Source organism: Okeania sp. SIO1H4, assembly GCF_010672695.1.
Taxonomy (GTDB): domain Bacteria; phylum Cyanobacteriota; class Cyanobacteriia; order Cyanobacteriales; family Microcoleaceae; genus Okeania; species Okeania hirsuta.
Map to the genome: position 1 here is coordinate 8283 of NZ_JAAHGB010000012.1, position 57671 is coordinate 65953.

40 protein-coding genes and 2 pseudogenes (1 of these 42 only partly in view) are annotated in these 57671 nt (G+C 36.5%); 26 read left to right on the forward strand and 16 right to left on the reverse strand.

Annotation, left to right across the window (positions count from 1 at the left end):
* The 3 genes from F6K06_RS11075 to F6K06_RS11085 form a co-directional block, all read left to right on the forward strand.
* The coding region (locus F6K06_RS11075) for an Ig-like domain-containing protein (protein ID WP_287323238.1) at positions 1-7328 on the forward strand (7328 nt) is incomplete at its 5' end.
* A 711-nt stretch (positions 7329-8039) separates the two neighbouring features.
* Entirely contained in the window at positions 8040-8579 is a 540-nt protein-coding gene (locus F6K06_RS11080) for a tetratricopeptide repeat protein (protein ID WP_287240978.1), read from the forward strand.
* Positions 8580-9082: 503 nt separating this feature from the next.
* A complete protein-coding gene (locus tag F6K06_RS11085; protein ID WP_287308838.1) occupies positions 9083-11890 on the forward strand; it encodes a tetratricopeptide repeat protein in 2808 nt (935 codons plus the stop codon).
* Positions 11891-12246: 356 nt separating this feature from the next.
* Here the strand turns inward: F6K06_RS11085 and F6K06_RS11090 are convergent, their stop codons facing one another.
* The 3 genes from F6K06_RS11090 to F6K06_RS11100 all read right to left on the reverse strand — a co-directional run bounded on the left by F6K06_RS11090 (position 12247) and on the right by F6K06_RS11100 (position 14592).
* On the reverse strand, positions 12247-12531 hold the full coding sequence (locus tag F6K06_RS11090; RefSeq protein ID WP_124145812.1) for a hypothetical protein: 285 nt from the start codon (positions 12529-12531) through the stop codon (positions 12247-12249).
* Between the two features lie 175 nt (positions 12532-12706).
* Positions 12707-14002, reverse strand: a complete 1296-nt coding sequence (locus tag F6K06_RS11095) for a hypothetical protein (protein ID WP_287240982.1) — start codon at positions 14000-14002, stop codon at positions 12707-12709.
* A 194-nt stretch (positions 14003-14196) separates the two neighbouring features.
* Complete coding sequence (locus F6K06_RS11100; RefSeq protein WP_124144165.1) at positions 14197-14592, reverse strand: hypothetical protein; 396 nt, start codon at positions 14590-14592, stop codon at positions 14197-14199.
* Positions 14593-14755: 163 nt separating this feature from the next.
* On the opposite strand from F6K06_RS11100, the gene F6K06_RS11105 reads away from it, so the two are divergent.
* Genes F6K06_RS11105 through F6K06_RS11115 form a run of 3 tightly spaced genes read left to right on the forward strand, consistent with a single transcriptional unit; the run spans position 14756 to position 16895 of the window.
* Positions 14756-14932 (forward strand): hypothetical protein, encoded by a 177-nt coding sequence (locus F6K06_RS11105; protein WP_161564420.1) that lies wholly within the window; start codon positions 14756-14758, stop codon positions 14930-14932.
* Between the two features lie 30 nt (positions 14933-14962).
* A complete protein-coding gene (gene rppA / locus F6K06_RS11110) occupies positions 14963-15640 on the forward strand; it encodes a two-component system response regulator RppA (protein WP_124144166.1) in 678 nt (225 codons plus the stop codon).
* Positions 15633-16895 carry a cell wall metabolism sensor histidine kinase WalK gene (locus tag F6K06_RS11115; protein WP_287240986.1) on the forward strand — a complete coding sequence of 421 codons (1263 nt, stop codon included), beginning with the start codon at positions 15633-15635 and terminating at the stop codon, positions 16893-16895. The genes rppA and F6K06_RS11115 overlap by 8 nt, the downstream gene beginning before the upstream one ends.
* A 232-nt stretch (positions 16896-17127) precedes the next feature.
* Here the strand turns inward: F6K06_RS11115 and F6K06_RS11120 are convergent, their stop codons facing one another.
* Positions 17128-17895: a peroxiredoxin-like family protein gene (locus tag F6K06_RS11120; protein WP_287240988.1), complete on the reverse strand. Its 768-nt coding sequence runs from the start codon at positions 17893-17895 to the stop codon at positions 17128-17130.
* 325 nt (positions 17896-18220) lie between these two features.
* Here F6K06_RS11120 and ftsH4 point away from each other — a divergent pair, with 325 nt between their 5' ends.
* Positions 18221-20104 carry an ATP-dependent zinc metalloprotease FtsH gene (gene ftsH4 / locus F6K06_RS11125; protein ID WP_124144169.1) on the forward strand — a complete coding sequence of 628 codons (1884 nt, stop codon included), beginning with the start codon at positions 18221-18223 and terminating at the stop codon, positions 20102-20104.
* Positions 20105-20397: 293 nt separating this feature from the next.
* On the opposite strand, the gene F6K06_RS11130 is transcribed toward ftsH4, so the two are convergent.
* On the reverse strand, positions 20398-21138 hold the full coding sequence (locus F6K06_RS11130; protein ID WP_287240990.1) for a Uma2 family endonuclease: 741 nt from the start codon (positions 21136-21138) through the stop codon (positions 20398-20400).
* A gap of 841 nt (positions 21139-21979) precedes the next feature.
* On the opposite strand from F6K06_RS11130, the gene ftsH reads away from it, so the two are divergent.
* A complete protein-coding gene (gene ftsH, locus F6K06_RS11135; RefSeq protein ID WP_124144170.1) occupies positions 21980-23839 on the forward strand; it encodes an ATP-dependent zinc metalloprotease FtsH in 1860 nt (619 codons plus the stop codon).
* A gap of 81 nt (positions 23840-23920) precedes the next feature.
* Here the strand turns inward: ftsH and F6K06_RS33895 are convergent.
* The 5 genes and pseudogenes from F6K06_RS33895 to F6K06_RS11155 form a co-directional block, all read right to left on the reverse strand.
* Positions 23921-24115, reverse strand: a pseudogene (locus F6K06_RS33895) (glycosyltransferase); the annotation flags it as partial.
* 113 nt (positions 24116-24228) lie between these two features.
* Positions 24229-24454, reverse strand: a pseudogene (locus tag F6K06_RS11140) (IS1 family transposase); the annotation flags it as partial.
* A gap of 68 nt (positions 24455-24522) precedes the next feature.
* Complete coding sequence (locus F6K06_RS11145) at positions 24523-24966, reverse strand: hypothetical protein (RefSeq protein ID WP_124144172.1); 444 nt, start codon at positions 24964-24966, stop codon at positions 24523-24525.
* A gap of 27 nt (positions 24967-24993) precedes the next feature.
* Positions 24994-25185, reverse strand: coding sequence for a hypothetical protein (locus F6K06_RS11150; protein WP_124144173.1), 192 nt, complete (start codon positions 25183-25185; stop codon positions 24994-24996).
* A gap of 47 nt (positions 25186-25232) precedes the next feature.
* On the reverse strand, positions 25233-27026 hold the full coding sequence (locus F6K06_RS11155; RefSeq protein WP_124144174.1) for an ABC transporter ATP-binding protein: 1794 nt from the start codon (positions 27024-27026) through the stop codon (positions 25233-25235).
* 100 nt (positions 27027-27126) lie between these two features.
* On the opposite strand from F6K06_RS11155, the gene F6K06_RS11160 reads away from it, so the two are divergent.
* The 3 genes from F6K06_RS11160 (at position 27127) to F6K06_RS11170 (ending at position 32642) form a co-directional block, all read left to right on the forward strand.
* On the forward strand, positions 27127-27867 hold the full coding sequence (locus F6K06_RS11160) for a hypothetical protein (RefSeq protein ID WP_124144175.1): 741 nt from the start codon (positions 27127-27129) through the stop codon (positions 27865-27867).
* A 1346-nt stretch (positions 27868-29213) separates the two neighbouring features.
* Positions 29214-30569 carry a methylglyoxal synthase gene (locus F6K06_RS11165; RefSeq protein ID WP_124144024.1) on the forward strand — a complete coding sequence of 452 codons (1356 nt, stop codon included), beginning with the start codon at positions 29214-29216 and terminating at the stop codon, positions 30567-30569.
* Between the two features lie 651 nt (positions 30570-31220).
* Positions 31221-32642, forward strand: coding sequence for an NAD(P)/FAD-dependent oxidoreductase (locus F6K06_RS11170; RefSeq protein ID WP_124144023.1), 1422 nt, complete (start codon positions 31221-31223; stop codon positions 32640-32642).
* Between the two features lie 206 nt (positions 32643-32848).
* Here the strand turns inward: F6K06_RS11170 and F6K06_RS11175 are convergent, their stop codons facing one another.
* Positions 32849-34462, reverse strand: coding sequence for an aminotransferase class I/II-fold pyridoxal phosphate-dependent enzyme (locus tag F6K06_RS11175; protein ID WP_240041661.1), 1614 nt, complete (start codon positions 34460-34462; stop codon positions 32849-32851).
* A gap of 637 nt (positions 34463-35099) precedes the next feature.
* Entirely contained in the window at positions 35100-36944 is a 1845-nt protein-coding gene (locus tag F6K06_RS11180; protein ID WP_287240995.1) for a fatty acyl-AMP ligase, read from the reverse strand.
* 99 nt (positions 36945-37043) lie between these two features.
* Here F6K06_RS11180 and F6K06_RS11185 point away from each other — a divergent pair, with 99 nt between their 5' ends.
* From F6K06_RS11185 to F6K06_RS11215, 7 genes are all read left to right on the forward strand, one after another.
* The gene (locus F6K06_RS11185) at positions 37044-37781 is read left to right on the forward strand and encodes an SDR family oxidoreductase (RefSeq protein ID WP_287240997.1); all 738 of its coding nucleotides are present in this window, start codon (positions 37044-37046) and stop codon (positions 37779-37781) included.
* A 231-nt stretch (positions 37782-38012) separates the two neighbouring features.
* Positions 38013-38918 (forward strand): sulfotransferase domain-containing protein, encoded by a 906-nt coding sequence (locus F6K06_RS11190; protein ID WP_287240999.1) that lies wholly within the window; start codon positions 38013-38015, stop codon positions 38916-38918.
* Between the two features lie 114 nt (positions 38919-39032).
* Positions 39033-39770: an SDR family oxidoreductase gene (locus tag F6K06_RS11195; RefSeq protein ID WP_287241001.1), complete on the forward strand. Its 738-nt coding sequence runs from the start codon at positions 39033-39035 to the stop codon at positions 39768-39770.
* Between the two features lie 350 nt (positions 39771-40120).
* Positions 40121-40600, forward strand: coding sequence for an MEKHLA domain-containing protein (locus F6K06_RS11200; protein WP_287241003.1), 480 nt, complete (start codon positions 40121-40123; stop codon positions 40598-40600).
* A gap of 287 nt (positions 40601-40887) precedes the next feature.
* The gene (locus F6K06_RS11205; protein WP_287241004.1) at positions 40888-41658 is read left to right on the forward strand and encodes an SDR family oxidoreductase; all 771 of its coding nucleotides are present in this window, start codon (positions 40888-40890) and stop codon (positions 41656-41658) included.
* A gap of 313 nt (positions 41659-41971) precedes the next feature.
* Positions 41972-43363, forward strand: coding sequence for an AAA family ATPase (locus F6K06_RS11210; RefSeq protein ID WP_287241006.1), 1392 nt, complete (start codon positions 41972-41974; stop codon positions 43361-43363).
* The gene (locus F6K06_RS11215; protein WP_287241008.1) at positions 43363-43752 is read left to right on the forward strand and encodes a hypothetical protein; all 390 of its coding nucleotides are present in this window, start codon (positions 43363-43365) and stop codon (positions 43750-43752) included. Before F6K06_RS11210 ends, F6K06_RS11215 begins: the two co-directional genes overlap by 1 nt.
* Positions 43753-44247: 495 nt before the next feature.
* Here F6K06_RS11215 and F6K06_RS11220 read toward each other — a convergent pair whose 3' ends face one another.
* From F6K06_RS11220 to F6K06_RS33900, 3 genes are all read right to left on the reverse strand, one after another.
* Complete coding sequence (locus tag F6K06_RS11220; RefSeq protein ID WP_287241010.1) at positions 44248-45465, reverse strand: FAD-dependent oxidoreductase; 1218 nt, start codon at positions 45463-45465, stop codon at positions 44248-44250.
* A gap of 1 nt (position 45466) precedes the next feature.
* Positions 45467-45970 carry a hypothetical protein gene (locus F6K06_RS11225; protein ID WP_124145330.1) on the reverse strand — a complete coding sequence of 168 codons (504 nt, stop codon included), beginning with the start codon at positions 45968-45970 and terminating at the stop codon, positions 45467-45469.
* Positions 45971-46321: 351 nt separating this feature from the next.
* On the reverse strand, positions 46322-46480 hold the full coding sequence (locus F6K06_RS33900) for an ATP-binding protein (RefSeq protein ID WP_205127387.1): 159 nt from the start codon (positions 46478-46480) through the stop codon (positions 46322-46324).
* Between the two features lie 1408 nt (positions 46481-47888).
* On the opposite strand from F6K06_RS33900, the gene F6K06_RS11230 reads away from it, so the two are divergent.
* The 6 genes from F6K06_RS11230 to F6K06_RS11255 all read left to right on the forward strand — a co-directional run bounded on the left by F6K06_RS11230 (position 47889) and on the right by F6K06_RS11255 (position 53910).
* On the forward strand, positions 47889-48920 hold the full coding sequence (locus F6K06_RS11230) for a chlorophyll a/b binding light-harvesting protein (RefSeq protein ID WP_124145328.1): 1032 nt from the start codon (positions 47889-47891) through the stop codon (positions 48918-48920).
* A gap of 1139 nt (positions 48921-50059) precedes the next feature.
* Positions 50060-50248 carry a hypothetical protein gene (locus F6K06_RS11235; protein ID WP_124145327.1) on the forward strand — a complete coding sequence of 63 codons (189 nt, stop codon included), beginning with the start codon at positions 50060-50062 and terminating at the stop codon, positions 50246-50248.
* 81 nt (positions 50249-50329) lie between these two features.
* A complete protein-coding gene (gene fldA / locus F6K06_RS11240) occupies positions 50330-50842 on the forward strand; it encodes a flavodoxin FldA (RefSeq protein WP_124145326.1) in 513 nt (170 codons plus the stop codon).
* A gap of 656 nt (positions 50843-51498) precedes the next feature.
* Complete coding sequence (locus tag F6K06_RS11245; protein ID WP_124145325.1) at positions 51499-52248, forward strand: alpha/beta fold hydrolase; 750 nt, start codon at positions 51499-51501, stop codon at positions 52246-52248.
* A gap of 309 nt (positions 52249-52557) precedes the next feature.
* Positions 52558-52872, forward strand: a complete 315-nt coding sequence (locus tag F6K06_RS11250) for a hypothetical protein (RefSeq protein ID WP_205127386.1) — start codon at positions 52558-52560, stop codon at positions 52870-52872.
* A 477-nt stretch (positions 52873-53349) separates the two neighbouring features.
* On the forward strand, positions 53350-53910 hold the full coding sequence (locus F6K06_RS11255) for a Crp/Fnr family transcriptional regulator (protein ID WP_124145324.1): 561 nt from the start codon (positions 53350-53352) through the stop codon (positions 53908-53910).
* On the opposite strand, the gene F6K06_RS11260 is transcribed toward F6K06_RS11255, so the two are convergent.
* On the reverse strand, positions 53900-54703 hold the full coding sequence (locus F6K06_RS11260; protein ID WP_124154552.1) for a phosphorylase: 804 nt from the start codon (positions 54701-54703) through the stop codon (positions 53900-53902). The two genes, F6K06_RS11255 and F6K06_RS11260, sit on opposite strands and share 11 nt — an antisense overlap.
* Positions 54704-54957: 254 nt before the next feature.
* Here F6K06_RS11260 and F6K06_RS11265 point away from each other — a divergent pair, with 254 nt between their 5' ends.
* Positions 54958-55752 carry a bifunctional 2-polyprenyl-6-hydroxyphenol methylase/3-demethylubiquinol 3-O-methyltransferase UbiG gene (locus F6K06_RS11265; protein WP_287241015.1) on the forward strand — a complete coding sequence of 265 codons (795 nt, stop codon included), beginning with the start codon at positions 54958-54960 and terminating at the stop codon, positions 55750-55752.
* Between the two features lie 1077 nt (positions 55753-56829).
* Positions 56830-57671: the 5' portion of a M23 family metallopeptidase gene (locus F6K06_RS11270; RefSeq protein WP_124154554.1), read on the forward strand. The gene runs 76 nt beyond the window's last position; the window shows 842 of its 918 coding nt (coding positions 1-842); it begins with the start codon at positions 56830-56832; its stop codon lies off the right edge, out of view.

Consider the following 57671-nt stretch of genomic DNA (forward strand, 5'->3'; position numbering starts at 1 on the left):
ATGAACCCTTTGCTATAACTAATACAGACGGCACTTACACCATTAACAATATCCCAGCAGGAAATTACACAGTTAGGGAAGTACAACAAACAGGTTTCACTCAAACTACACCAGACCCCATTGTTACAGTAGTAGCAGACCAAAATATCTCTAATATCAATTTGGGAAATTTTCAGTCATCAGAGTTAGGCAGTATCAGTGGGGTAAAATTCCAAGATGATAACCAAAGTGGGTTTCAAGACCCAGAAGAATTAGGTTTGCCAGGATTCAGAATTTACCTAGACCAGAATAATAATAATACCTTAGATGCAAATGAACCCTTTGCTATAACTAATACAGACGGCACTTACACCATTAACAATATCCCAGCAGGAAATTACACAGTTAGGGAAGTACAACAAACAGGTTTCACTCAAACTACACCAGACCCCATTGTTACAGTAGTAGCAGACCAAAATATTTCCAATATCAATTTCGGTAACTTTCAGTCACCAGAGTTAGGCAGTATCAGTGGGGTAAAATTCCAAGATGATAACCAAAGTGGGTTTCAAGACCCAGAAGAATTAGGTTTGCCAGGATTCAGAATTTACCTAGACCAGAATAATAATAATACTTTTGAGTTAGACGAACCAAACGCTATAACTAATACAGACGGCACTTACACCATTAACAATATCCCAACAGGAAATTACACAGTTAGGGAAGTACAACAAACAGGTTTCACTCAAACTACACCAGACCCCATTGTTACAGTAGTAGCAGACCAAAATATTTCCAATATCAATTTCGGAAATTTCCAACAGGAGACTGTTGATGCTTTTATTGTTAACAGCATAGGGGATGAAGGAGATGCCAACTTAAATGATGGAGTTCCCCTAACAGCAACGGGTGTAGTTACGCTCAGGTCTGCTATCGAACAAGCAAACTTCTTGCCGGGTGAGAATACAATAGACTTCGACCCGAATATACTATTTGGTCAAACAATTACTCTAAATACTCAATTAGATATTACTAGCGATATTATTATTAATGGGTTAGGGGCAAATAATCTTACTATTAGCGGTAACAATGCTAGTCGCGTTTTCAATATTCAAGCACCCCCACCACCAATAATTGATGCTCCGATTTTGAATGCCTTGCAATTAAATATTGTATCGCCAACAGTTACTATTAGTGGTCTAACTATTACTGATGGAGTAGTTAGTAATGAACAGGGAGGAGGTATCAGAAATATTGAAGGGAATGTGACATTAGCAAATAGTACAGTCACAGGTAATACAGCTCTTTCAGGAGGTGGAGTCTATACTCAAGGTGGCACTTTAACGATCGCTAATAGTCTCATTTCCAATAACATTGCTAGTTTTGGAGCTGGTATCATTAATGATAATACTTTCGCTCCTGATGCTTATGGCAACTCTATTTTAGTTAATACAGGTGTCCTAGAAGTAAATAACACTACCATCAGTAATAACATAGCTACAAATGCTGAACTAAGTGGTGGTGGTATTGATAACGATGGTATTGCTACAGTTACTAATAGTACTATTTCTGGAAATACTTCCGGTTTTGATGGAGGCGGTATCGATAATGATGGTACAGCTACAGTTAATAATAGTACTATTTCTGAAAATGTTGCTAGTCGTTTTGGTGGCGGTATCAATAATGATGGTACGGTTACAGTGACTGACAGTACTATTTCTGGCAACAGTGCAAATGCTAGTGGTGGTGGTATTGCTAATGATGGTACAACTACATTCACTAACAGTACTATTTCTGGCAACAGTGCAAATGCTAGTGGTGGTGGTATTTATAATAATGGTCGTAATACTTTCTATGATGGGATTAACTTTGTTGGAGCTACTGCCACAATTACTAACAGTACTATTACTCAAAATATTGCTGACAATGACCGCGATAATATTGGCAATGGTGGTGGAATTGCTAATGGTGGGACTGCTAATGTTAGCAACAGTATTATTGCTGGAAATTTTGATGCTTCATCAACAATTATTCTGTCGGATGTTTCAGAGAATTTCAACGATACTTTAGTAGGAGTTTTTAATAGCAATGGTTCTAACCTAGTTGGCGATATTCTTGGCAGTAGTGGTTTTGCTCCTAGTGAAGTATTGCAAGTTCCAGTTAATTCTGTACTCGACCCAAATTTAGGAAATAATGGTGGTTTGACGTTAACCCATGCTTTAATTCAGGATATTAATAATCCTGCCATTGATGGGGGAAATAATGCTAATATTCTGCCTGGGGTACAATTTGACCAACGTGGTAATGGTTTTCCCCGGACTCTTGATGGTGATGGAGATGGTATAGCAGTTGTTGATGTTGGTGCGTTTGAAGCATCTCAGATAGAAACAGAACTATTGGTCAATATTAGCGGTACAAAATTTAACGACCTCGATAATGATGGTAGCTTAGATATTGGCGAACCGAGTTTACCAGGGGTTACTGTCTATATTGACATCAATAATAATAATTTTCCCGACAACGATGAACCGACAGCAATAACAGATGCTTTTGGTTTCTACTCATTTAATAATATTAGTCTACTCCCAGATACATATAATATTCGAGATATTCCACCTACTGGTTTTATTCAAGCTGCTCCAATTCCTACTATTACGGTTGATATTGCATCTACAAATTTTCCAAATTTTAATATTGCAAATATTGAGGTCAGTTCCTTCATCGTTAATGATACGAGGGATGCAGGAGACCTTATTCCCGGAAATGGAATAGTTGAAACTGCTCTTGGGGATAATATAGTTACATTGAGAGCAGCAATTGAAGAAGCTAATGCTTTCCCTGGTGAAAATACAATTGAATTCGAGTCTAGTTTATCCGGTCAAACAATTACTCTGTCAAATGTTGAACTAGATATTACTAGCAATATTATTATTAATGGTCTAGGAGCAAATAATCTGACGATTAGCGGTAATAATGCCAGTCGTATTTTTGATATTCAAGAGTCAACAGTTACTATTAATGATTTAGCGATCGCTGATGGATTTGTTTTTGGCGAGGAAGAAGGAGGAGGTATCAGAAATATTGGTGGTATTGTCACGGTAAATAATAGTACTATCAGGAATAGTCAAGGATTTAATGGTGGTGGTATTTCTAACAGGGACGGTGTACTCACAGTCAACAATAGCACCGTATCTGGTAATAACAGTAGTGGTAATGGTGGTGCTATATCTAGTCAAGGTGGTGCTGATGGCGAACTGACAATTAATAATAGTACAATTTCGGGCAATACAAGTATTGGTTTAGGTGGAGGAATATATATAAATACTCCGGCATCAATTAGCGATATTGCTAGCAACACAATTGTTTTAAATACAGCTATTGACGGAGGTGGTGTGTTTATAGCAGGTGGTGCTACTCGAATTGAGCAAAGTATTATTGTGGGGAATAATAGCAATAATGTATCAGGAAGTTTTTTGGGCATTGAGAATGTTATAGATGTTCCCATTGAGTCGGTACTAGAAACTGCTCTACAAAATAATGGTGGTCCGACGGAAACCCATAACTTAATTCCAGGTAGTCCTGCTATTGATACTGCTCTGGGCAATACTTTTAATCTGGATCAGAGAGGAATTCAACGACCTATTGATGGAGATGGAGATGGTAATGCTATTGCAGATATTGGTGCAGTTGAAACATCTCAAATAACACTTGTAGGTAGCATCAGTGGGATAAAATTCAACGACCTTGACAGTGATGGTTTTTTTGATGCAGGGGAACCAGGGTTAGCGGGTGTAACAATTTACCTAGACCTCAATGAAAACCAACAATTCGACCCAGAGGAACCATCTGAAATTACAAATGATACTGGGAATTATAGTTTCAGTAACCTAAACTCTGGTACATATAACGTTCGGGAAGTTGTACCAGAAGATTTCAGACCGACTCTTGCTCCAGAAACACCAATTACTATTACTGCTGCTGGGGAAAATTTCACCAATATTAATTTCGGTAACACTACTAACATTGCCGGAATTTCTATTACTCAAACAGGTGGCAGTACTGATGTCGCAGAGGAAGGAACTACGAGTGACACTTATGAAATTGCTCTTAATAGTATTCCTACTGCTCCAGTTAATATTACAATTGCTTCGGATGGTCAGACAGTTCTCAGTGATGTTGATGAAACACTAAGCAATACAATTAACCTCACATTTAATGACTTAACTCCTCAAACCGTTACTGTGACAGCAGTAGATGATGAAATAGAAAGTCCTGATATTAGCAATATTACCCATACTATTAGCAGTAATGACGAAAACTATAATGGCGCGAATGTACCATTTACTATAGATGACATTCCCAGTAACAATATACTCCCTGTCAATATTATTGATAGCGACATTGAAAATTTAGCTCCAGACGCTATAGATGATACAGCTTTCACTACAGTTAATAACCAGGTAAATATAGATGTCCTAGATAACGATACAGACCCCGAACTCGACCAGATCGATATTATTGATTTTGATGCAATTTCTACAGCAGGTGGTACAGTTACTCTCAGCACCGATGAAGATGGAAATTCCACCTTATTATATACTCCTCCCGACGGGTTCATAGGTGAAGACACATTTACCTATACTATTAGCGACGGTAATAATAACACAGACATCGCCACCGTTACTATTAATGTCCTCCCACCAGAAGAACAACGTCCAATAGCTAACTCTGATACTGCCACGACAACTCAAGGTAACCCTGTAACTATTAATGTTATCGAAAATGACATTGACCCCCAAGGTAGTCCGGTAGAAGTTTTGGCAACAACCGACCCAAGCAATGGAGCGATCGCTAATAACAACAATGGTACAATTACCTACACGCCATTACCAGGAGTGATCGGTGAAGACACATTTACCTACACTATTATTGACCCCGAAGGAAATATTTCCGAACCTGCCACAGTTACCGTTGCAGTTGACCCCCTCCCTCCAGGTAGTATCAGCGGTACAGTATTTGACGACCTAAATGATAATGATATTCTCGACCCTGGAGAAACTGGACTCAATAATGTCACTGTAACTATCAGTGGAATTGAGAACGATATTCCGATCCAACAAACAACTGTTACTGACTCATCAGGTATTTACAATTTCTCTAATTTATTACCAAATATTGAATATACTCTCACAGCAGTTCGTTCTCCCGACCTACCTCTTCAAGAGTTTCCATTTTCTGTAACTATTCCTGCTGGTGAAAGTGTTAGTGATATTAACTTTGCCTACGATGTACCCAACCAAGTAATTCCCGTAGCAGACAATGACACAGCTTCTACTACTGCCAATACTCCCATAACTGTAGATGTCTTAGCAAACGACACAGGAGAATCTCTCAATATTATTGTGGTCGATAATTTAACCACCGCAGGAAATAACGCCACTATTAACAATAACCAAATTATCTATACCCCATTACCAGGGTTTAGTGGAACAGATACTTTCACTTACGAAATTTCAGACGGCAATAATAATACTCCCAACTCTAGCGCTACAGTTAATGTGACCGTCACACCAAACCAAGTAATTCCCGTAGCTGAAAATGACACAGCTTCTACTACTGCCAATACTCCCATAACTGTAGATGTCTTAGCAAACGACACAGGAGAATCTCTCAATATTATTGTGGTCGATAATTTAACCACCGCAGGAAATAATGCCACTATTAACAATAACCAAATTATCTACACCCCATCACCAGGGTTTAGTGGAACAGATACTTTCACTTACGAAATTTCAGATGGCAATAATAATACTCCCAACTCTAGCGCTACAGTTAATGTGACCGTCACACCAAACCAAGTAATTCCCGTAGCTGAAAATGACACAGCTTCTACTACTGCCAATACTCCCATAACTGTAGATGTCTTAGCAAACGACACAGGAGAATCTCTCAATATTATTGTGGTCGATAATTTAACCACCGCAGGAAATAATGCCACTATTAACAATAACCAAATTATCTACACCCCATCACCAGGGTTCAGCGGGACAGATACTTTTACTTACGAAATTTCAGACGGCAATAATAATACTCCTAACTCTAGCGCTACAGTTAATGTGACTGTAGACTCCCTACCTTCCGGCAGTATTAGTGGAATTATATTTAACGATACTAACCAAAATGGTTTTCTCGAACCAGGAGAAACAGCATTATCAGGCGTCACAGTTTTTATAGATACCAATCAAAATGGCATTCCTGACCCCAACGAACAAACAACACTTACAAACCAGTCTGGTCTATACACTTTATCTAACTTATTACCAAATACTTATACCATCAGAACCATTACTCCTCAACCTGATGCTACTCTCACAACTCAAGAGTTTTCTGTCACCCTGTCTTCTGGAGAAAACCTCAATAATACTAACTTTGGTTATAGCATTGCCAACCCAGGTACTCTCCAATTTAGCAACCCCACTTTTAGCGTGACAGAAAATGAACCTACTGCTGCAGTTACAGTCATTCGTACTGGTGGAAATGATGGAGTAGTTAGTGCCAATATTAACCTTTCCAATGGCACAGCATCCCAGGGAATTGATTATGGCAACCCTGTTCCTGAAACTATTTTCTTTGCAGATGACCAAACCCAACAAACTATTAATATTCCTATTATTAATGACAGCTCAGTCGAGAATACAGAAACTGTCAATTTAAGTTTAAGTAACGTTACAGGTGGGGCGACTGTTGGTCAACCTGCTACTTTAGAAATTATTGATGATGAAATTATATCCCCACCACCTCAACCTTTTACTACTAGGGTGTTGGGTTTTGATGGTGAATTTAACAATTTTGATTTTGTGAGGTCTGCTCAAGTTAATCCCCCTCAAGGTCCTGCTAACCTTCTATTTTCTGGTAATACTGTAGCTTTAGTAAGTAGGAATCAAGGAGGCCAAGGAAGATTTGATGGTACTCCTAACAATGATACTGTTATTGCCTACGATATACCAAGCCGAGAATTAGGGTTCGAGCTGGATGCTATTGTAATTGATTTAGGTGAAGTTATCGATCGGATAGGTGAAATTGAGTTTGGTAATTTTTCGTTTGACTACGCTTCTCCTAACAGAAGTCACAATGTGAGGTTTTTCAATGAAAATCGTCAGGATATTGGCCAAGGAGCAACTTTAAGTCCGACTATTCCTGTTCCTGGCCAACAAAATAATTTCAGTAACTTTAGTCGTCAAGGTATTCCAATTCCAGAGAATACCCAGTTTATTGCTATTGGCAGTGAATCTACAGAAATTGGTATTGATAATTTGCAGTTGACATTACAGCCAAAGATAGACATATAGCAGAAAGAAGAAGGTTTTTTATAACTGATTATCCGAACATGATATTACACCTACTACCTATAACCTTCTTCAAAAGTATATTTACTTAGGCATTGCTTATACTTCAAGGTGAAGATATAATAAATATATTATAAGCGATTTATCTTAGTTGTTTCTACAGAGAAAACTAAGTAAATATATCTATTTTTAATCTACTATTCAGGAGTTATAAAGAGTGATTTATACCAAAAGTTATTTTATTCATACTAACTAGATTTATATTAATAATTACTATTAAGTATAAACTTAATATATCTAAATGTATGAAGCTATTAGGACCTTGATATTGAGGAATAAAATAGCCGAAACACTAACAAGATAACTAACAGGGACAAAGAAATACATTGGCAGTCAAAAAATGGCCCTAACACAAGTATTTAAAGGGCTGAAGCCCAACTACAAATAGCTAAAACCTCAATTTATCAAGAAACAGGGTAAAAGGTTATTTTTAAGGCATTTTAGAGTCAAGTCCCAATGCTAAAATTTTGCATAACCTCCCGACTGTTATAAATAATTAAGTTTATAACCGAAAAATAATCGGTATTATCCTGGAGGAACTAATATATATGTAATCTTTTGAGGCTATTTTGAAGGTATTGTTTACTTAAGTCCTACTATCCAGTCAAAATTTTTGAGAAAGATTTTGTAGTAGATTTATTGAGGTATTAATCTATGCGTTATTGGATAAACTATCTTGGAGTTATTACTACTGCTTTAGCTTTGAGTTTTTCTACATTTGAAGGATTACATCAAGGAGAAAAGTGGAAAATTTCACCTGTATTTGCTCAGGATATTTCTTATAGTAGCTCTAATAATCAATCTGAAATAAGTAGGCTGTTAAAAGAGGGTGATAAATATTATCAAAATGAGCAATACGAACAAGCATTAGAAAAATTTAAGCAGGTATTAAAACTACGACGAGATACAGGAGATTTACTTGCAGAAGGTCGTGCTTTATTCTATGTAGGAGTAATGTACGAAAAACTAGGCAAAGGTGAGAAAGCTTTAGATTACTATTGGGAAGTTATAGGAGTAGCTGAAGAAGTTGGAAATCCCAATACAGCTACAATTATTCAGAAATATTTATGTCGAACTCCAGGAGGAAAAACATACCTGAACAATGATGGATTTAATGTTCTTAAATACTGTACAGGATGGGAAGGAGACTCTGGTAGTGTAACTCTTTTATTTGATGAAGATGGCAAAAAATAATAAGAATAACTCAAATAGACTTCTCCAAAAATTAATGGGCCTAAATAATAGCTTTCTAGTATTTCTCAGTAAGTGTGAGGTACACTGCCAGAGATCCCCCCTAACCCCCCTTGAAAAGCTATCCCTTATAAGGAACTCCTCAGACACAAGGACACGGGGCGCGGAGACACGGGGACACGGAGAGAAGGGGAGAAGAGGAGTAGGGTAGAAGGGAGAAATAGTTATAGTATCTAAGTAAAACTACTTAATCATTCAAAATAAATGTACTTTAAAATATATTTTCTCTCTAGAAAAAGACTTTTAAAGTCTCCAAGATAATTTGTCTATTTTGTCAAGTTTTATATTAAGAAAGATGTTTATAAAGCATAGCTTGAAAAGGGGGGAAACCGGAAGTCCCCCTTTTTAAGGATAATTGTTGATACCTTACCCCTTGTGAAAACCGCTATAGCGATCGCCTATTATTTGGTAATTGCTAAAGCTGAATAAATAAAAAGTATAAAAAAATGTTTAAAAGTAGTGGAAGAAGAATAATTAAAAGACTCATAAATTTTTTTCTAATCTGCTGCTTGAGTTTAACTTTTTACTTATGCTACGAAACAGTATTTCCTCAAATATTAAATTCTGATCAACCTCAAAATCAGCTAATATCTCAAACTCCACAACAAACTGAAGCAAAAGCACTTTATCAACAAGGCGAACAACTCTACAATGATGGTCAATATCAAGCTGCTTTAGAAGCTTATCAAAAAGCTTTAGAAATATTCCAATTATTATACAGATTATCAGATAATTCTACTCAATCTCTATCTCTAAAAATAAGTCAAACCCTTCATAGTATTGGAGCCACTTATCAAAAACTAACTGACTATCCCCAAGCATTAGATTATCATCAACAAGCATTAAAAATACGTCGCAAAATTAATGAAAAACAAGGTATTGGTAGTAATCTAAATAGTATTGGTGCTATTTATTTTCTCCAGGGAAATTATGACCAAGCTTTAAATTACTTGGAGCAAGCTTTAGCAATACGTCAAGAATTAGGAGATTTAGTTAGAGTTGGAGGAACTCAGAATAATATAGCAGCAATTTATCAAAATCAAGCTCAATATTTTCTAGCATTAAAATATTATCAACAAGCTCTACAAACATTCCAGGAATTAGAAAATTTTCAAGGTGAGGCAGCAGTTACTAACAACATCGGCTTAATTTATCAAGAATTAGGTCAGTATGAAAAATCCTTAGAGTGGTATCAAAATGCTCTAGAAATTTATCAAGCAAATAACAACAAAAATGGCGAGGGAAATACAATAAATAATATTGGGCTTACCTATAAATTGCAAAAAAAATATGCTCAAGCATTAACATATTATCAACAAGCTTTAACAGTTAGAGAACAAATAAAAGACAAAGCAGGAATAGGGCAAAGCCTGAATAATATCGGCTTAGTTTATGACCAAAAAGGCGAATATCAAAAAGCATTAGAATATTTGCACCAAGCATTAACAATTTTCCAGGAAATAGGTAATAAAACAGAAGAAGGACATATCCTAGATAGTCTCGGAACAGTTTATAAAAGCCTCAAAGAATATACCCGAGCAGAAGACTACTATCGCCAAGCTTTAACTACTCAAAGAAATGTAGGCGATCGCGCTAGTGAAAGAATAACTTTAAGTAATATTGGAGATTTATTAGTTGCAGAAAAACAGCCGGAAGTAGCAATTATTTTATATAAACACTCTGTAAATGTCACAGAAGAAATTCGGCAAGATTTACAAAATTTTCCTCTAGATAAACGGCAATCCTATGCCGAAAAAAATGCTGATACTTATCGTCGTTTAGCAGATTTATTATTACAGCAAAATAGAGTCACAGAAGCTCAACAGGTTTTGGATTTATTGAAAGTTCAAGAACTAGAAAATTACCTCAACAATGTAGAAGGTAATGAACAAACTTCTGTGGGAATAGAATTATTACCTCAAGAACAAGAAATATTGGATAACTATACCGCTATTCAAGATAAAGCAGTACAACTGAACAAAGAACTCACAGATTTACAGAATATATCACCCACAGATAGGTCGAAAGCTCAACAACAACGTATTACTGACTTAAAAGCAGAAAAACAGCAAATTCAAACAGAATTTCATAACTTGATTTCCAACGAAAATATCGTCAAAATCATACAGGAACTCAAGCAAAAAACTGATGGAGAAAGTATAGATATTACCAATTTAAGTAGATTACAAAATATCCTCAAAATCAAGCAAAATGCTGTACTACTTTATCCCTTAATTTTGGACGATAGGATAGAATTAATATTAGTGACAAGTCAAGGATTGCCAATACATCGTTCAGTTCCGATTAACAAAACACAGTTAAAAAATGCAATTATTGACTTTAGAGGAGCTTTGACATATCCTAGAAATATAATTAGTGATCAGATAGTACACACAACAGGTCAACAGTTATACAAATGGTTAATAGAACCTTTAGAGACAGAGCTATTTTTAGCGAAAACTAAAACTATTATTTATGCTCCTGATGGTTTATTACGTTATATTCCAATAGCAGCTTTATACGATGGAAAAAAATGGTTAATAGAAAGGTTAAACATCAACAATATTACCGCAGCAAGTCTGACTAATTTTAACAGTAAACCTCTAGGTAAACTCCGAGTATTAGCAGCAGCTTTTAGTCAAGGAAATTATAAATTTCTTGTAGGTTCTAGAGAATTTCGATTCTCAGGATTAAAATTTGCCGGACAAGAAGTAGAGACCTTAGCCAAGATGATTCCTAATACGACAAAACTACTGAATCAAGCCTTCAATTGGAATGAAATTATTTCACGAGTTAATAAGTACAATATTCTACATTTTGCCACCCATGCAGATTTTGTCAATGGGCAACCAGAAGATTCTTTTATTTTATTTGGTGATGGCAGTCGTCTAACTTTGCGGGAAATTACAAACTTATCCTTACCTAATATTAATTTAGCAGTTTTGAGTGCTTGTCGAACAGGAGTAGGTGGTATTTTAAAAGATGGTTCAGAAATATTAGGGTTGGGTTATCAGATGCAACGTGCAGGGGTGAAAACATCTTTGGCAAGTTTGTGGCAAGTTGACGATCTAGGAACGCGAGTGCTGATGATTAATTTTTATCGAGCATTGAAAAAAGGCAATATCACAAAAGCAGAAGCATTACGAAAAGCACAGTTAGCTTTGATAAATGGGAGTATTAATGAAGAAGAGGCAAAAAGGTTGAGGCATCCTTATTATTGGGCACCATTTATTTTGATTGGTGATGGGTTGTGATGCTTAGGAGTCAGGAGTCAGGAGTCAGGAGCCAGAATTTAGCCTATTGTATAATGGAGAATGACATAGCACAAGGAAGAAGAAGGAATAATATCATGTCCGGTTGAACAGTTATTAATAACGACACAACTGAGGAGTCAGGAGTCAGGAGTCAGGAGGAAAGAAACAAGAAAGAGGAAGAAGAGGAGAAGAAGGAGAAAGTTTTTTGGTCGCGTAAGCGGAACGGAGTTCTATCACGCTCTTATCCGGACATGATATTATTTCCTAATTATTACCAGTTAATGCTAATTATTCTGATGTTTGTCTCTCCCTACAGATAGTGTATAGTCTGATATTTTCCGTAAGTCCTGTTTGAATTAATCAGTCAATCTTTTTTTCCTGAATACACCACTCATAGTGATACCTGTAACCATCATGAAAATTAATCCGATACCATTTAAAAGTACATAAAAAGGTTTAAGATCGTCTCCTAGATATGTACCTTGGTGAATTACCATGAAAATCTCTGCTTGCTCACTAGACAAACCAAACCAACTTTTACCGAGTCGGTAACCTATTCCTGTGATTACAGTCAGAAATAATGGTAGAAAAACTATCGGGGCTATTATTCGATGCCATTTACGATATTTTTTGTCGTTCATTGTTCTTAACTCCTAGTAATAGTGAATAAAACTCAGTTATACGAAAAGAGGGAGTAGGGGTGATTTCGTTACCGAATGCTGTCGCAAACGCGTTTGCAGAGCATCCTGGAGGAAATCGCCCGTACAAAGTAGGGGAAAATAATTGATTTGATTTTTGATGATTGGAGATGTCTATTTAGTCATCATCGTCATCATCGTCATCGTATCTGTCATCATCGTCATCATCATCATCATCGTATCTGTCATCATCGTCATCGTCATCATTATCGTATCTGTCATCATCGTCATCATCATCATCGTATCTGTCATCATCGTCATCATCATCATCATCGTATCTGTCATCATCGTCATCGTCATCGTCATCATTATCATTTAATACAGTGCCGAACAATGTACTGCTTACGGGTGGCGCTGCTGCTGGCGATATCTCGGGAATTACAGGATAACCATCAGAACGGTTGGTAGCAAAAGCCTCAAACTCATTATTTTCTTCAAACTCATCGTATCTGTCATCATCGTCATCATCGTATCCGTCATTATCATTTAACACAGTGCCGAGCAATGTACTGCTTACAGGTGACATCGCCCCTGGTAATAGATCGGAAACTACAGGATAACCATCTGTGCGGGTGACAGAAAAAGCTTCAAACTCATTTTCATCAAACTCACCCACAACATTTACCTGTTCCCCAGGGAATAAATTCAAAAATTGTCTATCTGATAAATTGGCATCTATGAATACCTGAGTGCCACCAGCATCCAGAATAAATTCATCATTATCAACAGTATTTAACACAGTACCGAACAATGTATTTGTTACAGGTGGCATCGCCCCTGGTAATAGATCGGAAACTACAGGATAACCATCTGTGCGGGTGACAGAAAAAGCTTCAAACTCATTTTCATCAAACTCACCCACAACATTTACCTGTTCCCCAGGGAATAAATTCAAAAATTGTCTATCTGATAAATTGGCATCTATGAATACCTGAGTGCCACCAGCATCCAGAATAAATTCATCACGATCTACAGTATTTAATACAGTGCCAAAGATAGAATTTCCTTGGGGAAAAGTTAGAGGGTCAAATCCTATAGTGGAAACCCCACCTGTGATTGGATCTAATGGTGCTACTGGGGGTGGCGGGTTCAATGGAGGTGAGGGAGTTGGAATTGCTGTCGTGGGTTGTGGTGGAGTTAAAATAGCTTGATTCCCTAAAATAACTACACCATCCGATCTGCTGATAAATCCTGTATCAACTTCCAAACCATCAAATTCAGCAACTACAACATTTATAGGTTCACCGATGTTTAAACCTAGTTGATTAGCATTGACAGGGAAGGGGTCTACAATGACACTTCCACCACTAAAGTTGAGGGTAAAGTCTTCTCCATTGTCTATGAAACCACCTACTATTCCATTAATTGTTGTTCCTGGTTGAACATCCAGACCAAAAGTATTTGGGTCAATCATTTATTACTTTTTGAACTCGGTGGTTTAACTATAAACTAGAAAAATGACATGAAAATGACAGCCAGTCATTTCAGTTATCAGTAGATATATCCAACTTTTCAAAATAAAATCAATTATCCTACATAAATTATCAATTCTTTCTCCCTAATTCCTACTTACTACTCCCTACTCCCTATTCCCTATTCCCTGCTACATTATTCATTAATTTGATATTGAGCTAATGCTTGAACTTTCTCTCGGGGAATACTTAAAGTACTGGATATTTCTGTTTCTAATTCTGCTATATCAGTAGTAGGAAAATCTAATATTATTTCTTGTAGTCTAGAATCACTTACATATACATCTACCGTGCTAAAACCACGTTTTTTAAAGATTTTTACCTCAATCACAATTAGCTTTGCCTTTAAAGATATATCAATTTCTGGCAAGGTATCGACTTGCACGGGGTTTGTAATATTCGCTCTAGAATACAAAATTGTTTGAGTTGCCCAGCCAGTTGTCACCCAAAATAACCCGCTGATGATTGGTAGAGGCAACCAAAACTCTAAACCTATAGCTTTAAGAGTTTTCCGCAATTTTCTTAATTTCATTGACTTTTCCTAAATTATATGTTTTACTTACTAATTATTACTTACTTTTTCTTCAAGTTAGTAGTACCAAGTTCAAAAAGTAATGCTATTCACCTTACCTCCTGACTATTGGGAATTGACTACTCTAAACCTGAGTAGCTCAACTACATGAAATTGATATCAATTGACAATTATACCAGATGAGGTTGCTGTCAAATATTCTTTAGACCAAGATAGAATAGAATTAATATTGATATTATATACAATAGCTGTAGCGATCGCAGACGATCGATCAAAAAAGTACGCAGTCTATGAAAATATGGAACTCTTACAATTATTAATAATTGAAGATATTTGCTAATTCCCAATCAAATTAAGGACTACTCTAGAAATGAGAATACTTTTAGTAGAAGATGACTCAGAACAGTTAGAACCTATCCACACAGGTTTATCCCAAGCTGGACACATTGTAGATGGAGTGGAAACAGGAGATACTGCTCAATGGTTAATGGCAGAAAATGACTACGACCTACTAATTTTAGATTGGATGTTACCGGGTGTTAGTGGGCTGAAATTATGTAGTTTGTATCGACAAATGGGCAAAACTGCTCCGGTACTAATGTTAACAGCAAAAGATACTACTATTGATAAGGTGATGGGTTTAGATAGTGGAGCGGATGATTATTTGGTAAAACCTGTAGATTTGCTGGAGTTATTGGCGCGAGTGCGAGCTTTGGGGCGACGTTCTCCATTATGGCAGGGGGATATTCTCAGTTTGGGAGATTTGCAACTAGACTTAACTAAGTTAATGGCACGAAGAGGAAAACAAGAGGTGCAACTTTCGGTGCGGGAGTCGCAACTGCTAGAATATTTCTTACGTCATCCTCATCAAGTTTTGAGTCGCGATCGAATTGAACAGTCTTTATGGGAGTGGGATAACCCACCGGATAGTAATGCTGTTAGTACTTCGGTCCGGAGGTTACGGCAAAAATTGAAGGTTTTGAGTGCAGATAAATCAATTGAAACTATCTACGGTTTAGGTTATAGGATAAATCAAGATTATGTTTAGTCGCAGTCGTCGTAATTTAGCTTGCTGGTTTACTTGGTCTATGGGAGGAATTTTAATTATTTTTACTCAGCTGCTTTTCTATATAGAACTTCGAGATAGACTAGCAACTTTTGATGGCGCTTTATATGACCGGAGTAGAGCGATCGCTTCCATGGTAGAGTACAATAAAAGTAGGGGACAGTCTACACCAGAGCTAGAAAATGTCTTAGTTTTAGGGAAAAAATCTGGAATAGGTAGCGAATTACTATATGTTCATTGGTACAACTCCCAAGGTCAAATTCTTCAGTTTGTAGGAGAACCTCCCCGAACTATGGTTAACCCCGAACCTGGTTTTAAAACAATTGCAAATAAATCTGGTGTGTCTGCTCGTCAACTTACCTTACCAGTGATGAAAGGTGAGATATTACTGGGATATTTACGAGTCGCAACATCTCTCCAGTCTTTTGTTGATTTAACTATGAAATTACGGGTTTTCTTAACGGTTGCTGTTCCGTTAGTTTGGGGGGCGATCGGTTTTGCGGGTTGGTTATTGGGAGGAATGGCGATGCAACCAATTCGTAAATCTTACCAAGCTAAAAGTCGCTTTACTGCTGATGCCTCTCACGAATTACGCGCCCCATTAGCTGCTATCCTGAGTAATGCTCAAGTTGGATTATTAATTCCTGGAACTGAGGAAACACCTCAAAGTCAGCGTCTAGAAAAAATTAGCACATTAGCAAAATCAATGAGTGTGCTTGTGAATAATTTATTGATACTGGCGCGTCACGAGGGAAAAATTAACCAAGAAGCATTACAAAATGTTGATTTAAGTTTGATGTTAGAGGAATTAGCTGAATATTATCAAAATCAAGCTGCGGGTGAGAATCTGACTTTTGACTATAATTCACCACAGAAAATGATTGAAGTTAAGGTCGAACCTGAATTACTGCGTTTGGTGTTTGAAAATTTGCTCAATAATGCTTTTAAATATACTCCAGGGGGTGGAAAAGTAAAGTTAAAGTTAGAGACAGACTCTGATTACGCTATTATTTCTATTACAGATACGGGTGATGGTATTCCTGCTACAGATTTACCTCACATATTCGATCGCTTCTACCGAGTTGATATTGCTAGAACTCGCAAAACAGGAGGTTTTGGTTTGGGGTTAGCGATCGCTCAACAAATAGTTAATGCTCATAATGGTGATATCCGAGCAACCAGTATCATAGGTAAAGGTTCCACTTTTATTGTGAAAATACCTTTATATTTTCTGTAATATTATGTCCGGTAGCATCAGTATTGTATAGCGAAGGAAAGGAAGAAGGAAGAAGGAAGAGGGAAGAGGGAAGAGGTAGGAAGGTTTAAGAGCAAGAAAAAAAAACTTAAATTTCCTGCATATCACGCTTGGGTTTACACAAACGATATTAACGGACATGATATAATAATAGATTTCGGACAGAGAAAAACATTTGCCTGTTCCCTGTTGCCTATTCCCTACTCCCTACTCCCTACTCTAAAACAAAAGATAAAGGATTACTTTTATTAAAAGCAAAATCTAGAATACCCCGATCGCAATGTTTATACAGCAAATTTCCCTGACCATCAAACAGAAAAGTTGCACCTCTTTGAGTCAAATAAGCAGAATTAGGTACATAAGTTGACCAATTACTGAGAACTTCCGTCATATTTCTTAGTCTCAGTGTGGCTAATTCAAAAGGACGTTGAAAACCTGTTCCACCTGCCATCTTAAAAAATGAACCCTTTAGAGGCGGTAAAGGTTTAGCATGGATGACTTCATCATCACCAATCAATTGAGGTGCTTTTTTATCCCCTAGATAACCTCTAAAGACCTCTCCTAAAGTACCAGGGCTACCAATACCTGCACACATTAACATTAGATTAACCCAAGCACTTTGACTTGTATTTAATAAAGGGAATTTAACAGTTAATCCCTGATATAGCTCTAATTCTTGATGCAATTGAGCATCTGGATCAACAAACAGACATTCTGTAGGAAACCCAGTATATCCACAAAATTTCAATCCAGAAGAGCGATCGCCAATCCCAATTGCCCGTATTGTCACTCCTTGAGCTTGCAAATTGGCAGATTCTCGTTGTAACCACCAAGCATATTCTAGGTTATCAAAATCACCCAATTGTGACCAAATTAAAACTAAAAGACGATTAACATTTTCGCAACCACTGAGGATAGGTGAAATTTCGCCATCACTAATTCTGAGACGTTGACTTTGCTTTAGGGTCAGGTAGATATTCATAAGACAAATAATAAAAAATCAAATCAATTATCGCACATAAATTATCAATTATAGCGCTGTGCGCAGGCAACAGGCAATAGGCAACAGGCAACAGGCAACAGGGGGAATAAAAAATCGTTTGCGCAGCATCTCCATTGGAATAATATAAGACTTTTAGCTATTGGACAGTTCTTGTAATTTGTACATAAGCCAGCGCACATTGCTATATTTTCCCCTATTCTTCTTTAGACGTTGCATGCAACGTCCCTACTCCCCCTTTTGCTCAAAAATAATATAAAATAAATATACAGACTAATATATTGCTTACCAAAAAAAGATAATAACCATGAGTATCAAAGATAATGCACAAGGACCTCGCAATATTAGAATTGGCAATATCTTATTATTGCTGGCAGGTATATTCCTATTTATCAACCTAGTATTTCCTAATTTATTCGGTCCTCAAATTCCTCGCGTTCCTTACAGCTTATTCATCGACCAAGTAGAAGACGGCAAGGTAGCAAGAGCTTCTGTAGGTCAAGACCAAATTCGTTACCAACTCAAAGAGACAGCAGAACAACCAGAACAGGTATTTTCAACTACCCCAATATTCGACTTAGAATTACCAAAACGTCTGGAACAAAAAGGAGTAGAATTTGCTGCTCCGCCTCCTTCTAATAATTTTTTTGGTAATATCTTGAGTTGGGTAATTCCTCCGCTAATTTTTGTCGCTATCTGGCAATTTTTTATTGGTCGTCGTGCAGGTGGTATGGGCGGTCCCCAAGGGGCACTTTCTATTACAAAAAGTAAGGCAAAAGTTTACGTCGAAGGCGAGTCTACTAAAGTAACTTTTAACAATGTGGCAGGAGTTGAAGAAGCAAAAACAGAATTAGCAGAAGTTGTGGAATTTCTCAAGTCTCCCGAACGTTTTACCGCTATTGGCGCACGCATTCCCAAAGGTGTATTATTAGTCGGACCTCCAGGAACTGGTAAAACTTTATTAGCAAAGGCAGTTGCAGGAGAAGCAGGAGTAGCATTTTTTAGCATCTCCGGTTCCGAATTTGTCGAATTATTTGTGGGTGCAGGTGCAGCGCGGGTACGAGACTTATTTGAACAAGCAAAGCAAAAAGCACCTTGTATTATTTTTATTGACGAACTTGATGCTATTGGAAAATCTCGTGCCAGTGGCGGTTTTTATGGTGGTAACGACGAACGGGAACAAACTCTCAACCAGTTATTAACTGAAATGGATGGCTTTGCTGCTGCCGAGTCAACAGTTATTGTTTTAGCTGCTACTAACCGCCCCGAAACCTTAGACCCTGCTTTATTGCGACCAGGAAGATTTGACCGTCAGGTTTTGGTAGACCGTCCAGATTTACCCGGTCGTCTGAAAATATTAGAAATTTATGCTGCCAAAGTTAAGTTAGCAGATAATATCGATTTAAAGGCGATCGCTACTCGTACTCCTGGTTTTGTCGGTGCGGACTTAGCTAACCTGGTTAATGAAGCAGCATTATTAGCAGCGCGTAACAGAAGAGAAAAGGTTTCTCAGGAAGATTTTGCTGAAGCGATCGAACGCATTGTGGCAGGTTTGGAAAAGAAAAGTCGTCTTCTCAGTGATAAAGAGAAAAAGATTGTTGCTTACCATGAAGTGGGTCACGCTTTAGTTGGTGCATTGATGCCTGGTAGTGGCAGGGTAGAGAAAATTTCTATTGTTCCTCGGGGAATGGCAGCTTTGGGTTATACTTTGCAACTACCTACTGAGGATAAATTTTTAAGAGATGAGGCGGAACTTCGGGGACAAATTGCAATTTTATTGGGGGGTCGTTCGGCGGAAGAAATTGTCTTTGGTAGTATTACTACTGGTGCTGCGAATGATTTGCAGCGAGCGACTGACCTAGCAGAGCAAATGGTGACAACTTATGGTATGAGTAAAATATTGGGTCCTTTAGCTTATGAGAAGGGTCAACAGAATAATTTTCTCGGTCAAGGTGGAATGAACCCGCGTCGCATGGTGAGTGATGAGACTGCTAAAGCTATTGATGATGAGGTGAAAGAAATTGTGGAAACTGCACATCAACAAGCGTTAGATATTCTTAATCATAATCGAGATTTGTTGGAAACAATTTCTCAACAGCTTTTGGATGTAGAGGTAATTGAGGGAGGAAAATTACAAGATTTATTGCAGCAAGTTCAAGCTGCAGAAGTAGGGGAGTGCTTACAAGGGTAAGTTTTTAAGATATGACACACCAGACGCGGTGACATGGGGACGCGGAGATTGGATAATTGAGTAATTAATTCAATCTACTCGCTTTATTCATTAAAGGGTAGTCCCGCATAGTCATGGTGTACAAGAAACAAGGGATGCTTGGCACGGGAGCAAGATGCTCCCACTGCCGTCTGTGGAATGGGTATCTTGCCCGTTCCGCCACTCATGAAAGAGAACTCCTGCGTCCTCTCTCCGCGTCTCCGCGTCTCCGCATCTCCCCCTGTCCGTGTCCTCAAGAACCCGCATCCTCTCACTCAAAATAGCTCATCTGGATCAATTCCTCTTTCTCTTAGTATTGCTGCCAGTCTATCAGCTCTTTGCTTTTCTTGTTCAGCTCGCTGCTTTTCCTGTTCAGCTCGTTGCTTTTCCTGTTCAGCACGTTGATATTCCTGCTCTCTAAGTCGCTCTAATTCTAGAGATGTTAGGAATTTACGTCCATCAGGTCGATATATTTCTAAAGTACTTTCTGTGATTTGAAAACGAATATTCAGACGGGGACTGACCCAACCATCAATTTTTTCTATTGTTTCTAAGCGATCGCCTCGAGGAGAAGCAGGATCGTCCACTCTAATTAAACCTGTAAAATCTATTTTATCGGGGTCATAAATATAATATTCTTCAACTCCATACTGTTGATAAAATAGTAATTTTTTATTCATTTCTTTGAGACGGTTGCCTGGTGATAATATTTCAAATACAACCTGGGGAGTAATATTTTCTTCCTGCCATTGTTTATAAGAAGCTCTATCTCCTTTTGGTCTACCAAATACAACCATAATATCAGGAGCAGTCCGAATTTTATTATTTCCTACCACTGGATACCAGAGGAAATCTCCAGCAACAAAAACATCAGCAACCTCAGCAAATAAAATTTCTAAATTTTCTTTTATAGTTACAATCCAGCGAAATTGTTTTGTATTATCTGCCATCGGTTGACCATCACTTTCTGGATAAATAATTTCTGGTTTAGTATTAGTTGTTAGTTCTTGTACCATACTTTTTTATTACGAGTTTTTGGGTGGGAAAATCTTAGACCAAGTTTGGTTGGCAAAAAATATTTTTAATTGTTCTCTGTTCTCTTAATTAATTAGCAAAAACTCCATATTTTATATTACAGTAAATTTCAGGATAGTAAGGTAAAGTTTAAGACTAATCTATAATTTTTATTCATTCCCTATTCCCTATTCCCTATTCCCTACTCCCTAAAATCAATAAATTTTGTATCTTATCAGCTAGAAAACTGCTGTCTAATACCATTTTAAAAAAAAATGTTACGAATAATTTGGCTGATTAAAAGATTTTATAGGAGATGTCCCTTGAACTAATATAATGTTCGGTTGAATACTTATAAATAACTGCTGTGAGGAGTCAGGAGTCAGGAGGAAAGAAAAGAGGAAAAGAGGAAATATTGGAGGAAAGTAAAGATAATTTCAGTATTTCTTTGGTACTGTTAGTCCTTAAATTTTATTTATCAAAATAATATGGGTCTAAAACCCCCCTTTTAAGGCGAAATATTTTTGGATAATTGCTCAAATCCCCGTTACAAAAAGAACTTCTGTACGTCGCCAATCCGGCGACTCCCCTATCTGACTTCTGACTTCTGACTTCGTTAAAACTGACCCGTCCGAGCATGATATAAAAAGATAATTTCTGACCTAAAAAATAATATTGAAGCCATTCATTCTGACTCCTGACTACTGACTCCTGACTCCTAAGAAGTAACCTAGTTATTTATAACAAATATTTATCAAACTGCTATAATAAACTATTAGTCTCAAATAAACGTTCAATTTTTGACGATTTGAATCTACAGTTCACAATTATATCCAAATAAATATGAGTCTGAAAAAGAAACCAAAAAATCCTAATAAGCGTCAGATAGGCAGTGCATTATTAATTTTGGCAGGTCTATTATTAACAGCATATTTATTAATGCCACGTCGTAAACCTCCTCGTGTTCCTTACAGTGTCTTTATTCAACAGGTAGAAAACGGACAGGTAGTGGGAGTTCAAGTAGATGAAGAAAAAATTTTATATCGTCTCAAAGGAGAAGAAGGTAAACCCGGACCTTTACTTACTACTACTCCAATAAATGACTCCCAACTACTTCAGCGTTTAGAAGATAATAAAGTTTTATTTCAAGCTGCACCACCTCAAAGTCGCTGGGTTGCTATTCTCTTAAACTGGGTAATTCCGCCTATCATATTAGTCTTAGCATTTCAGTTTTTTATGAATCGCGGTTCTCAAGGTGCTCTGTCAATGAGTAAGAATAAAGCGAAGGTTTATGTTGAAGGAGAATCAGATAAAATTACCTTTGCTGATATTGCTGGAGTGGAAGAAGCAAAGACAGAATTAACAGAAATTGTAGACTTCTTAAAATCACCTCAAAAGTTCACTGAAATTGGAGCCAGAATTCCTAAAGGTTTATTATTAGTCGGACCTCCTGGAACAGGTAAAACTTTATTAGCAAAAGCAGTGGCAGGAGAAGCAGGAGTAGCTTTTTTTAGTATATCTGGTTCGGAATTTGTAGAGTTATTTGTTGGTACTGGTGCTGCTAGAGTTCGTGACTTATTTAAAGAGGCAAAAAAGAAAGCTCCTTGTATTATTTTTATTGATGAAATAGATGCAATTGGTAAGTCAAGAACCAGTGGAAATTTTCACAGTGGCGGTAATGATGAACGAGAACAAACTCTCAATCAATTGTTAACAGAAATGGATGGTTTTGGTGCTGGAGATTTAACAGTTATTATCTTAGCTGCTACTAACCGCCCAGAAGCTTTAGATGCTGCTTTATTACGTCCGGGAAGATTTGATAGACAAGTATTAGTAGACCGCCCTGACTTATCTGGTCGTGAAGCAATTTTAAATATTTATGGCAAAAAAGTTAAATTAGGAGAAGATGTAGATTTACATAAAATAGCAGTGAGAACTTCTGGTTTTGGCGGTGCAGATTTAGCTAATCTTGTTAATGAAGCTGCTTTATTAGCTGCTAGAAATCAAAGGCAAACTGTGGCACAAAAAGACTTTGCTGAAGCTATTGAAAGAGTAATTGCTGGTTTAGAAAAAAGAAGTAGAGTTTTGAGCGATCGCGAAAAGAAAATAGTGGCTTATCATGAGGTTGGTCATGCTTTAGTTGGGGCGATAATGCCTGGTAGTGGTAAGGTGGAAAAAATATCAATTGTGCCAAGAGGAATGGCAGCATTAGGTTACACTTTGCAACTTCCTACTGAGGATAGATTTTTAAAAGATGAACAAGAAATTAGAGGGCAAATTGCTACTTTTTTAGGAGGACGTGCAGCGGAGGAAATTATATTTGGAAATGTTACTACTGGAGCTTCTGGAGATTTACAAAAAGCTACTGATTTGGCCGAACAAATAGTAACTACTTATGGCATGAGTAAAGTATTAGGACCTTTAGCTTATGAACGGAGTGGTAAAGGAGGATTTTTGGCGAATGGTGGGATTAATTCCCGTCGTTTATTGAGTGAAAAAACTGCTGAAGCTATTGATAATGAAGTGAAGGAAATTGTAGAGAAAGCTCATCAACAAGCTTTAGATATTTTGAACCATAATCGAGATTTGTTGGAAAAGATTTCTCAGCAAATTTTAGCACAAGAAGTGATAGAAGGTGAGGAGTTATATAAGTTATTAGGTCGGGCGCGATCGCCTTGGGAAAAGCAGCTTCATTTGAGCTAAGTAAAATTCTTAATGACAGGAATATTAAAGAGGAGATAGAAGCTTGGTTTTTGATAAACTGGGCTTTTATACTCATGTTATTTAGTTTCGCAAAACTACCAGAAGGAAAAAATAATAAACTATTTCAGAAACAGTTAATTTATTTTTTTTCCAGAAATCATCATAGTCTAAAAAAGTAATTAATTCGCCATTAGCAGCATCTATTCCTGCGTTGTAAGAAGCACCGCTACCTTTACCTAAAATATATTTGATATCTTTATAAGATTGAACAATGGATGTCGATCGCTCGACCGATAGTCAACTATAATTAACTCATAGTTAGAGTAAGTTTGTTATTTTACACTATCAACTTTTGATAAACTAATCAATCAGCCAGATTCACGCTTTCCACTAATGCCTTTTAAACTACTGCCCTCAACATGAGTTTGTAGAAGCATACGCATTTGTTCTGGTTGAATTTTTCTACGATAGTACAGGGTGTCAAAAGTATTGGTGTTTGCGCAGCATTCCGCAGGAAAAGTTTCTCGGCATTCAGAACAATAATATCGTGGACTTCCACTACTTGTCTTTCCATGATACCCGAGTTTGATGATGGCCACACACAGGACATTCCATGATGATTGAAAGTATTTAGGAACAATAATCATCTGATCATTCCCACACTTTCTTGATGCACTACCAAATTATTTTATCAAATTGGTATTAATACATTCACTCATTTCTGTTTCTAATAATTTCAACAAAGTATCAACATCCTGACCCAGTTGTTCAAAACAGTCTGGTGGGGATATTTCTGGTTGAAAATAAACTAATTTAATTTGGCCATCACCAATAGCAATCATTAATACTTCTAATTCTGGTTTATAACCATCTATCAAACCCAAGATTTCCTGAATTTTACCATCAACATTGCGATTTAATCTTTCTATAGCTGCTTTTGAACAATATACGAATTTTGGTGTTTCTTTTAAATCAATTCCAATTGTCTCATCAGTTTCTCCCTTTTCCAAATGTAGACCCCATGCTAAAGCAGCTAATTCTTTTTGATTAGTTCTGACAAATTTATTTAATTGATGTTGCCAATTATTTTTACTATCGTTAGGTGGGTTGTCATTGAATATTGTCATAGTTTAAATGTGAAGTTAAAATTTTTTTTAAGGTAAATATACAGCATATTCGGTGGTATATGAAGTACAGAGATTAACAATTAAATGAATGCAAGTGCGGGCAAGATGCCCGCGGCGGGTGTACCTCATGCTTAGTACCTCTTGTTCAAAAGCTTCAGGAGTTTGACCTATTGCATCAGGAAAATTATCGGGATATTCAATTATCAATTGTGACACCATAGTTTTAATCAACTCCTATATTCAACTCCTATATTTTCATCCAATATTCATTTAATTGTTGAACTTAAACCAGATTGTACCCGCCATAAACCAGCATAAATTCCCGCACTTTCTAATAATTCTTCATGGAGACCAAACTCAACTATTTTGCCATATTCCATAACATAAATACAATCGGCATTTCTGATAGTAGAAAGACGATGAGCAATAGCAATAGTTGTACGATTTTGAGTAATTTTTTCTAAAGATTTTTGAATGGCTGCTTCAGTTTCATTATCTACTGCTGAAGTTGCCTCATCAAGTATCAAAATAGGAGGATTTTTCAACACAGCTCTAGCAATAGCAATTCGCTGTCTTTGACCCCCTGATAATTTCTGTCCTCTTTCACCAACAATAGTATCGTAACCCTGAGGTAACTTATTAATAAAATCATCCGCTTCAGCAATTTTAGCTGCTGCAATAATCTCTAGCAAAGTTGCATCAAAAGAGCCATAACTAATATTTTCTGCCACAGTTCCATGAAATAGAAATACATCCTGACTTACTAATCCTATTGCCCGTCGTAAATCTTGTAAATTAATTTGATTTATTTCAATTCCATCAAGAGTTATTTCTCCTGACTGAACTTCATAAAACCTCAGTAATAATTTGACTATTGTACTTTTTCCCGAACCTGTTGAACCGACAATTCCAATAGTTTTTCCTGCTGGAATTTTCAGGGAAATATTTTGTACAACTGGAAAGTTTTCCTGATAGGCAAAAGTAACATTTTTTAACTCTAATTCTCCCTTAACTGACTCAATAGATAAAGGTTTATCTCCCGGATGAATATTAATCGGAGTATCCAACAAATTCATCACCCGATTCGTAGAAGCCATAGTTCTTTGATATAGATCGAGAGTTTGCCCTAAACGAGTTAAAGGCCATAATAATCTTTGAGTTAAAAATACCATAACACTATAAGTACCTACGGCTAATCTACCAGCAACTGCTTCTAATCCACCTAATAATAAAGTTGCCACAAAACCGATAAAAATTATAATTCTAATTAGAGGTACAAAAGCAGCAGAAAAAGTTATAGCCCTTCTATTACTAATTTTATAAGCTTCACTTTCTCTAGTAATTCTTCCTACTTCATAATTTTCTGCTGTAAAGCTTTTTATTGTGGTAATTCCTGATAGATTATTAGATAATTGCCCACTTAATAAACTTACAGTTTCTCGAACTTCGGCATAACGAGGAGCCAGAAATTTTTGAAACCAAATTGAACCCCAAATAATAAAAGGCATTGGTAAAACTGCCCACCAAGCAACACTAGGAGCTAAAACAAAAAAAGCACCACCAATAATTATGACTGTTACTGTTACTTGAATTATTTCATTTGCCCCTACATCCAAGAATCTTTCTAGCTGATTAATATCATCATTTAAAATTGCCATTAAATTTCCTGTACTGCGTTCTTCAAAATAGGCTAATTCTAAATCTTGTAAATGACTGTAAGTTTCAATGCGTAAATCATGCTGAATATTCTGAGCTAAACTGCGCCAAACTCGCTCATAAGCATATTGAAAAATTGATTCTAATCCCCAAACAATTAAACTCAGAAATGTTAAAATTACAAGTTGTCCAAAAATATCTTGAATTCCCCATTGAGCAATCAGAGAATCTTCTTGTTTCACAACAACATCAACTGCTGCCCCAATTAAAACTGGAGGTGCCAGGTCGAAAATTTTATTTAAAATCGAGCAGATAGTAGCTTGCCAAATTTGAGTACGATAACTACTTCCATAGTTAAGCAAACGTAAAAAAGGATGTTTTGATTTAAATGTTTTTTTTGACAAGATTAAATTCCTATAATTTTGTATAAATAAAAACTCGAATTATCCTAACATAGTTAATATTAAGTATAATGTCAATATTGCCAGTCTAAATGAATGAACTATGAACAATTTCAAAATAGATAAAAAATATCAAACTATTATCGCTGTTCCCTTAAGACAATCCTCAATTCTTAATTTATTCTTAATCGCAATCATAGCTGTTTTCAATACTAGCTGTAGTAATTGGGACTTTAAATTATATAATTCTAGGCAAACTATAGACAAACAAGCTCGTTTTTCCTTGAATAACCGTCCAGATTTTTTTGAAAAAGGACGACTACAGATAGAGCAGGAAATGAAACAGGTCGAAACACAAAAACCCCAATCTGTATTAACCATTGAATCTGGGCAGATAGAATGGCAAAAATTTATTTTTAAAGAAGGTGATTTTACCATCTGGATGCCTACAGGTGGAATGACGGCCGAGAAAGAAATTATTGAAACTGAGAATGGAAATATTAATTTTAAAGTATTTGCAAGTCATCCCGAATCAGCAAGATTTGTCGTTGCTTATTCTGACGTTTTAAATAGTAAACAATTGGCTGATAAGCAAGATATATTAGTAAGAGTACAACACAAAATTATTGATGTTACAGATTTTGAATTGAGTAGAAATGATTCCTACAACTCAGAAAGATTTTTAGGGCGAGAATTTGTACTGACAAATAATGTTGAAACTATTACATTCAGAGTTTACTTAGCAGGAAAAAGGTTGTATATGATTGGAGCCAGTGAAATAGAAACAGAAAACGAAATTCCAGGAGCAGTAGAAAAATTTTTAGATTCATTTAAACTAAATTAATAATACTAAAAAACATTCACAAATATCTTAAATCAAAGCATCAGATAATTAGTAAAAAAAATGCAAAACATCTTACAGTATCTTTCTGTAAGGATTATTATGGTATAATTAAAAATACTTATACCAAGTAAGCTTTATCAGAGAATACGGTTAAGTTTAGGATTTTTTTTTGCAAATCTGTGATGTGCAAGAGCTTATTTTGATATTGGCTATAAGATGAATTTTGATCTTGTCTGAACTGTATTGATTGATCATAGATAATTATAATTTTTGCCTTCATCTCTACATCAAAAATAAATCTAAATCAGATTGAGTATGGCCTAAAAATTATATAATTATTACTACTGTAAAATATTATGATACAGATAGCAAATTAGTCAGACAATATATACTAAAATCTATGACAATAAGCTGTTCATAATTTTAACTAATATCTGAATTTTTATAAAAGGGAAAACTTAATAGAGAAGATAAAATCTAAATATTTATTAGCTTATTAGATACCTCCAAAAATACCGATTTTGGGAAGGTACTGTAAAGCTTTCATCACCTTTTCTGGAGATGTCTATTGTTTTGAAATTTTCCTGCCTAATACCAAGCGTGATAAATATTTACTACAAATAACTAAGTAGAGCAAGCTAAAAAAAAGACGTTGCATTTTTAATCAAAAAAACCCTAAAGGCAATCAATAGACATCTCCAGAAAATAGGGAATAGGGAATAGGTATGGAGGAGGAAAGAACTGATAATTTATGTACGATAATTGATTTGATTTTTGATTTTTGGAGATGTCTAATATAGCAATCCTATTTTATTCGTGTCAAAAATCTTACTGCTTTTTAGGGAACACTTAACTGGGAACAGGGAACAGGTAAGAGTTTCAGTTTTTTTATTTACTTTTTGATTTGTCACGACCTATTTAGGATTGCTATATAAATTTTTGAGCTAATTTACAATTTGATACATAGCGCCCAAAATTTACCATGTTCTACTTAGGTTATTTCTTAGGAGGACTGAGGACCGAGTCAGGTAGGGGAGCCGTCGGATTGGCCACATACAGAATAAATAGCTTTGATACCATTCATTAGGTCGGAATTTATCTTTTTAGTCCAAGGGACATCTCCTGCACATGTCTTTGATAGCAATGTGCACTGGCATATTTACAAATTGCAGGAAGTTTCCAATAGCTAAAATCTTATATGATCAGCTTTTTATTTCCCCAAATGAGCTGTTCCCTATTGCCTGTTCCCTACGCGCAGCGCTATAACTGCCCTGATTATTCGTAATATTCTTTTTCCACCCTTGGTATAACTCCTAACTTAGTATACTTATTCCAGAATAAAAACCATGACAAACACAATTGCTTTACTTGCTTATGACAGCAAAAAAGACAACTTAGTTGAATTTGTCAAAAAACATCAAGTTGTGCTATCTCGCTATAAATTAGTTGCGCCAGAAGACACTGCTCAATATCTTTTACAAGAAGCAGTTATAGAAATAAACTCTGTATTACCAATTTCCTTGGGAGGAGATGCTCAAATAGCAGCAGAAATAGCCACAGGAAATATTATTGCTGTTATCTGTTTAGTAGACTACCTATTTTCTCAATCTTATGAACCAGATCTCAAATTATTACTGCGTATTTGTCAGGTGCATAATGTTCCCATTGCGATTAATATTGCCACTGCCGAAATAATTATTAACAGTTTAATTCAGGCCACCGTTGCCCACCTCATATTCAACCCTGTATCTGGCCAGGGCAATGCTCAACAAGAATTATCATTAATTAAATCACTTCTCGAACCTCATCTACATTTACATATACACGAAACCACTATAGAGCAAACAGCAGAAGAATTGACAAAAGAAGCGATCGCTAAACAAGCAGATCTGATTATTGCTTCTGGCGGTGATGGCACTGTTTCTGCCGTTGCGGGAGAATTAGTAAATACAGGTATTCCTCTGGGTATAATTCCTAGAGGTACTGCCAATGCTTTTGGTATGGCTTTAGGAATTCCCAGCATTACACCAATTAGAAGTGCTTGCGATATTATCTTAGCAGGCAAAATTCGTACAATAGATGTTGGTCAGTGTAATGACCGTACCATGATTTTGTTAGCAGGAGTGGGGTATGAAGCAGAAACTATAGAGAGAGCAGATCGAGAAGCCAAAAATCGTTGGGGAGTGCTTGCCTACGTTATGGCAGGTTGGCAGCAACTAAACGAACAACAACTTTTTGATGTTGAAATAGAAATTGACGGTGTTACCAAAACCTTTGAAGCAGGAGCAATAACTATTGCTAATGCAGCTCCACCCACATCAGTTTTAGCTCAAGGTTTGGGAGAAGTAATTATGAATGATGGTTTATTAGAAGTAATGATTATTACCTCCAATAGTAGACTGCAAGCTGTTAATACCGTAGTTAGAATGTTCGGGTCAGCTATATTTAAAACTCCTGCTCAAGATCAAGATACTATTGGTTTGCGAACAAAGCAGGTAAAAGTTAGTACAGATCCACCGCAAAAAGTTGTCCTTGACGGTGAAATTATTGGCACTACCCCAGTTGAAATTAAGTGTATTCCTGATGGTTTAATTGTGCTTGCTCCGCCAACTAATGAAATTGAAGAAAAATCTGCCTGGAGTTTCTTATCTTTACCAACAAGAGTTAAAAATCAGGCTCTGCAAAATGATGGGATAATTTAATAGCAGAAGGAAGAAGGAAGAAGGAAGAAGGAAAAATTTTGTGGGTGTTGGTGAAGCGCGTGTATGATATTAATTTTCATTAGTTAGGAGTCAACCCACCCCTCGCCCCTCCCCCTCCCTCCTGGGAGGGGGAGGACCTCCTCAGTAAGGAAGAAATAAGGAATAGAAGGAGAAAATTTTTTGTTTGCTGGCGCACAACGCACGTTAAAGCGGAGCACGGAACGCAATTCTATCAAGCTATTGCTATTATCTGGACATGGTATCATACCTCAAATCACCAACTCCATTTTGTGTTGTCAGAGTCTTAAGCTTTTGATCTGTCCATGACCTTTGCTTCGACTGTTATTAATAACTAGGGAGGAGTCAGTAGTCAGGAGGGAAGAAAAGAGAAAAGTAGAGGTAATTTCAAAATTTCTTTGGTACTTTCAACAATTAATAATTAATTATTAATTATTACCTCTCCTTGAAAACGGATAGGATTAACTCAAAGGAAAATTTTTTCTTCTCTTGGTCGATGGTCGGCCAGCGAGGAGACCCGCTCTTGACAGAGCCGCTCCGAAGATCGCCATCCCTTGATCGCTTGTTTCTCCTTTAAAGGAGAGGATTTTTACCTTAATTATTCGGTAAATTCTTAAATTTTATACAAAAATAATGATCTACTCAGACAAAATCAATATTTCACAGCAACAACCTACAAAAGGTAACCATGCAATTGTAATTGGTGGTAGTATCGCAGGGTTATTAGCAGGGCGAGTATTAACAAACCATTTTCAACAAGTAACAATAGTAGAGCGTGATCGCTTTCCCGAACATCCCCAATTTCGGCCAGGAGTAGCTCAAAGCCATCACGTCCATGTACTATTATCCAAAGGTCAACAAATTTTAGAGCAACTGTTTCCTGGTTTAGTCAAAGATTTGGAAACTGCTGGTTCCCTAAAAATTGATTGGGCGGCAGAATTTCCCTGGTATAATTTATTTGGTTGGCAACCTCGGTTTCGTTCCGATATAAAAAGTTGTCTTTGTAGTCGGCATCTATTAGAGTGGTCAATACGCCGTCAATTAACTGCTGATTACAGCGTGCAATTTCTAGAAGGTACTCAGGTAAAAAATTTACTCAGCAACGTTAATAACTCCAAAGTGACAGGAGTACGAATAAAGTCAAATTCTCACGAACAAGATTTAACTGCTGACTTAGTTGTTGATGCTAGTGGGCGAAATTCTTCTCTACCTAAATGGTTAACTGCTTTAGGTTATCAAGCTCCTGAAGAAACAGTAATAAATTCTTTTTTGGGCTATAGTAGTCGATGGTATAAGTGCCCAGAGGGTTTTCAGACAGATTGGAAAGTATTAGCAGTAGCAACAAAGCCACCCAATGATCAACGTGCAGGGATAATTTATTCGGTGGAAAACAATTTTTGGGTGACTACTCTTTATGGTATCAACAAAGATTATCCTCCTACTGATGAAGTTGGTTTCTTAGAATTTGCCCGTAGTTTGCGAAATCCCATTGTCTACGAATTTATTAAAGATGCTCAACCCATTTCCCCTGTCTATGGATACCGACGTACAGAAAACCGCCTCAGTCATTACGAGAAATTATCCAGACTACCAGATGGTATTGTTGCTATAGGTGATGCAGTATGTTGCTTTAATCCTGTTTATGGTCAAGGTATGACTGTAGCTGCTTTAGGAGCGATCGCTCTCGACCAGTGCTTGCAAAATCATCCTAGTCTCAATGGGTTCACTAAGGGTTTCCAGAAGCAACTTGCTCAAGTCAATACTACTCCCTGGTTAATGGCAACTGGAGAAGATTTACGTTGGCCAGGTACAGAAGGTGGCAAACCAGAATGGATGACAAGATTAATACAGCAATATTTAGACCAGGTATTGCTGCTTTCAGTAGAGCACCCGGAAGTTTATCAAAAATATATATTAGTCATGCAACTGACTCAATCTCCAAAAATTCTGTTTCAACCTGATATTATGGCAAAAATTTTGGGGCAGATAATCAAAAATAATCAACAATTTGAGTCAACAGATCGAGAGCAAAATATTCCTAAACTGCTTTGCTAAATCACTTTCAGATCAAATCCGGGGGAATTGGACATCAAAAAAATCTCGAATCGTCATAACTACGCTCATCTTTGTGATTCTCTCTCCTCCTGACTCCTAAAGACTTAACCAACCTATGACTGTTTAACCGGATTTGATATCATTTGTCAATCCGAATAGCTAATAGCTAATTGTATTATTTATGATTAGCTATTAGCCATTACCTACTAAATATCCATCTTCCTCAGCTCTTCCGCAAGAGTATCTACAGTGAAGCGAATTTGCTCATCTGTATGATTACAAGTGATAAAAAAACGTAGTCTGGCTGCATTGTGTGGCACAGACGGATAAAACATAAACGGTACATTAATCCCTCGCTTAAATAAATTTTGGGATAATAGTACAGACTTAATAGACTCACCCACAATAATAGGTATAACTGGAGAATCTTTACTCATACCAGTATTCAGACCTCGTTCGCGAGCGCATTCCAAAAATAGTCGAGACCTTTCTTGCAATTGTCTCACCCTTTCAGGTTCCGCCTTCAACAAACGAATAGCGGCTAATACTGATGCTGCATCTGGTGGGGAAATACCTACACTATAGACAAATCCTGGAGAAGTATATTTAAGATATTCTACTAATGCTTTGCTACCAGCAATATAACCACCACAACTAGCAAAAGATTTACTTAAAGTACCCATCCATAGATCGATATCATTGGGGTCAACCCCAAAGTATTCACTAATACCCCGACCATGCTTACCAATAGTACCGATAGAATGAGCCTCATCTACCATCAGAAAAGCTTTGTAACGTTGTTTAATCTCAATAAATTTAGGTAAATCTGGAATATCACCATCTGTACTATATACACCTTCTATAGCAATAAGTATTCGTTTATAACGATGACGGCGATCGCTCAATAACCTATCCAAAGCTTGCCAGTCATTATGAGGAAAAGCAATAATAGTTGCTCCCGATAATAAACAACCTTGGAAAATACTATTATGGCTCAAAGAGTCATGGAGAATTAAATCATTTTGCCCAAACAAATGACTAATAGTAGTTACATTAGTCGCATGACCCCCGACATAAACAATACTATCCTCAACGCCAATAAAATCAGCAATTTCTCTTTCCAATTCCTGATGTAATGGCTTTTCTCCTGATAATAACCTACTGGCAGAAACAGAAGTACCATAGCGATCGATAGCTTCCTTAGCAGCATTAGATACTAAAGAGTCACCACACATACCTAAATAATTGTAGGTGGCATAATTAACCAATTCCCTACCACCTATAACTGTGGTATTATTATTAATCCGTTCTTGAGGTATAAAAAACGGGTTACCAATACCTGTAGCATTAATTTCTGCCATTTGCTTTTGCAGTTGCAGATATTCTGGGTATAGGTCGAAGTTATAATACTCTAAAGGAATTTCTTCAGTTTCAATAGTTGGATTAGAAGTTGAGACCTCAGCCTCATCTTCTAATTTTTTGTGAATATTTGGCCCTGTATCCTGGGTGGTATCCTCCACTAAATATTCAGCTAAAGCTTCAATAGTAGGATAATCCAATAATAGAGTTGGAGGAAGTCGCCGACCGAGGAGATTTTCTAGTTCTCCAGAAAGATTGACCACTTCAATTGAGTTAAGACCATAATCAGTAAAATCCCGCTCAATATCTATCTCATTGGTTTCCAGTTCTAGCCGTTCAGCTAATTGGGAGACCAACCAGGACTTAATATTATCTCTGACTGGAGATGATTGTGGGACTTGCAAGGCAGGGTCTTGATCGTTCTTCACTAAAGACAGATTTTGGCTGTCTTGCTCATTCATAAGCTGGTTCAACAGTTTCATTGTTCACTCCTGCACCACGTTAAAATTGCTTGTCACTTAGTTTTGTCTTGTAGCTTATATGCAATAGCACATATTGGGGTCAAAAATCCCCCTGGAAAATCAGAAATTTGGCTTCTGATTTATTGGGAGCAACTTTTAACTTGTGACAATTACCTGAAATAGCTAACTATTTCAACTGATTGACCACCCCAAAAAAACACTGGGGAAGGCATGATGGTTATTGTGTCACGATCTTATACGAAGTAGGGATAACCAGCCATTAGAAGTTATAAGTCCAGTAGTTATAAGTCCAGTCCAGTAGACTGTTTGCTCTTAAATGGTGCATTAGGGAGTAGGGGAGTAGGTAGGGACGTTGCATGCAACGTCCCTACGGGAGAAAGATTGTTGTTGGGTTTATCCTGCGGATAAGCTGCGAAGATCGTCCCTCAACCCAACCTAAATCTATTGCACCAAATTAGATGAAACAGTCCACTACTGGACTTTTAGATTTAATCGGCAGAGCAATACATAAGGTGGCTATGCGTAAGTCCTATAGTTGTTGGGTTTATCCTATGGATAAGCTGGCGCTAACGGTTCCTCAACCCAACCTACCACTCTGACTTCAATAAAACCTTATTTATTCAAATATTTGTAGAGTTCCGGCTAAAAAGCCTTCGCGACAAGCATAACGCTGAACTTTTCCACTAGAAGTTTTGGGAATAGCTCCCGGTTTAAGCAACAGGATCTGATAAATCTGTAAATCGTGATTTCTTGACACAGACCGTTGGATAGATTTAACTAAGTCCTGAGAGTTATCAACATTTTCCGTATCAGACTTACCATTACGCTGACTAAAAAAATCAAGCTTTACCAAGCCAACAGATTCATTAGTGGAGTTATACTTTTGACTTTTGACTTTTGACTTTTGACTTCCATGAAGCAGTTGGCGAAAGTTACGTTCCACCTCCGCCACTACTACTAAATGTTCTTCTCCAGCAACCTCTACTGAAAACCCGGCCACACAACCTGGTCTAATCATGGGATGACTTTGCTCGACTGTCCATTCAATGTCTTGGGGATAGTGATTCCGACCATTAATAATAATCACATCCTTCAGACGACCTGTGACAAATAACTCATTCCCCTCTAAAAATCCTAAATCTCCAGTTCTCATAAATGCTCTTGGTGTTAGAGCATCTGTGATAAAAGCTTCAAAAGTTTGCTTTGTTTCTTCTGGTTTGCGCCAATAACCCTCAGCAATGCTTGGCCCTGATACCCAAATTTCTCCAACTTCACCCTCAGCACAGAGAGTTAATTTTTCTGGATGGACAATTTTAATCTGTTGGTCTGGCAAAGTTTGACCACAACCTACTAATATTTTTGTTCCTTCTGTTTGAGAAACTAAGACGATCTGGTTTTTTTCTAATGCGCTTGTGGCAATAGTAGTTTGAATTGGTGGGGCAAATTTATCACCTCCAGAAATTATCAGAGTAGCTTCTGCCATCCCGTAACAAGGATAAAAAGCTTCTCGACGGAAACCACAAACCTCAAAAGTTTTGGCAAATCTTTCTAAAACTTGGGCACTAATAGGTTCAGCACCATTAAATGCTAGTTCCCAACTACTTAAGTCCAAATCTTGCATCTGTTCAGCCTTAATTTTACGGACACACAGATCGTAAGCAAAGTTAGGTCCACCGCTGGTAGTCCCTTGATGTTGAGAAATAGCTTTTAGCCAGCGCACCGGACTTTGGAGAAACATTAACGGAGACATTAAAACTACTGGAAATGCTCCATATAAAGGTTGTATTATTCCACCAATTAAACCCATATCGTGATAAGGAGGCAGCCAAATTACTCCTTTGCTTTCTGTAGAATGTCCAAAACATTGATGAATCAGACTTGAGTTATGCAAAAGGTTTTGGTGAGTAATCATTACTCCTTTTGGCGTGGCTGTGGAACCAGAGGTATATTGGAGGAAGGCAAGGGTATTTTCGTTGATATTAGGTTCAAGCCATTTTTCTGCAAAATTATCTGGAATAAAGTCAGTGGCTAACCAACCTAAATTATTCAATTCTGGGGTTTCTGAGGCGCGACGTTCTAGGGTAGAGATGATAGATTTAGTTGTTAGAGCAACTTTGGCCTCTGTATCTTTAATAATTGTTTGAATGCGGGCCAGGGAGCGATTGGGTCTAGGGGGATAAGCGGGAACTGCAATAATTCCAGCATAAAGACATCCAAAAAAGGCGCTAATATACTCTAGTCCCGGTTGATAGAGGAGTAAAGCACGTTCTCCTGGTGGACATACTGATTGGAGATAAGCAGCGATCGCTCGTGAATGTTCTTCTAGTTGTTGATAGGTGAGGTTAATTGTGTCTGTTTCTCCATCTACTAAAAAGGTATAAGCTATTTGTTTGGGGTTTTCGATAGCTCTGTTTTGTAATAAATCTACTAATGTTTTAATTTTTTTATCTAAACTATTCATATTATTTTTTTTGACATCTTCTTTTGATTAAAAATCAATCTGAAACTGCCAAAATATTATTAATTTCTAATTAGAGCTATTATTTTACTCTCAAATAAAATGACACAACAACATATAACTTTAATTACTGGTGCAAGTAGGGGAATAGGCTTCTCTACAGCAGAATATCTGGCCAAAAAAGGACACCTAGTAATTGGCCTGGCGCGTCACAACCCTGAAAAGACCTTTCCTGGTGAATTTTTTACAGTTGATTTGAGCGATCGCGATGCTACAACGGAAACTCTGGCTAATTTAACCAAGCAGTATGCTTTTGATGGAGTGGTCAATAATGTAGGAATAATGCAAGCACAACTACTAGAGGAGTTAAAACTGGATAACTTCGAGGCAGTTATTGACTTAAATTTGCGTGTTGCTATACAAACTGTGCAAGCAGTGCTGCCATCAATGAAGGCGAAAAAGTGGGGTCGTATTGTTAATCTTTCCAGTATTGCTGCTTTGGGAGTGCCTGGTCGCACCAGTTATACTATAACCAAAGCAGGAATGATCGGTTTGGCTCGCACCTGGGCTTTGGAGTTGGTCACCAGTGGGATAACTGTTAATACTGTTGCTCCTGGGTTAATAGAGACAGAAGGGTCTAGACGTGTTTGGCCACCAGGAAGTGAATTTGAACAGCAGAGTATAAGTGGGATAGCAATGAGGCGCTTTGGTCAACCTTCAGAAGTAGCTGCAACTATTGGTTTTTTATTTTCAGAAGAGGCAGGTTATATTACTGGGCAGACTCTTTTTGTCGATGGTGGTTGTAGCATTGATATACATCCTTATTACAAAGCCAGGTGAATCATTGATTTCAATCTATAATGTTAATATGGTTCAGTTAAAGATTTTTTTTTGCAAATCTGTAATGCGCAAGAGCTTATATTTACGTTGTCAATCAGATGAATTTTTGTCTGCTCTGAACTGTATTGACCTAGATGTGAATCCTCAACTTAATTAACTGTGCAAGAATATTCTACAGCACAGGTTTAATCCTAATAACTTTTACTACAATTAATTAATCGGGAGAACAGTATGCACATTCTCAAAATTGGTTTGGCGAAAAGTGGTAATTTTTGGTTACATACAATTTTACATAACATTATTGAGCATAGCGGTCTTAAGTATGAAAGCTTTATTGAAAATCAACCCATATATGAAATTGCTAAAACTTGGGGTCTCAATCAAATAAAGGATAGAATTAGTATTGATGTTTTAGATATTACAAAAAATGCTGAATTTTATAGAATAGGTAATATATTTAGATATCCAGTTGATGATATAGATAATTATATTAATAGCTCTACTGTGGTTTGGACTCATGCTCAGATGAGTAGCAATGCTTTAAATGTTATACAAAAATTTGACAAGTTGGTATATATTGTTCGTGACCCTAGAGATTTATTAATTTCTTGGTCTAATTTTGTATTTACTCCTTATATAAAAAGATATTACCCTTATGTCATTTCTGATGAAACTGATTCAGAAAGTTATTTAAACAACAATCTGACAACAATCATTTCTGATTGGATGAATCATGTAGGAGCATATTTAAAACATCAGAAAGATTTGAATATTCATTTTGTTTTTTATGAAAGATTGCTATATAATTTTGACCGAGAGTTAGAAAAAATCTTAGAATATTTGGGGATTGAATTAGACGCCAAAGCTAGAGGTGAGATTAAAGAAAAAGTATCATTTAATCAGATGAAGAAAGAGAGTCCAAATCATCTCAGAAAAGGTCAATCAGGACAATGGATGGATATTTTAACAGATGTACAAAAAGAAGAAGTTTTGCAAATGGCAACTCCTCTATTAAAGTTGTTAAATTATCCACTGAATAATCAAATAGATACTATACCAGAATTACCTGATAAATTACCAGAAAATATTAATTTGCCAGATGGGAAAGTGGTGTTACTTAAACCATCTAATCATTAAAATTAAATTATTCAAATCTACAGGTAAGGGTTGTTCAACAATTAACAATATCAGTTCCTTGGGCAGATTAAGAATAATTGTTTAGATATTACAAAAAATTAAGTCTGAAATAAAATGACACAACAGCATATCACCCTAATTACTGGTGCAAGTCGGGGAATAGGTTTCTCTACAGCAGAATATCTTGCAAAAAAAGGACATCTAGTAATTGGCCTGGCGCGTCACACCCCTGAAAAGACCTTTCCTGGTGAATTTGTCACAGTGGATCTGAGCGATCGCAATGCTACAACAGAAACTCTGGCTAATTTAACCAAGCAGTATGCTTTTGATGGAGTGGTAAATAATGTAGGAATAGCACACCCAGAGCTACTAGAAGAAATAACACTAGATAATTTCGATGCAGTTATTGACTTAAATTTGCGTGTTGCTATCCAAACTGTGCAAGCAGTGGTGCCATTAATGAAGGCTAAACAGTGGGGTCGTATTGTTAATATTTCCAGTATCGCTGCTTTGGGAGCGCAAAACCGTGGCACTTATGCTGTCAGTAAGGCCGGAATGATTAGTTTAACTCGCACTTGGGCTTTGGAGTTGGTCAAGAGTGGGATAACTGTTAATGCTGTTGCTCCTGGACCTATTGAAACAGAATTATTTAGAAATTACTACCCATCAGGAAGTGAAGTGGAAAAACGGTATTTAAGGGGGGTGCCAATAGGACGCTTTGGTAAACCTTCGGAGGTAGCTGCAACTATTGGTTTTTTCTTTTCAGAAGAAGCAGGTTATATTACTGGGCAGACTCTTTTTGTTGATGGTGGTTCTACTATTGATACACATCCTTATTACAAGGCGAGATAAATCAGCTCTCAAATTTACCGAAAATTTAAGGTATAAAGCCTCTCCATTCATGGAGAAAAAAGCGGTCGTTTGTGTTAGCGTTTGCGCAGCATGACCATAGGAAAGCTCCTCTGTTAGCGCAGCTCCTCCGGAGGAGGCAAGAGGCAGCATGACCTAGGATGGGATGGCTCCGAAACCTGCGCCATATCCAATCGACCAAGAGAAGAAAAAAATTCCTTTTAACCCAATTCTCTCCTTGAAAAGAAGAGGTAATTCTAAATTCTAAATTCTAAATTCTTGAAGAGCAATCTAATTCAAAAGGTAGAAAATCAAGATAGAATGCTTGATAATTAACTGTTGAAAAATCATCAATGACTGAAAATATCTTATATCCCTGGAAACAAGAAACTATAATTCGCCATACTCAAAGACTGTTATGGAGCTATAAATATTGGACTGGTCAAACTCTGCTCGATATCGACGGAACACCGGAAGCAATAGCTCAAGCTTTATGGGAAGCTCCATTTATGGTTTTTTCTCATGGTATGGAATCAGACCCAATTTATAATTATGGTAATCGCAAAGCTCTAGAGTTATGGGAAGTCAGTTGGGAACAATTAACTCAAATGCCTTCCCGGTATTCAGCTGAATCAATGGAACAAGAAGAACGTTTGCGAGTACTTAATGAAGTAACCAGTAATGGTTATGTCAATAATGTTGGAGGTGTACGCATTTCTCGGAGCGGTAAACGGATACAAGTTTCTGATTTTACCATCTGGAATCTTCTAGATGAAAATCAACAGCAATGTGGTCAAGCTGCTACTTTTAAGGAGTGGGTGTATATTCAGTAGTGGTGAATTGTGATTATTTAGTGCCACTACGCGGAAGTTAAAAGTCAATCAAAAATGATTGGTAAGGCTTTTAGGATTTTGTAACTGGTTAGTTATTTCTGTCATCCTGCACTAGGGAAGAATACATCAGGTATTTTATACTTTATTTTATGTGCAATGATTTATCATTAAAAGGCTGAAATGATACAATCTTAATTGATAAGTTTTTTGAATTTTTTATGTAATAAAACCACTATAAATACTAAGATTAGTTTGAACATAATAATTTTTTGAAAAGGATAAAAGCAATGAATCTAATTAAAGAATTTGAGGGAAAAATTGCTCTAATTACAGGAGGTAGTTCAGGTATTGGTAGAGCTACCGCCCTAGCTTTTGCCAAAAAAGGAGCCAAAGTAGCGATCGGCAGTCGTAGGGAAAAAGAAAGTCAAGAAACAGTGGCAATGATTAAAGAAATAGGTAGTGAAGCTATCTTTGTGAAAACAAATATTACTCAAGCTACTGAAGTTGAAAACTTAGTCAATCAAACAATTAATACTTATAATCGTTTAGATTACGCCTTCAATAATGCTGGTACAGAAGGCATATTAGGAAATAGTATTGAACAATCTGAATCAAATTGGAATGAAGTTATTGATACCAATCTTAAAGGAGTTTGGTTATCAATGAAATATCAGATTCCCCAAATGTTAAAAAATGGTGGGGGTGCAATAGTAAATAATGCTTCTGCAGCAGGATTAGTTGGTGTCCCGAATCTTTCAATTTACTGTGCTAGTAAACATGGTGTAATAGGATTAACAAAAACTGTTGCCTTGGAACAAGCAACAGCAGGTATTAGGATTAATAGTGTTTGTCCTGCTGTAATTCAAACTGACATGGCTGATCGTGCTTGGAATCTAGATGATAGAGAAGCTAGAGAACAAACTGTAGCAGCACACCCTATTGGTCGTTTAGGCAAACCAGAAGAAGTAGCTAATGCTGTTGTTTGGTTATGCTCCGATGCGGCTAGTTTTATTACAGGTCATTCCCTCACAATAGATGGTGGTTATACTGTGAAATAGTTGCACAAAAAGAGGAGGTTTTGCAAATAGCAATTCCTCTCTTAAAACTATTAAATTATCCACTGAATAGTCAAATAGACACTCTACCAGAATTATCACAGGACTTACGCAAAATATCAAATTATACACAATCTGTAGGGGCGAACGGCCGTTCGCCCCTACTATATATAGTGGTTGTGCGTAAGTCCTGTTATCAGATAAATTTTTGGAAAATCTTAGTTTACCTGATGGGAAAGCAGTATTACTTAAACCATCAAATCATTAAAATTTAACTATTGGAACAGATATAAGGAATTATCAAGCATTATCAGGAATGAAAATTAAAATCAAAAATCTTGGCGTATTAAAGCAAGCTGAATTCACTCTTGCCGATCTGACAATTATTTGTGGTGATAACAATACTGGCAAGACTTATGCTACTCATGCCTTATTTGGATTTTTGTCTACTTGGAAAAATATACTTTCTATTGATGTTGACGATAAAATTCAGCAATTATTTGCTGAAGGTGTAATTAGTATTGATATACAAGAATATATCGAACAGACTCAAGAAATCGTTACTAAAGGTTGTCAAGAATATACCAAACAGTTAGCAAATATTTTTGCAGCAGCACCTGAACGATTTGAAGAAACGAAATTTGATGTCACTGTTGATATAAATGATATTAATGATATTAGTTTGAACATGAAGTTTGAGCAGAAAATCAATTTTCCAGGTGGAGAACTTTTTGCCATTACCAAAAATGATGATAGTACAGAATTAGTTGTAACGCTTCTAGTTGAAAAAGCAAAAGCGGAAATTCTAACTAATATTTTTAATGATTTGATTGCAAATGCTCTCAAAGAAATTATTTTTTATCAACTTTTTCCTAAACCTTTCATCACTAGTGCAGAAAGAACAGGTGCTGCTATTTTTCGTAAAGAGTTAAATTTTGCCCGCAACCGTTTGCTTGAAGAAATGAGTCAGACAGATGATAAGATCGATCTAGAAAAATTTTTATTTCAACGATATCAAGATTATCCACTTCCAGTTGAACAAAATGTAGAGTTTACACGGAAACTAGAGACAATTTCCAAACAACGTAGTTTTCTTTATAATAACCATCCTGAAGTTTTGAATGATTTCGCCGATATTATTGGAGGTGAGTATACAGTTACTCCCAGTGACCAACTTTATTATCTTCCACAAGGGGAACAAGTCAGACTGTCTATGCTTGAAAGTTCAAGCGCTGTGCGTTCTTTACTAGATATTGGTTTTTATCTAAAACACGAAGCTCAACCTGGCGACTTACTCATGGTAGACGAACCTGAATTAAACCTACATCCCGAAAACCAGCGTCGTGTTGCTCGACTATTTGCTCGACTTATTAATCTGGGAATAAAGGTTTTTATTACTACCCATAGCGATTATATTATCAAAGAATTGAATACGCTAATTATGCTGAATCACGATAAACCTCATCTGAAACGCATTGCTGAGGAAGAAGGTTATCAAAAAGAAGAATTAATATCTGCTGAAAAGATTAAAGTGTATATTGCGGAAGAAAAATCTATTCAACTAGAAGGTAATAAAAGAAAAACTAAGTCCCTAACTCTAACCCTAGCAAATATTGACCCGGAAATGGGTATTGAAGCTCGTAGTTTTGATACAACTATTGAAGATATGAATCGAATTCAGGAAGCGATCGCCTGGGGCGAAGATTGATGGTTGATTCGGATATTGTTATCCTTAAAAAGATAATTCAACCGGAAGCTACAGTAGGATTAGAAACTGAATATCAGAAGAATATAGTCAAACTAACAGAAGTTGATAACTACAAGGTAACTATTCGTAGAATGCCCGATGATGATGAAGTTATTGTAATTAAGGTAGATGCTTTTAGGGCACCAAAAGAAATTTTCCAGGGAACTAAAGGTGAATGCAAACGTGCAGATTTTGTTATTATTGCTGATACTATCAACAAAGGAAAATTTATCCTCTGTATTGAAATGAAGGGAGGAAAAAAGACATCTAAAGAAAAAGAGATTATCCAGCAACTAAAAGGGGCGCTGTGTTTCGTTGAATATTGTCAAGCAATTGGTAAATCATTTTAGGAGAAACAAGATTTTATTGATGATTATAAATACCGTTTTGTCAGTATTAAGAATATCACAGTTAATAAGAAACCAACACGATCTAAATCTAAAGATGATATTCACGATACTCCAGAAAAGATGTTAAAAATTAGCTCTCCACATCACATTCAGTTCAATCATTTGATAGGACATAAAAAATAATTAGCATAAAAAAAAGAGGTTTTGCAAATGAAAAATCCTCTATTAAAGCTGTTAATACCAATAGGATTTTAAAATTAGATCCCAACAATACAAATACAGAAGACTATCTTAGTATAGCACTACAAGAACTGGTTAGGGCATTTTTCAATGTTAAAACCCTTTTACATTTTGCTATTCTCTGTTCCCTGTTCCCTATTCCCTATTCCCTATTCCCTAAAGCAAAAGTCTCCAATATCTCACAACTAAAATCATATTGCTATAGTTGCTTGAATATGTTCAAAAGCTGCTACTAAAATAATCTAATCATTAAATTCAACTATTCAAACGCACAGGTGCAATGCCAAATGCAATCAACCGTGGCGGAATATCCCGCAGTATCGGCAACCGCAAAAAAGCAGGAATAGTAAACTGCTGATTTTGATTCAGCGCACGAGCAATAATCCTTTTTTGAGCTAACTCCTGAAACCATTGAATAACTCTAGTTGGAAACTCCCGTTGGCGCTGCACCTCTGCCAAATCCCACAAATGCCAACTCCCACGTTTTAGCGGTTCACTAAGAATATTTGTTGCCGCAACCGCATCTTGAATAGCATAGTTAATCCCGACCCCAGCTACAGGAGACATAACATGAGCAGCATCCCCAATGAACAGTAAACCCGGTAGATACCATTTAGGAAGACGACTCGACTCCACAGATAGAAAAGCAATATTAGACCAATCTTGAAGTAGATGGGAGCGGTCGCTAAATTCTGGAACTAACTCAACCAAAGATTTTCGCAAAAAATCTATACCAGCAGTGCGCAGTTGGGCAAAAGCACCCTTAGAAATCATATAACCTACTTGCCAAAAATCTGAGCGATCGAGCAAAACTACCATCTTGCCATTACCCACACGACCTGATAAACCATTAGGTTCCTCTGACTTGCGTGGCAAACGAAACCACATTACATCCATTGGTGGAGAAGTTTTAATTGGTTCAAAACCTGCTAACTGACGCATTCGGGAGAAACGACCATCTGCACCGACTGTTAATAATGCTCGAACTTCGTGCCAACCTCCATGACCGCGATAACGTATCCCACTCACTACTCGATCCTCTTCAATAATTTCCTGTACGTTTGCACCCATAATTAAATTAAAATTAGGATACTGTTGCGCTTCAGTAGCAATAAATTCTAAAAATTTTGCTTGTGGGAGGATAGTAATATACGGATATGCAGTTTTTAAGCGACTGAAGTCAGTCAGAGTAATGTCACCAGTGGGAGAATTTAACTTGAGTGTGCGAACTTTGGAATGGGGTAACTCTAACAAACGGTCAGCTAAACCTATTTGTGCCATTATTTCCATTACGGAAGGATGAATAGTATCTCCTCGAAAGTCGCGATCGAAGTCTTGATGTAATTCCAGTAGAGTAACTGGGATACCTTGACGCGCTAATAGTAATCCTAATACAACTCCTGCTGGTCCGCCACCAACTATACAACAAGTTGTTTGCTGTACATCAATAATTTCATGGGTATGATTAGTCATTTTATTTAAGTTTTTCTTTCAATTGATTTAACTGTTCTGGTGTTAGTTTAATTTGTACTTCTAATAACTGAGTTGCATCCTGAAATAAGATAATATTTTTTTCGACTAAAACTGCAGGATTATTAATTTCAATTCTTTGATATTTTACCTCTGGCAATGCAACTCTAATTACCAATTGTTGTTGAGATTTAGGAAAAATATATAATTCCTGACTAGTATGATTTAATTCTAACTTTTGCACAGTTGTATTGCTTTCTGTCGGAGAATTAGGTTTCCGCCAATAAAGAGTAATGCCACGAATTTCTGGTGTAGCTATCTCAAATATTTCATCAAATCTTTGAGGTTCCCAATCAAGTTCTGTAATATCGCCACTAGCAGGAATAAGTCGCTGTCGCCAGGTAATTTCTGTGTCAGCTATGGCTGCCCACCATTGACGGATCGTGTCTAGATTATTTGGATTTTCTGGATTATTGCTACCTAATTGCCAAATAGTTTTAAGCTGCATATATAGATGGTTTTAGTTAAGTGAGTATGAATTGATTTTATCATAGTTTTATAGTATAAAATTGAATCAAATTGAAATAATACGACAAAAAAATGACTAATCTTTTTTACCGTTTAATATTAACAAAAACAGGAGGGTGAGCAATCACTTTTTGGGTGCATCTCATATTTGCAAAAATACTTTTTTACTATATATTCCCTGTTCCCTGTTCCCTGTTCCCTGTTCCCTAAAAGCAATATTTTTTTGGCTTTATTCAAAATTGAGGTGCACCCCACTTTTTTCTCTTCCATTCAATCAATCATTTTAAATCAAAGGAAGAGAAATAATCAATTCTGTGCGTTTATCTAATTCTCACTTAAAAGTTATTGTTCCGCCATGTTTTTCTACGATAATTTGCCACGCGATCGCCAGTCCTAACCCTGTTCCTTTGCCCACCCCTTTTATTGTAAATCCCTGCTTGAATATTTTTGAGTGCGCTTTTTCACTAATTCCTTGACGATTATCCGCAATTTATACCACCGCCATATTTTTCTCAGTACTTAACTTAATTTCGTACTAATAGTAATGCGATTATTGTTGACTTCAATGTCAGCGTAAATTTTGCCTTCACTTGCTTCGTCTAATGCGTCAACTGAAATGGTGTTTTAGATGGGGAGATGGGGAGATGGGGAGATGGGGAGATGGGGAGATGGGGAGATGGGGAGATGGGGAGATGGGGAGATGGGGAGATGGGGAGATAAAGACACCTAGAAACAAAAATAAGAGTGCACAGTTTTAGCTGTGTCAGTCTAGTAGAGACCTTCCATGGAACGTCACTACTGTGGTCTATTCAAATGAAAACTGCTGTAAGTTGTGGAGAATGGCAAATAAAAAGAGTCCCTAATTGCTTTCCAGTCAAGCTATGAATATTTTCAGTATGACTGAGGGACTCCGTTGTCCTACCAGAGAGAAGAACACCATAAGCAATGTAATTTATATTATTAAATTAATGACAAGCTTTGTCAATACTTTTAGGTGATTAATTTCAGATTCGTTTTGTATCAACCATTTGTAGCAGCAAAATCAAAGAGTTTTATTTCATGAATTTTAGGGATTCTTAAGATTTAACTTTGGTAAGGCCAAAAAAAAATAATGATCAAAAATATCAAAAAAACTCTTGACAAATCCAGAAATTTATTGAATATTAGTTGCAATAAGTATGTAATATCCTCTGTAACAAGAGGTAAAAGGCCATAACTATCAATCTGGACATCAGAGAAAAAGTATTCAAACTTACTCTAGTCCAGAAGCAAAAAAAATGACCACTGTAATTAGTGGCCAAAGCTATGTATTTTGATTAAGAATATGATATCACAATTAGAACCTTCCACCCATTTCAGCAATACAGAATAGAGCTGAGTCATTACTGAGATGAGCGATCGCATTTCTACATACTGCCATCTGCTCAAATTAGTGACTTGGCCGACACAAAATTAGAATTTATGCTAGGGCAGTCTCCAATTTTATACTGCCATAGTTGTTGACTTTATGAAAGAAAGTTTTACCAAAAATGGTGTAACTTTCTGATAGATTGTCAACCAATTTTATCTGTAAAAAATAGATAATTATTCCCGGTATATATCTGCTTTATCAGTAGTTTAATTTACATATTTAGTAGACAATAATCTATTAATAGCCATCTTAAGCATAACTGCCTAAGCATTATTTAGTTGTAAAATTTATTGAACAAAATTAAATTGATATTTTTTCAAAAGACTCTTCAATAAGTTTTTTTTACAAAAGTAATTAATCATACTGTTTTTCTATAATTATGTGTATAATATATTTTTATATACACAGATATTAACTGATGTATAAAAAATAGTAGTAATTGTTGCCATAACAATTGCTAACCGGACTATAATCCAAGGAAAAAACCATGCAAACTTATGATAATTCAGAGGTTAAATACGATTGGTGGGCTGGTAATGCTCGCTTCGCTAAACTATCTGGTTTATTCATCGCTGCTCACGCAGGTCAAGCAGCTCTAATTACCTTTTGGGCAGGAGCTTTTACTCTATTTGAAATTTCTCGATATTCCCCTAGTTTACCTATGGGAGAACAGGGCTTAATTTTACTGCCACACCTAGCAACTTTAGGTTTAGGTATAGGTAACGGTGGAGAAGTGGTAGATACTTATCCCTATTTTGTTGTTGGTATTGTACATCTAATTTCATCAGCAGTCTTAGGTGCAGGAGCACTTTTTCATACTTTTAAAGTTCCAGAAAACTTAAAAGATGCAACAGGTGGAGCTAAGAAATTTCACTTTGAATGGGATAACCCAAAACAGCTCGGAATAATCTTAGGTCATCACCTACTTTTTTTAGGATTTGGTGCTCTATTATTAGTAGCCAAAGCTATGTATTTTGGTGGGCTTTATGATGCGACAACTCAAACTGTACGTTTAGTAACTAATCCCACTCTCGATCCATTAGTAATATATGGATATCAAACTCATTTTGCCAGTGTTAATAGCTTAGAAGACTTAGTTGGAGGCCACGTTTATGTGGGAATTCTGCTAATTTTAGGTGGCCTTTGGCACATTATCAAAGAGCCACTTCCTTGGGCAAAACGGGTTTTAATCTTCTCTGGCGAAGCAATTCTTTCTTACTCTCTAGGTGGAATAGCTTTAGCAGGATTTGTTGCGGCTTATTTCTGTGCCGTTAATACTTTAGCTTATCCTGTAGAGTTTTATGGCCCAGTTTTGGATATTAAGCTTGGGATTACTCCCTATTTTGCTGATACTTTAGAGTTGCCTTTAGGTGCTCATACTGCTCGTTGTTGGTTAGCTAATGCCCATTTCTTCTTAGCTTTCTTCTTCCTTCAAGGTCATCTCTGGCACGCTCTGCGAGCTATGGGTTTTGACTTTAAGCGTGTTGAAAATGCTTTGAATGGTGTTGCTGAGTCTTAACAACTAACGCCTAAAACTCAGGAGTCAGGATGTTCTTTTACTTAGGTCTGAGGAACTGACTCCTGTCATCAAAGTGTTTCAGGGAAGAGGGAACAGGGAATAGAGGAATGTCCGCGCCATATTTGCGTAGCGCTATAGTTTTATAGTCAGTAGTCTATCTTCAGTAGTCAATAGTCGGTAGTTATGAGCAAACATCATATTTGCTGTTTGAGCGATGAACGCTGCTTTTTTTCCTTGCAAGCTTACTTATTTCCTTCTGAAGTAAGTGCTTTTGAGTTTTCTTGATATCAAGTGGAAAAAATTTTGTTTTTAGACTTGACAAGTTCACTTAGGTTGTGGGTTAATATTAATAGAAATATTTCTCATTAGTTTAACGGAAATCTCCACTAACAATACAAAGGATTAAACATATTGTAAACTAAGACTTTAACCAAAAATATTTTTCGCATTTTATTGAGATATTTTATCATCTTTTCTCAGGTAAATTTTGAGTACAGTAAGCTTTCAGGTATCTAAAATTGCATATTTTTCAAGAGTTATTATGGATAAAATACTTATATGTAAAGGGCGATCGCGATTTTATCCGATAGTAAAATATGCAGCTTGAATAGGCAACAATTCAATAGATATTGCTTTAAATAGAGTAGTTTGTCTTCAAAGCATAGCAGGAAACAGCGGTGCTACCCCTCGTCGGAGCTTCCCGTAGGGTGGGATGACGTTCCGGTTCCGGGACTGTAGGGAACAGTTTCCTCGCCATATCCAATCGACCAAGAGAGGGAACGCCCACTCCTGTGAGAGAACAGTGGGAAAAACATTTCCCCTGATTCAGATCATCATCCGCATAAGTCTTAACCTATCTCTCTATTACTATAAGTTAGTTAGTTGGTTCCCATGAATAAGTGGACTGTATATTTATTTTGTGCTATTTTCAGCCACCAACTTACACGCAAACGACGATACCTTTATTAGTTGTTCTCTGTTCGATAATAATTACTGCTTTGTCAAGTGATTTCAGATAAATAAACAATCAGAATTAATGGTAATTTGAATGATATTTAGCTACTGAAAAGTATGAATTACTAAACTTTACTTAAGCAACTTAATTTCAGAAATCAAATAAATATAGGAAATCAAAACAAATGCAAACTTCACGAAAACTAGCTTCATGGAAAATCAGACAAGTCAACAAAAATGGTCATCAAAAAAACCAGACTAAATATTTAGAAGTAGAAACTAATGGGCAAAATCAAACAATCAATGCCAACAATAATTTGGATCGATTACAAAGTGATTGGTCTGGTTATTGTGATGAATTAGATATTGATTAATTCTAATTCAAGAACTTTAATTGCCAAAAGTTAGTAACATCTAACTACCATTAATATAAATCATTACCAAGGAGGTAAAAAATGTCAAATATTGGTCTTTTTGTCGGTAGTACAACAGGGAAAACTGAATCAGCAGCAGAGATGGTTCAGGAAGAATTTGGTGGAGACGATGTGGTTACTATCCATAATATGGATGAGGTAAATACCGAAGATTTTGATGGTTATCAAAACATTATAATTGCTAGTCCCACCTGGAATATTGGCGAACTACAAAGTGATTGGGAAGGTTTTTTTGATGAACTAGACAATATTGATTTTAATGGTAAAACAGTAGCCTATTTTGGCACCGGCGACCAAATAGGATATGCTGACAACTTTCAAGATGCCATGGGTATTTTAGAAGAAAAAATCTCTAGTTTGGGGGGTACAACAGTTGGATATTGGTCAACAGATGGCTATGAGCATACTGAATCTAAAGCTGTCAAAAACGGTAAATTTGTAGGTTTAGCTCTTGATGAAGATAATCAAGCTGAACTTACAGAAGAACGCGTCAAAAAATGGGTAGCACAACTCAAAATAGATTTTGGAATTTAGTCTGATTTTATTTAGAGGGTAAAAGGAAATTTACTAAACTGTATTGATTTATATAAATCTATCTAACTCTCTGAATAGATCAATGCTTTCTTCCTTCTAGAAAGCTAGGAACATCTGATTTTATTTAGAGGGTAACAGGAGATTTACTAAACTGTATTGATTTATATAAATCTATCTAACTCTCTGAATAGATCAATGCTTTCTTCCTTCTAGAAAGCTAGGAAAAAAAGAGAACTAAACAAACTCGATCAATACAAAATTCAGAAGTCACGCCCGTCATAATTTCTGAATTTAATTCTGTACAATCCGCAGATTTCGGGAGTAATTTTGAGAGCCAAGTTCAATCATAAATTTGCTGGTATTTTATTAACTAGTAGGAAATTAATACCCACCACTAATTAATATGAAATGTGAAAAAGAATGCTATAGAAAATATTCTCAATTCTTGCTTTTAAGAGAGAGATATGTAGCAAGATTTTACTATTTAATTTAATTATTTATCTTGATTTTTCCTCCTAACTACTGACACCAGATTTAATCTATGAAACTCTCAACACCTACTCCTGAAATTACCTTCTTGCTTCTGCACAATTATTTTGTACTTAAAGATACTATTTACTAATTATTATCTTGATAACTTAGGAGAATGAAAAGCAATGTCTAAGATTCCAGACGTATTGTGGTTAAAGACCAGTCCTAGTCTACAAGTTTTTGACCGACGATTGATTAATTACCTATCAAGAAAAGTATTAATTGCTGAATGGGATTATTTTCAAACTGCTGATGAACCTTGTACTCTAGACGTAGCTGTAACATTACTCCATGATTATCTCAAATCTTTGAATAAACCTATTCATCTTATTGGTCATAGTACAAGTGGATTAGTAGGATTAATGTATGCTCGTAAATATCCAGAAAGAGTGAAGTCTTTAACTTTATTATCTGTCGGCGTTCATCCTACAGTTGATTGGCAAGCACATTATTATGTACATCGCCATCTTTTACCTTGTAGTCGCCAAACAATTTTGATTAATATGGTGCAAAGTTTATTTGGCGAACAAGATAAAAGAAATACTCAAAATTTAATCAGGATATTAGAGAGAGATTTAGATTTATCTCCATCACCTCACTCATTGTTAAAACGCCAAAGTATGGTTCCTAGAGGAGTTCCTGTACCTTTAATGGTATGTGGTGGCAATGACGATCCGATTATCGATCCTAATTTAATTGGAGGATGGCAACCATTTTTAAAACCCGGAGACCGGATTTGGGAATGTCCTGAAGGTGGTTATTTTTTCCATCATTTTTATCCTCTAAATGTAGCACAAGCACTGCTAGAATTTTGGCAGAATAATGCACTGGTTTTATCGGATATAACTCAGGAAGTAATAGCGAGTAAAATTTGATATTCGTAAAGTAACTAGGCAGAAAATTATTATTGCTAATTATTGGCTTATTTTTCAGAAAAATAAGTGTTTTATTTCTTTTGAAAAAACCGTAAGTAAATAGTTAGCAATCTCTTAAAATTTTCCTAGTTATAGCGTTTCTCAGGTTAGCGAGGTACAGTTATCTTTTTTCTTTGTATTTCCCTGTTGCCTGTTGCCTGTTGCCTAAAACCCAGAATTGTGTACCTCACAAGTATGATAATTACTATATACGACTAAATATAATTAGTAATTTTTCCCAAATTATTAATTCAGAATAGAGTTAAAACTATGATTAATTTGATTCCAGAATATCTACTTCAAGAGCTAGGTCGTATCATTTTTATGATGGGTCTTCTATCATTAATTACTATAGGTTTGCGGAATTTTTGTTTGACCTTTCAGCAAGGAATAAGTTATGTTAGACGACTGCATCAAATTCCTTGTAGTCGCTGTATATTTTTTACAGGAGATTATCGTTTGAAATGTACCGTACATCCTTATAATGCTCTTACCGAAACAGCTCTAAATTGTAGTGATTATGAACCAAATAATTATCTAGCAAAACCAATCTTACAACAATGTAAATCTAATTCACAATATTAGTCAGCATTCAGCTATCATATCATGTCCGGTAGCATCGGTATTGTATAGCTAAGGTAAGGAAGAGGGTAGAGGGAAGAAGGAAGAGGGAAGAGGAAGGAAGACTTAAGTTAAGAGCAAGAAAAAACTTAAATTTCCTATATATATTCATATATTCATGCTTGGGTTTACACAAACTATACAAACGGACATGATATCAGTTATTAGTTATTAACTTAATTATCTTAGAAGGAGAATTCAAAATTATGTTTACTAAGACATTTTTCAATCCTGTTTCCTGACGGATTCCGCAGGAAAAAACCTTTTACAGCTAGCTATTCCCTGCTCCCTATTCCCTAGTGCTACGCGCTATAAAATGAAGTAATTTTGCGATTAATGTATAACCTGATTTTATATTACTCTTTGTTTTGAGAAATTTAACAGCAAATTTTGCTTAGTCAAATCCGGGAATTTTCAGCACAAATAAATAGGAGAATAATTATGAGCTTAAATTCAGTAATTACTAAACCTCAAAAACTGAAGCAGCATCAATTTAAACGTCGCCAATTAATACCATTAACAGATATATTATTATGGCGAATAGATGCTGGGGTGGTTCGCACTCTTACCAAAAATGAAGAAGAAAATACGATCACTTTAGGATTTTGGGGTACAGGAGACATCGTTGGTCAACCTCTATTTCCATCTTATCCTTATCAAGTTGAATGTTTAACTATTGTAGAAGCAAGTATCTTACCAAGGGGTTATTTCTATACTCAAGAAGTAATGCTTTCTCACATTCAAAAAACTCAAGAGTTACTAAGAATTATTCATTCTAGAAAAATTAAATTACGACTGTTGAGATTATTAAAATGGTTGACCGATAGATTTGGTAATCAACTGCCAGAGGGAAAAATATTGGATATGAGGTTAACTCATCAAGAATTAGCTGAAATTATTGGTACAAGTCGCGTTACTATAACACGACTACTAAATCAGTTTGAAAAAGAACAGAAAATAGGATGGTCCCAGAATAATTGCCTAATTATTTTTAATCACTAAAAAGACAACTTGTAACCTCCTGCAATACTTTTAATCCTTGAATACTACCTCGAATAAGTTGGAAAGCAGGCAGTGGTTGGCGAAACATAGTGTTTGCCAATGCTAAAGGTTGCAAACTTCCAGATGATGTCAGAGCAGAAGAGATATTGGGAAGGTCATGGTAACAGTCATCGCTGACCACTCTCACCATCGCTACGGAGACAGGTAAATGAGCAAAGAAATTTAGAATTGCAAAACCTTCCATATCTACCACTTCTGCATCAGTATTTTTTCCCAATAGTTGTTTTTCCGCTGCTTTGTAGATGAAGCGATCGCTAGTTAAACCCGTTACTAAAGAAGCTTTTCCTTTTAAATGTGTTTGCAACTTAGCTGTTAAAACACTATCGCACTTTTGCCGGAGTAACTGAGAATAATCTTTTGATTTTGGGTTTAATACCCTGCCGTCTACATGGTGTTTACACTTGATTGGAGTTTGAGTCCCCATCCACTTCTTCCTTCTTCCCTCTTCCTTCTTCCTTCTTCCTTCTTCAATATATTCAACACACTCATTATAAATAACCACATCTCCAGGTTGATATTGACTAGATAAACTACCACACAATCCCATAACCAATATTGTAGAGGGTTGATGGGAGGAAAAATCTTGTCTTTTTTGCCAGTTATTCAAATAACGAGTAACAGATGCAGCACCTATGGGCAAAGACAATAATTTAGGCTGAGATAACTCAGGGGTAAGGCCGCGCTTCACAGATTTTAGTTCTGGCCCTTGGACAACCAAAATTGTATCAATCATTTTACAGCAGTTTTCGAGTCTCGGAGGTACAAAGTTTTATTCCTTTAGGGAACAGGGAACAGGGAACAGGGAACAGGGAACAGGAAATATAAGAATAGCCTTACAACTGTACCTCACGCTTCCTCAAAAGTGCTGTAATTATAAATACAAATGTTAAATAATTCTAAATTTTTGAACATCTTAAATTGCATACCCTCTTATGTTGTTGGAAATATAAGTAATTAGCCAACAATAGAAGGGGGATATTTTTATAGATGTCAAGGTCTACAGACTATATTTTTAGCAATACTCAAAATCTCAAAGAATTAGAAAGACTGCAGGCGATCGAACAAATTTTTGACCCAAAAACTCGTGAACGAATTTTAACAACTGGAATCACAGAAAAATGGCAATGTCTGGAAGTAGGAGCAGGAGCAGGAGCGATCGCTAAATGGCTCGCAACAGTTATTGGAGATAGTGGAAAGGTTGTTGCCGTTGACCTAGATACTCGTTTTTTAGCAAAAATTCAATCATCTAATATTGAAGTTTTAGAAGCAGACTTTTGCCGTCTTGCACTGGAAAGTCAATCTTTTGACTTAATTCATGCACGTTGTCTTCTCATCCATATTCGAGACTTTCAACTTGCCTTATCAAAAATGGTAGATTTGCTCAAACCTGGTGGATGGTTAGTCATTGAAGAACCAGATTTTTCTGCAGCTAAAGCTATTGCGGGAGATAGTCAAATGTGTCAGTCAGTAGACCAAGTCAATCTTGCTATTGAGAAAATGTTTGCAGATAGAGGAACAGATTATGCTTTAGGAGCGAAGTTACCAGAGATATTGCAAAAGTATGATTGGCAAAAGTTATCCGTAGAAAATGATGCTCCTGTTTCTCCAGGGCGATCGGGAATAGCCAAAATGATGAAAATGTCTGCAATGCAGCTTACAGAAAAATATATTGCAACTGGTAAAGCAAGCTACTCTGACGTTGACAACTATTGTTTGTTTGCAGAAGACCCTAATACGCAAGCAATTTATCACGCAACAGTAGGAGTTATTGCACAAAAATAAAAATTGGCGTTGCTGAAGCACGTGTATGGTATTAATTTTAATTCTTTAGGAGTCAGGAGTCAGGAGTCAGTCCTCAGGAAGGAAGAAAGAATAAGAAACCCCGAGTAAAAGGAGAAAGTTTTTTGCTCGCCCTCTTATCCGGACAAGATATCATACCTCAAATCAGCAACGCCTAAAAATTTTATAGCAGGGAACAGGGAACACCAGATATGGGAACAGCAGTGCGACCGTGAGCGCACGACAGATGTAATATCAAATCCGGTAGCATCGGTGTAATTAGATAGTTAATCTAGGAGAACCTCCTCAGGAAGACCTCCTCAGGAGGGAAGAGAATGCGCGAAACATTTACTCTTGGATGAAGATGAAAATTTTTTTTATACCGAACCCGAGCGGATTTGATATAAATTAGCAAAACCCTATGAGAATGCTGATTCCTGTGAGGGAACAGCGGAAAAAACTTTTTCCTGTATTTGATTCACGATCGCAATAAATCCTAAATAACTCAATATTTGCTATAGAACCTATTAGACCTCTGCGGAAAAGAGGGAGCTAGGGAGCAGGGGGAAAGAATTGATGATTTTTGCGCGATCATTGATTGAATTTTTGGGCGTTGGTAATTTGAGGTATGATACCATGTCCGGATAAGAGGGCGATAGAACTCCGTTACCTTTACGCGACCAAAAAACTTTCTCCTTCTACTCAGGGTTTCTTCTTCTTTCTTCCCTCCTGAGGACTGAGTTCTGACTTCCCCTCCTGGGAGGTGCACGCGGGTGGGTTGACTCCTAAAGAATTAAGATTAATATCATACACGCGCTTTACCAACGCCGATTTTTGATGATCACCAGATGTCTATTTGGGATCTATGCTGTTGCGTATTGCCTATGTTTACTACTCCCCCACTCCCCTACTCAATAGCCAAGTTGAAAAGTTTTTGAGAAATGATATTACTCATCATCTCACTCTAGCTCTAGAAAATTTCAACGTTTCTTCCTCAGACAAAAATTGTCTAGGGGAAAAAATCTCTAATCAAAGGCTAATATCAAACTGGTAACTATTTTTTTCCAATTTGTACTGCTTATGACTTCTCAATCCTACCTTTACCTTTTTACTACATTATTGTGGTTTATTAATCCACTTTTATTAATGCAGGCAAATGCTCAATCTCAACCTATGAAAATTCCTGCTCCTTCCATTTCAGAAGAAGCAAAAGAAGTTTGTCCCCCACCAGCTTTATCTCGCCTCCAACGTCATACAATTACCACTGGAGAAACCATTGAAACTATTGCTCAAAAATACAACCTCATTCCTCCTACCCTGTTAGCATTTAATCGAGTACTACAGAAAAGTCCGCCAACCGTAGGTACTGAGATAATTATTCCTCCCTATAATGGTATCGCTGTGAAAGTACCTACTGGCACAACTTGGAAAAATGTTGCAGAAAATTATAATATCCGTGCTGACGCATTATATGAAGTTAATGGTTGTCCACAAACACCAGAACAACAGACACCAGAAGTGGTTTTTTTACCAGGAGTAAATTGGTCTCCAGGGCGAAAAACACCCCCACAAATTTCTTCATTAAAAGGTTATCCTTTACCTTTTGAAACTAGGGTTATTTTAGGTTATGGTTGGTTACTACATCCGATTAAAAATCAAGTAGTTTTTCATAGTGGTTTAGACTTAATTGCTAATAGTGGTACATCAGTTTTTTCTGTAGGAGAAGGGATAGTGGCATTTGCTGGCAAACAAGGTAATTATGGCAATTTAGTAGTAATTAACCACGCTGCTGGCAAGCAAACTCGTTATGCCCATTTAGATTCTATTAATGTTAAAACTGGTCAAAAAATAGCACAGGCAGAACTTTTAGGTACAGTTGGTCAGACAGGAAAACCTGATTTTGAGGAAGCTCATCTTCATTT

Bases quoted from the DNA above. Each gene is read 5' to 3' on its own strand.
- F6K06_RS11190 (WP_287240999.1), top strand. From the start codon at position 38,013: ATGCACATTCTCAAAATTGGTTTGGCGAAAAGTGGTAATTTTTGGTTA.
- F6K06_RS11120 (WP_287240988.1), bottom strand. From the start codon at position 17,895: ATGAATATCTACCTGACCCTAAAGCAAAGTCAACGTCTCAGAATTAGT.
- F6K06_RS11170 (WP_124144023.1), top strand. From the start codon at position 31,221: ATGATCTACTCAGACAAAATCAATATTTCACAGCAACAACCTACAAAA.
- F6K06_RS11160 (WP_124144175.1), top strand. From the start codon at position 27,127: ATGAACAATTTCAAAATAGATAAAAAATATCAAACTATTATCGCTGTT.
- F6K06_RS11210 (WP_287241006.1), top strand. From the start codon at position 41,972: ATGAAAATTAAAATCAAAAATCTTGGCGTATTAAAGCAAGCTGAATTC.
- F6K06_RS11235 (WP_124145327.1), top strand. From the start codon at position 50,060: ATGCAAACTTCACGAAAACTAGCTTCATGGAAAATCAGACAAGTCAAC.
- F6K06_RS11145 (WP_124144172.1), bottom strand. From the start codon at position 24,966: ATGACAATATTCAATGACAACCCACCTAACGATAGTAAAAATAATTGG.
- F6K06_RS11090 (WP_124145812.1), bottom strand. From the start codon at position 12,531: ATGAACGACAAAAAATATCGTAAATGGCATCGAATAATAGCCCCGATA.
- F6K06_RS11165 (WP_124144024.1), top strand. From the start codon at position 29,214: ATGACAAACACAATTGCTTTACTTGCTTATGACAGCAAAAAAGACAAC.
- F6K06_RS11150 (WP_124144173.1), bottom strand. From the start codon at position 25,185: ATGGTGTCACAATTGATAATTGAATATCCCGATAATTTTCCTGATGCA.
- F6K06_RS11115 (WP_287240986.1), top strand. From the start codon at position 15,633: ATGTTTAGTCGCAGTCGTCGTAATTTAGCTTGCTGGTTTACTTGGTCT.
- F6K06_RS11175 (WP_240041661.1), bottom strand. From the start codon at position 34,462: ATGAATGAGCAAGACAGCCAAAATCTGTCTTTAGTGAAGAACGATCAA.
- F6K06_RS11180 (WP_287240995.1), bottom strand. From the start codon at position 36,944: ATGAATAGTTTAGATAAAAAAATTAAAACATTAGTAGATTTATTACAA.
- ftsH (WP_124144170.1), top strand. From the start codon at position 21,980: ATGAGTCTGAAAAAGAAACCAAAAAATCCTAATAAGCGTCAGATAGGC.
- F6K06_RS11250 (WP_205127386.1), top strand. From the start codon at position 52,558: ATGATTAATTTGATTCCAGAATATCTACTTCAAGAGCTAGGTCGTATC.
- F6K06_RS11095 (WP_287240982.1), bottom strand. From the start codon at position 14,002: ATGATTGACCCAAATACTTTTGGTCTGGATGTTCAACCAGGAACAACA.
- F6K06_RS11205 (WP_287241004.1), top strand. From the start codon at position 40,888: ATGAATCTAATTAAAGAATTTGAGGGAAAAATTGCTCTAATTACAGGA.
- F6K06_RS11215 (WP_287241008.1), top strand. From the start codon at position 43,363: ATGGTTGATTCGGATATTGTTATCCTTAAAAAGATAATTCAACCGGAA.
- F6K06_RS11080 (WP_287240978.1), top strand. From the start codon at position 8,040: ATGCGTTATTGGATAAACTATCTTGGAGTTATTACTACTGCTTTAGCT.
- F6K06_RS11200 (WP_287241003.1), top strand. From the start codon at position 40,121: ATGACTGAAAATATCTTATATCCCTGGAAACAAGAAACTATAATTCGC.
- fldA (WP_124145326.1), top strand. From the start codon at position 50,330: ATGTCAAATATTGGTCTTTTTGTCGGTAGTACAACAGGGAAAACTGAA.
- F6K06_RS11245 (WP_124145325.1), top strand. From the start codon at position 51,499: ATGTCTAAGATTCCAGACGTATTGTGGTTAAAGACCAGTCCTAGTCTA.
- rppA (WP_124144166.1), top strand. From the start codon at position 14,963: ATGAGAATACTTTTAGTAGAAGATGACTCAGAACAGTTAGAACCTATC.
- F6K06_RS11130 (WP_287240990.1), bottom strand. From the start codon at position 21,138: ATGGTACAAGAACTAACAACTAATACTAAACCAGAAATTATTTATCCA.
- F6K06_RS11255 (WP_124145324.1), top strand. From the start codon at position 53,350: ATGAGCTTAAATTCAGTAATTACTAAACCTCAAAAACTGAAGCAGCAT.
- F6K06_RS11100 (WP_124144165.1), bottom strand. From the start codon at position 14,592: ATGAAATTAAGAAAATTGCGGAAAACTCTTAAAGCTATAGGTTTAGAG.
- F6K06_RS11220 (WP_287241010.1), bottom strand. From the start codon at position 45,465: ATGACTAATCATACCCATGAAATTATTGATGTACAGCAAACAACTTGT.
- ftsH4 (WP_124144169.1), top strand. From the start codon at position 18,221: ATGAGTATCAAAGATAATGCACAAGGACCTCGCAATATTAGAATTGGC.
- F6K06_RS11225 (WP_124145330.1), bottom strand. From the start codon at position 45,970: ATGCAGCTTAAAACTATTTGGCAATTAGGTAGCAATAATCCAGAAAAT.
- F6K06_RS11260 (WP_124154552.1), bottom strand. From the start codon at position 54,703: ATGATTGATACAATTTTGGTTGTCCAAGGGCCAGAACTAAAATCTGTG.
- F6K06_RS11265 (WP_287241015.1), top strand. From the start codon at position 54,958: ATGTCAAGGTCTACAGACTATATTTTTAGCAATACTCAAAATCTCAAA.
- F6K06_RS11230 (WP_124145328.1), top strand. From the start codon at position 47,889: ATGCAAACTTATGATAATTCAGAGGTTAAATACGATTGGTGGGCTGGT.
- F6K06_RS11085 (WP_287308838.1), top strand. From the start codon at position 9,083: ATGTTTAAAAGTAGTGGAAGAAGAATAATTAAAAGACTCATAAATTTT.
- F6K06_RS11185 (WP_287240997.1), top strand. From the start codon at position 37,044: ATGACACAACAACATATAACTTTAATTACTGGTGCAAGTAGGGGAATA.
- F6K06_RS11195 (WP_287241001.1), top strand. From the start codon at position 39,033: ATGACACAACAGCATATCACCCTAATTACTGGTGCAAGTCGGGGAATA.